Origin of the sequence: Streptomyces sp. NRRL F-5122, assembly GCF_001507435.1 — a bacterium.
GTDB classification, from domain to species: domain Bacteria; phylum Actinomycetota; class Actinomycetes; order Streptomycetales; family Streptomycetaceae; genus Streptomyces; species Streptomyces lannensis.
The window spans coordinates 1-56455 of sequence record NZ_LMWH01000233.1 but is presented as its reverse complement, the minus strand read 5'-3'; the positions used below and the strand labels follow the sequence as shown (position 1 = coordinate 56455).

General features: G+C 70.9%; 50 protein-coding genes and 1 pseudogene (1 of these 51 cut by a window edge). 24 read left to right on the top strand and 27 right to left on the bottom strand.

The genetic code is table 11. The annotated features are described in order from the left end of the window. Positions 1-1612, bottom strand: the 5' end (the start) of a protein-coding gene (locus tag ADL25_RS23625) for a carboxypeptidase regulatory-like domain-containing protein (RefSeq protein WP_063805718.1). It extends 2459 nt beyond the left edge of the window; 1612 of the gene's 4071 nt are visible here — the first part of the coding sequence; the start codon lies at positions 1610-1612; its stop codon lies beyond the left edge, outside the window. A 544-nt stretch (positions 1613-2156) separates the two neighbouring features. On the opposite strand from ADL25_RS23625, the gene ADL25_RS23620 reads away from it, so the two are divergent. After that, the gene (locus ADL25_RS23620; protein ID WP_234381008.1) at positions 2157-6398 is read left to right on the top strand and encodes a carboxypeptidase regulatory-like domain-containing protein; all 4242 of its coding nucleotides are present in this window, start codon (positions 2157-2159) and stop codon (positions 6396-6398) included. A gap of 49 nt (positions 6399-6447) precedes the next feature. On the opposite strand, the gene ADL25_RS23615 is transcribed toward ADL25_RS23620, so the two are convergent. The 3 genes from ADL25_RS23615 to ADL25_RS23605 all read right to left on the bottom strand — a co-directional run bounded on the left by ADL25_RS23615 (position 6448) and on the right by ADL25_RS23605 (position 9881). After that, the gene (locus ADL25_RS23615) at positions 6448-7488 is read right to left on the bottom strand and encodes a helix-turn-helix transcriptional regulator (protein ID WP_063805721.1); all 1041 of its coding nucleotides are present in this window, start codon (positions 7486-7488) and stop codon (positions 6448-6450) included. A gap of 380 nt (positions 7489-7868) precedes the next feature. Next, positions 7869-8591, bottom strand: a complete 723-nt coding sequence (locus ADL25_RS23610) for an FAD binding domain-containing protein (RefSeq protein WP_059129804.1) — start codon at positions 8589-8591, stop codon at positions 7869-7871. Positions 8592-8927: 336 nt separating this feature from the next. Next, on the bottom strand, positions 8928-9881 hold the full coding sequence (locus tag ADL25_RS23605) for a hypothetical protein (protein WP_059129803.1): 954 nt from the start codon (positions 9879-9881) through the stop codon (positions 8928-8930). A gap of 729 nt (positions 9882-10610) precedes the next feature. Between ADL25_RS23605 and ADL25_RS23600 the strand changes: the two genes are divergently transcribed. Genes ADL25_RS23600 through ADL25_RS23575 form a run of 6 tightly spaced genes read left to right on the top strand, consistent with a single transcriptional unit; the run spans position 10611 to position 16315 of the window. Further along, positions 10611-11351: a DUF1684 domain-containing protein gene (locus tag ADL25_RS23600; protein ID WP_059129802.1), complete on the top strand. Its 741-nt coding sequence runs from the start codon at positions 10611-10613 to the stop codon at positions 11349-11351. A gap of 45 nt (positions 11352-11396) precedes the next feature. Next, positions 11397-12917: an ABC transporter substrate-binding protein gene (locus ADL25_RS23595; RefSeq protein WP_059129801.1), complete on the top strand. Its 1521-nt coding sequence runs from the start codon at positions 11397-11399 to the stop codon at positions 12915-12917. Continuing rightward, entirely contained in the window at positions 12917-13882 is a 966-nt protein-coding gene (locus ADL25_RS23590) for an ABC transporter permease (protein ID WP_059129800.1), read from the top strand. Before ADL25_RS23595 ends, ADL25_RS23590 begins: the two co-directional genes overlap by 1 nt. Further along, positions 13879-14757, top strand: a complete 879-nt coding sequence (locus ADL25_RS23585) for an ABC transporter permease (RefSeq protein WP_234381007.1) — start codon at positions 13879-13881, stop codon at positions 14755-14757. Before ADL25_RS23590 ends, ADL25_RS23585 begins: the two co-directional genes overlap by 4 nt. Continuing rightward, positions 14754-15554 carry an ATP-binding cassette domain-containing protein gene (locus ADL25_RS23580; RefSeq protein ID WP_059129799.1) on the top strand — a complete coding sequence of 267 codons (801 nt, stop codon included), beginning with the start codon at positions 14754-14756 and terminating at the stop codon, positions 15552-15554. The genes ADL25_RS23585 and ADL25_RS23580 overlap by 4 nt, the downstream gene beginning before the upstream one ends. Next, positions 15551-16315: an ABC transporter ATP-binding protein gene (locus ADL25_RS23575; RefSeq protein ID WP_059129798.1), complete on the top strand. Its 765-nt coding sequence runs from the start codon at positions 15551-15553 to the stop codon at positions 16313-16315. The genes ADL25_RS23580 and ADL25_RS23575 overlap by 4 nt, the downstream gene beginning before the upstream one ends. A 150-nt stretch (positions 16316-16465) precedes the next feature. On the opposite strand, the gene ADL25_RS23570 is transcribed toward ADL25_RS23575, so the two are convergent. The 3 genes from ADL25_RS23570 to ADL25_RS23560 all read right to left on the bottom strand — a co-directional run bounded on the left by ADL25_RS23570 (position 16466) and on the right by ADL25_RS23560 (position 19473). After that, positions 16466-17266, bottom strand: a complete 801-nt coding sequence (locus ADL25_RS23570) for a L,D-transpeptidase family protein (RefSeq protein ID WP_059129797.1) — start codon at positions 17264-17266, stop codon at positions 16466-16468. 414 nt (positions 17267-17680) lie between these two features. Further along, the gene (locus ADL25_RS23565) at positions 17681-18910 is read right to left on the bottom strand and encodes a CU044_5270 family protein (RefSeq protein WP_059129796.1); all 1230 of its coding nucleotides are present in this window, start codon (positions 18908-18910) and stop codon (positions 17681-17683) included. After that, positions 18907-19473 carry an RNA polymerase sigma factor gene (locus ADL25_RS23560; protein WP_079050541.1) on the bottom strand — a complete coding sequence of 189 codons (567 nt, stop codon included), beginning with the start codon at positions 19471-19473 and terminating at the stop codon, positions 18907-18909. Before ADL25_RS23560 ends, ADL25_RS23565 begins: the two co-directional genes overlap by 4 nt. A 289-nt stretch (positions 19474-19762) precedes the next feature. Between ADL25_RS23560 and ADL25_RS23555 the strand changes: the two genes are divergently transcribed. Together ADL25_RS23555 and ADL25_RS23550 are read left to right on the top strand one after the other, a co-directional pair. After that, the gene (locus ADL25_RS23555) at positions 19763-19963 is read left to right on the top strand and encodes a hypothetical protein (RefSeq protein ID WP_059129795.1); all 201 of its coding nucleotides are present in this window, start codon (positions 19763-19765) and stop codon (positions 19961-19963) included. Between the two features lie 410 nt (positions 19964-20373). Next, a complete protein-coding gene (locus tag ADL25_RS23550; RefSeq protein WP_159044981.1) occupies positions 20374-20691 on the top strand; it encodes a hypothetical protein in 318 nt (105 codons plus the stop codon). A gap of 245 nt (positions 20692-20936) precedes the next feature. Here the strand turns inward: ADL25_RS23550 and ADL25_RS23545 are convergent, their stop codons facing one another. From ADL25_RS23545 to ADL25_RS23530, 4 genes are all read right to left on the bottom strand, one after another. Continuing rightward, on the bottom strand, positions 20937-21209 hold the full coding sequence (locus ADL25_RS23545) for a GntR family transcriptional regulator (protein ID WP_059129793.1): 273 nt from the start codon (positions 21207-21209) through the stop codon (positions 20937-20939). Between the two features lie 1888 nt (positions 21210-23097). Further along, positions 23098-23535, bottom strand: a complete 438-nt coding sequence (locus ADL25_RS23540; RefSeq protein ID WP_059129792.1) for a RidA family protein — start codon at positions 23533-23535, stop codon at positions 23098-23100. Next, complete coding sequence (locus tag ADL25_RS23535; protein WP_059129791.1) at positions 23532-24659, bottom strand: mandelate racemase/muconate lactonizing enzyme family protein; 1128 nt, start codon at positions 24657-24659, stop codon at positions 23532-23534. Before ADL25_RS23535 ends, ADL25_RS23540 begins: the two co-directional genes overlap by 4 nt. Before the next feature lie 71 nt (positions 24660-24730). Continuing rightward, complete coding sequence (locus ADL25_RS23530; protein WP_059129790.1) at positions 24731-25495, bottom strand: creatininase family protein; 765 nt, start codon at positions 25493-25495, stop codon at positions 24731-24733. Positions 25496-25536: 41 nt separating this feature from the next. On the opposite strand from ADL25_RS23530, the gene ADL25_RS23525 reads away from it, so the two are divergent. Further along, entirely contained in the window at positions 25537-26496 is a 960-nt protein-coding gene (locus ADL25_RS23525; protein WP_107116683.1) for an ROK family protein, read from the top strand. Positions 26497-26507: 11 nt separating this feature from the next. Here ADL25_RS23525 and ADL25_RS23520 read toward each other — a convergent pair whose 3' ends face one another. The 5 genes from ADL25_RS23520 to ADL25_RS23500 are packed head-to-tail and all read right to left on the bottom strand — an operon-like array spanning position 26508 to position 31690. Beyond that, positions 26508-27377 (bottom strand): ATP-binding cassette domain-containing protein, encoded by an 870-nt coding sequence (locus ADL25_RS23520; protein ID WP_059129788.1) that lies wholly within the window; start codon positions 27375-27377, stop codon positions 26508-26510. Further along, complete coding sequence (locus ADL25_RS23515; protein WP_079050540.1) at positions 27374-28219, bottom strand: ATP-binding cassette domain-containing protein; 846 nt, start codon at positions 28217-28219, stop codon at positions 27374-27376. Before ADL25_RS23515 ends, ADL25_RS23520 begins: the two co-directional genes overlap by 4 nt. Then, on the bottom strand, positions 28216-29130 hold the full coding sequence (locus ADL25_RS23510; RefSeq protein WP_059129786.1) for an ABC transporter permease: 915 nt from the start codon (positions 29128-29130) through the stop codon (positions 28216-28218). The genes ADL25_RS23515 and ADL25_RS23510 overlap by 4 nt, the downstream gene beginning before the upstream one ends. After that, complete coding sequence (locus ADL25_RS23505) at positions 29127-30119, bottom strand: ABC transporter permease (protein WP_059129785.1); 993 nt, start codon at positions 30117-30119, stop codon at positions 29127-29129. Before ADL25_RS23505 ends, ADL25_RS23510 begins: the two co-directional genes overlap by 4 nt. Continuing rightward, positions 30116-31690 (bottom strand): ABC transporter substrate-binding protein, encoded by a 1575-nt coding sequence (locus ADL25_RS23500; protein WP_059129784.1) that lies wholly within the window; start codon positions 31688-31690, stop codon positions 30116-30118. The genes ADL25_RS23505 and ADL25_RS23500 overlap by 4 nt, the downstream gene beginning before the upstream one ends. Before the next feature lie 54 nt (positions 31691-31744). Between ADL25_RS23500 and ADL25_RS23495 the strand changes: the two genes are divergently transcribed. Further along, positions 31745-32581 carry an IclR family transcriptional regulator gene (locus ADL25_RS23495; protein WP_059129783.1) on the top strand — a complete coding sequence of 279 codons (837 nt, stop codon included), beginning with the start codon at positions 31745-31747 and terminating at the stop codon, positions 32579-32581. Next, entirely contained in the window at positions 32578-33618 is a 1041-nt protein-coding gene (locus ADL25_RS23490; RefSeq protein WP_059129782.1) for a serine hydrolase domain-containing protein, read from the top strand. Before ADL25_RS23495 ends, ADL25_RS23490 begins: the two co-directional genes overlap by 4 nt. 190 nt (positions 33619-33808) lie before the next feature. Here ADL25_RS23490 and ADL25_RS23485 read toward each other — a convergent pair whose 3' ends face one another. From ADL25_RS23485 to ADL25_RS23470, 4 genes are all read right to left on the bottom strand, one after another. Next, positions 33809-34051, bottom strand: coding sequence for a DUF5302 domain-containing protein (locus tag ADL25_RS23485; RefSeq protein ID WP_059129781.1), 243 nt, complete (start codon positions 34049-34051; stop codon positions 33809-33811). A 285-nt stretch (positions 34052-34336) separates the two neighbouring features. Next, positions 34337-35350, bottom strand: coding sequence for an NAD(P)/FAD-dependent oxidoreductase (locus ADL25_RS23480; RefSeq protein WP_059129780.1), 1014 nt, complete (start codon positions 35348-35350; stop codon positions 34337-34339). Next, positions 35347-35877 carry an isoprenylcysteine carboxyl methyltransferase family protein gene (locus ADL25_RS23475; protein ID WP_059129779.1) on the bottom strand — a complete coding sequence of 177 codons (531 nt, stop codon included), beginning with the start codon at positions 35875-35877 and terminating at the stop codon, positions 35347-35349. Before ADL25_RS23475 ends, ADL25_RS23480 begins: the two co-directional genes overlap by 4 nt. A gap of 29 nt (positions 35878-35906) precedes the next feature. Continuing rightward, on the bottom strand, positions 35907-36965 hold the full coding sequence (locus ADL25_RS23470) for a type III polyketide synthase (protein ID WP_059129778.1): 1059 nt from the start codon (positions 36963-36965) through the stop codon (positions 35907-35909). Between the two features lie 148 nt (positions 36966-37113). On the opposite strand from ADL25_RS23470, the gene ADL25_RS23465 reads away from it, so the two are divergent. Next, positions 37114-37983: a UbiA family prenyltransferase gene (locus tag ADL25_RS23465; protein WP_059129777.1), complete on the top strand. Its 870-nt coding sequence runs from the start codon at positions 37114-37116 to the stop codon at positions 37981-37983. 32 nt (positions 37984-38015) lie between these two features. Here the strand turns inward: ADL25_RS23465 and ADL25_RS23460 are convergent, their stop codons facing one another. The 3 genes from ADL25_RS23460 to ADL25_RS23450 form a co-directional block, all read right to left on the bottom strand. Then, a complete protein-coding gene (locus ADL25_RS23460; RefSeq protein WP_059129827.1) occupies positions 38016-38498 on the bottom strand; it encodes a hypothetical protein in 483 nt (160 codons plus the stop codon). Between the two features lie 61 nt (positions 38499-38559). Next, entirely contained in the window at positions 38560-39117 is a 558-nt protein-coding gene (locus ADL25_RS23455) for a hypothetical protein (protein ID WP_059129776.1), read from the bottom strand. Between the two features lie 718 nt (positions 39118-39835). Beyond that, positions 39836-41611, bottom strand: coding sequence for a SpoIIE family protein phosphatase (locus tag ADL25_RS23450; protein WP_234381006.1), 1776 nt, complete (start codon positions 41609-41611; stop codon positions 39836-39838). A gap of 273 nt (positions 41612-41884) precedes the next feature. Between ADL25_RS23450 and ADL25_RS49085 the strand changes: the two genes are divergently transcribed. The 3 genes from ADL25_RS49085 (at position 41885) to ADL25_RS23435 (ending at position 45438) form a co-directional block, all read left to right on the top strand. Further along, a complete protein-coding gene (locus ADL25_RS49085) occupies positions 41885-42397 on the top strand; it encodes a rhodanese-like domain-containing protein (RefSeq protein WP_147318049.1) in 513 nt (170 codons plus the stop codon). Further along, positions 42394-43581 carry a cysteine desulfurase family protein gene (locus tag ADL25_RS23440; protein WP_059129774.1) on the top strand — a complete coding sequence of 396 codons (1188 nt, stop codon included), beginning with the start codon at positions 42394-42396 and terminating at the stop codon, positions 43579-43581. Before ADL25_RS49085 ends, ADL25_RS23440 begins: the two co-directional genes overlap by 4 nt. Before the next feature lie 270 nt (positions 43582-43851). Continuing rightward, on the top strand, positions 43852-45438 hold the full coding sequence (locus tag ADL25_RS23435; RefSeq protein WP_059129773.1) for a Na+/H+ antiporter: 1587 nt from the start codon (positions 43852-43854) through the stop codon (positions 45436-45438). 69 nt (positions 45439-45507) lie between these two features. Here ADL25_RS23435 and ADL25_RS23430 read toward each other — a convergent pair whose 3' ends face one another. Further along, positions 45508-46872, bottom strand: coding sequence for an MFS transporter (locus ADL25_RS23430; RefSeq protein WP_059129772.1), 1365 nt, complete (start codon positions 46870-46872; stop codon positions 45508-45510). Between the two features lie 300 nt (positions 46873-47172). Here ADL25_RS23430 and ADL25_RS23420 point away from each other — a divergent pair, with 300 nt between their 5' ends. The 4 genes from ADL25_RS23420 (at position 47173) to ADL25_RS23405 (ending at position 50531) form a co-directional block, all read left to right on the top strand. Further along, positions 47173-48309 (top strand): molybdopterin-dependent oxidoreductase, encoded by a 1137-nt coding sequence (locus ADL25_RS23420; RefSeq protein ID WP_107116687.1) that lies wholly within the window; start codon positions 47173-47175, stop codon positions 48307-48309. 2 nt (positions 48310-48311) lie between these two features. Then, positions 48312-48740 (top strand): hypothetical protein, encoded by a 429-nt coding sequence (locus tag ADL25_RS23415; RefSeq protein WP_059129769.1) that lies wholly within the window; start codon positions 48312-48314, stop codon positions 48738-48740. 73 nt (positions 48741-48813) lie between these two features. Next, positions 48814-49425, top strand: coding sequence for a hypothetical protein (locus tag ADL25_RS23410; RefSeq protein WP_059129768.1), 612 nt, complete (start codon positions 48814-48816; stop codon positions 49423-49425). Between the two features lie 53 nt (positions 49426-49478). Beyond that, a complete protein-coding gene (locus ADL25_RS23405; protein WP_059129825.1) occupies positions 49479-50531 on the top strand; it encodes an NAD-dependent epimerase/dehydratase family protein in 1053 nt (350 codons plus the stop codon). Positions 50532-50623: 92 nt separating this feature from the next. Here the strand turns inward: ADL25_RS23405 and ADL25_RS23400 are convergent, their stop codons facing one another. Both ADL25_RS23400 and ADL25_RS23395 read right to left on the bottom strand, forming a co-directional pair. Next, a complete protein-coding gene (locus ADL25_RS23400) occupies positions 50624-51736 on the bottom strand; it encodes a sensor histidine kinase (RefSeq protein WP_079050538.1) in 1113 nt (370 codons plus the stop codon). Then, complete coding sequence (locus ADL25_RS23395) at positions 51726-52448, bottom strand: response regulator transcription factor (RefSeq protein WP_059129767.1); 723 nt, start codon at positions 52446-52448, stop codon at positions 51726-51728. Before ADL25_RS23395 ends, ADL25_RS23400 begins: the two co-directional genes overlap by 11 nt. A 113-nt stretch (positions 52449-52561) precedes the next feature. Between ADL25_RS23395 and ADL25_RS23390 the strand changes: the two genes are divergently transcribed. From ADL25_RS23390 to ADL25_RS23375, 4 genes are read left to right on the top strand one after another with little or no spacing between them, the layout of a single operon-like run. Beyond that, positions 52562-53290, top strand: a complete 729-nt coding sequence (locus tag ADL25_RS23390) for a glycosyltransferase family 2 protein (RefSeq protein ID WP_079050537.1) — start codon at positions 52562-52564, stop codon at positions 53288-53290. After that, positions 53287-53943 carry a TIGR04282 family arsenosugar biosynthesis glycosyltransferase gene (locus ADL25_RS23385; protein WP_059129765.1) on the top strand — a complete coding sequence of 219 codons (657 nt, stop codon included), beginning with the start codon at positions 53287-53289 and terminating at the stop codon, positions 53941-53943. Before ADL25_RS23390 ends, ADL25_RS23385 begins: the two co-directional genes overlap by 4 nt. Continuing rightward, entirely contained in the window at positions 53940-54803 is an 864-nt protein-coding gene (locus tag ADL25_RS23380) for a class I SAM-dependent methyltransferase (RefSeq protein WP_059129764.1), read from the top strand. Before ADL25_RS23385 ends, ADL25_RS23380 begins: the two co-directional genes overlap by 4 nt. Beyond that, positions 54800-56257 (top strand): glycosyltransferase family 87 protein, encoded by a 1458-nt coding sequence (locus ADL25_RS23375; RefSeq protein WP_059129763.1) that lies wholly within the window; start codon positions 54800-54802, stop codon positions 56255-56257. Before ADL25_RS23380 ends, ADL25_RS23375 begins: the two co-directional genes overlap by 4 nt. Before the next feature lie 74 nt (positions 56258-56331). Here the strand turns inward: ADL25_RS23375 and ADL25_RS48245 are convergent. Further along, positions 56332-56455: pseudogene (locus ADL25_RS48245) on the bottom strand (2-oxoacid:ferredoxin oxidoreductase subunit beta); the annotation flags it as partial.

Below are 56455 nucleotides of genomic sequence, written 5' to 3'. Positions count from 1 at the left end.
CGGTGGTGCTCGTCGCGACGTGCAGGGTGTAGGTGTGCCCCTCGGGCAGGTCGAGGCTGTAGGCGCCGGTGGCCGGGTCGGTCCACACCGATCCCGGGACCCCGTCCGCGGTGATCTTGGCGTAGAGCGGCCAGCCGTGGCCGGAGCCGTCGACGACCTTGCCTGCGACGGTGTGGCTCGGTACGGGGGTGAGGGAGAAGCTCTTGGTCAATGTGGCACCGTCGTCAACCACGACCTTGTCGGCCGAGCCGTTGGCGTAGCCGAACGCTTCGACGGTGACGTCGTAGGTGCCGGTGGGCACCGTCAGGGAGTAGGCGCCCGTGGCGTCGGTGTGGGCGACGTTGGTGCCCGCGCTGACGGTGGCTCCGCCGACCGCCTTGCCGGTGGCGCTGTCGGTCACGCTGCCGGAGATCACGCCGTGCGGGCCGCTGCGGAACGCGGACAGACCGGCGGGGGTGCCGAGGCCGGTCGGACCGTCGTAGCCGTCGGTGCCGTTGCACAGGTACGACGGGGAGCAACTGCCGTTGCTGCCGGTGGTGATGTCGTTGATCCCGGTACCCGTCGCGTAGGGGTAGGAGTTCGGGTAGGTACCGGCGACCGGTGTGCCGGCGTCGGCGTACACCGACGCGATGATGGGCGCGGAGACGCTGGTACCGCCGTACACCGCCCAGCCGCTGTTGCCGTAGGTCTGGTAGACCGCCACGTCTTCCGCGACCGCGGAGACGTCGGCGAGCGCACGGTTGTCACAGCCGGTGTCGTGCTGGAACGCGGGCTTGGGCTCGTACAGCGAGCAGCCGGAGCCGGCGAGGTTCCAGGCGGACTCGGTCCAGCCGCGCGACGTGGACGGGGCGCGGGTCAGCGTGGTGCCGCCGACCGCGGTCACGTACTGCGAGGCCGCCGGGTAGCCGACGCCGTAGGCGTAGTCGCCCGTGGACGCGGTGATCGCGACACCCGGGTGGTTGTAGTGGGCGTCCAGCGTCGTGGTCTCGGACGGGTCCTCACCGCCCCCGCCGCGATAGTCGGAGCCGTACGAGTTGGAGACGAACTTCGCACCGAGTGCGACCGCCTCGTCGACGGCCGAGGACAGGTTCTCGAAGCTGTTGTCGTCGGCCTCGACCAGCAGGATGTGCGCGTTGGGCGCGACCGCGGAGACCATGTCGAGGTCGAGCGAGATCTCGCCGGCCCAGCCCGCATCGGGGGTGGGGTAGTCGGACCCGCCGCGCTGATCGACCTTGCTGAAGCAGCCGTTGGCCGTGGTGCAGGCCGGCAGCCCGTACTGCTCGCGGTAGACGGCGAGGTCCGCCTCGGCGTTGGGGTCGTCGAAGGCGTCCACGATGGCGACGGTCTGCCCGGCGCCACCGTCTGTGGGCAGGTTGTACGCGCTCTGCAGATCGGCGGCACCGTACCCGTTCGGGGTGTCGTCGGCCCGCATCACGCCCTTGACCGACTTCACGTCGGTGCGGCGCAGGGCGAAGCAGGAGAAGTGGCCGTGCTTCGGAACGGCGCAGGCCGGCTCGAAGAGCGGGTGTGCGTCCTTGGCCGAGGCGCTGGAGACGGAGACGGCCGCGGATCCGGCGGCCGACGCCGGTGCCTGCAGGCCGAGTACCGCCATGGCGGCGGCGCCCAGGACGGCCAGGCCGGTGGATATCGTTCGTCTGATCGGGGTTCTGGCTCTCGGTAATGTGCGCAACGTGTGACTCCCGTGCGTGCTTGCAGGGGTCGACCCGTACACAGTTCGCGGGCGACGGTGAATGAGCATTCACCGGGGGCCAATTAGCGAGACCGCTACTTCGTGTGTCAATCGGTAGCCCTCCGTGACCGGCGTGACTGACCGTCAGCGCAGAGGAGTCGTTCCTTCACCTCCGGCGCGTGATTCATAGGCGTTTCACCCGGAATGCATGGCTCCAGGTGTTCGCTGAGCGGACGCAAGACCGCCATAACGGGCGCTCGTTCACCGATATGTGTCGAGGGCGTGAACACGACACGGCGCCAAACCGCCAAGTTCCCGCATTGACCGGCCGAGGGGCCCGGTTGGACTTTTGTGCTGGTCAACACACCTCCTCTCCACATCCGGTGACCGCGCGGTCGTCACCGGACGTCCGAGTGCCGAACGATGCCGGGCCGCCCGACCCCCCATCACCCTCTGGGAGTTCTCCTTGCTGCACAGATCGCTCGCCGGGCCAGGTCGGCGCAGACCGTCACGCCGCGGCTCAGCCGTGGCCGCGGTGGCCGCCGCCGTCCTCGCCGTCCTGGTGGCACTGCTGCCCCAACAGGCCCTCGCTGCACCCTCCTCGGCGGCAACCGCCGTCTCCGCCGAGCCCGCCTGCGGCACACCCAAACCCGGCTCCTTCACGTGTTTCGCCCTGCGCCGAACCGACATCCGCGCCACGCTCGGCCTGCGCCGCGACACGGCCGGCCAGGCGGCGCCCGACGGCTACTCCCCGGCCGACCTGCGGGAGGCCTACGGGCTGCCGGCCGACGGCGGTGCCGGAGCGACGATCGCCGTCGTCGACGCCTACGACGACCCGGACGCCGAGACCGACCTCGCCGTCTACCGCCGGCAGTACGGGCTGCCCGCCTGCACCTCCGACAACGGCTGCTTCCGCAAGGTGGACGAGCACGGCGGCACCGCCTTCCCGGCCGCCGACGACGGCTGGGCCGGGGAGATCTCGCTCGACCTCGACATGGTCTCCGCGATCGCCCCGCAGGCGCACATCCTGCTCGTCGAGGCGGACAGCGCGTCCTCCGACGACCTGGGCACGGCCGAGAACACCGCGGTGTCCCTGGGCGCGCGCTACGTCTCCAACTCCTGGGGCGGCTACAGCGACGACAGCGCTCAACTGGCCTACGACGAGGCGTACTTCAACCACCCGGGAGTCGCCGTCGTCTTCAGCTCGGGTGACGACGGCTACGGCGTCAGCTACCCGGCCTCCTCGCCGTACGTGACCGCGGTGGGCGGCACCTCGCTGGTACGCGACGGCAGCGCGCGCGGCTGGGGCGAGTCGGTGTGGAACGCCACCACCGTCGACGGCGACGGCCAGCAGCACTGGGGTGCGCCCGGCTCCGGCTGCTCGGAGGTCGAGCCCAAGCCCGCCTTCCAGTCGGCCGTCGACTGCGCGGGCCGCTCGGTCGCGGACGTCAGCGCCGTCGCGGACCCGGCCACCGGTGTGGCGGTCTACAACTCCTTCTCCGACGGCGGCTGGAACGTCTACGGCGGCACCAGCGCCTCCGCACCGATCATCGCCGGCGTGTACGCGCAGGCCGGCACCCCCGTCTCCGGCACCTACCCGGCCGCCTACCCGTACCAGGCGCCCGGCGCTCTCCACGACGTGACCCGGGGCGACGACGCCAGCTGCGCGGACAGCTCGGTGTGCGGTCACGGTACGACACCCGACTGCACCCCCGCCTTCACCTGCGCCGCGCAGCCCGGCTATGACGGACCGAGCGGGCTGGGCACGCCGGACGGCACCACCGCCTTCCGCCCGGGTCCGCACGGCACCGTCTCCGGCTCCGTCACCGACGCGAGCACCGGCCGACCGGTCACCGGCGCCACGGTCGCACTCGGCGACCACCGGGCGACCACCGACGACCAGGGCGGGTACCGGCTGGACGTGCCCGCCGGTTCGTATCCGCTGACGGTCAGCGCGTTCGGCTACAAGGACGCCGACCTCGGCACGGTGCACGTGGACGACGGCGCCACGCTGACCGAGAGCGCTGCACTGATCGCAGTGCCCTCGCAGACCCTGTCCGGAACCGTCCGGGACGGCGGGCAGCACGGCTGGGGCGTCTACGCCCGGCTCACGATCGACGGTGTGCCCGGCGCGTTCTTCACCGACCCGGCCAGCGGCCGGTACTCGGTGCGGGTGCCCGACAACCGGACCTACACGCTGCACGCCACGGCGCTCTACCCCGGCTACCGGCCCGCCGACACCACCGTCACGGTGGGCTCCGCCGCGCGGACCGCCGATCTCACGCTGCCGCTCAGCACCACGGGAGCCCTGCCGCCGGGCTACGCGATGACGTACCACGGTGGTGAGGCGCAGTCCTTCCCGACCACGTCCTCACCCGACGGATGGACGGTCCGCAACAACACCGCGGCGGGCGGCTGGCAGTTCGACGACCCGCTCAACCGGGGCAACCAGACCGGTGGCACCGGCCGGTTCGCCGAGGTGGACGACTTCGCCCTGGGCTGGGCCCCCGCCGACACCGAACTCCTGAGCCCCAGCTACGACTTCAGTGCCGAGCGGGCCCCCGAGCTTCAGTTCGACACGGCGTTGCCCTCGCTGTACCGACTGGGCGACCTGACCGCCGATGTGGACGCGAGCACCGACGGCGGCGCGACCTGGACCACGCTGTGGCACCACACCGACATCGTCCCCGGACCCGCCCACCAGACGGTGCCCCTGACCGAGTACGCGGGCAAGAAGTCCGTGCGCATCAGGTTCCATTTCACCGGATCCCTCACCGGCATCTGGCAGATCGACGATGTGACCGTGGGCACCCCGACCCTGGTCACCCGGTCCGGCGGTCTGCTGGTCGGACGGATCGACGACACCAACACCGGCCACGGCGTGCTCGGCGCGACCGTCTCCGGCGCGGCGGTGCCCGCCGACAGCGGCCGCATGGTGGCCTCGCCCGGCGATCCGGCGCAGAGCGAGGGCCTGTACTGGCTGTTCTCCTCCCGCACTGGCAGCCAGAAATTCACCGCGGGCCTGCCCGGCTTCGGCTATCCGCCCGTGACCGACACGGTCAGGGTGCGGCCGGACTCCGTCACCGCGGCGGACTTCGCCCTGCGCCCGGCCCAACTGCGTTACGACGTCTCGGCGGTGGCGGCCGAGGTGCCGTGGGGCGACAGCAGGACCGTCAACGTGACGGTCCGCAACACCGGCGGTTCTGCTGCCACCCTCTCGCTCGGCGAGCAGCGTCTCGGCGGGACCCCGGTGACATCGGCCGGCGCCCCGGCCCGGCACACCAAGGCCGCACTCACCCCGAACTCGGTGCTGCGCACCGCGGCCGCGACGGCCTCCGACCCCGGCTCCCCGGCCGGTCAGGCGTGGTCCGCACTGACCGATCTGCCGACCGGCACCTTCGGAGGAATAGCCGCGGTCGACGGCGGCACCTTGTACGCCGGCCTCGGGGAGGCACCGGGCGGCCAGTGGAGCGGTGACTTCCACGCCTACGATCCGGGCACCGCGAGCTGGCGCACGCTCACCGCCCCGACCACCAAGCGGCTCGGAGCGGCGTACGGCTTCATCCGCGGCAAGCTGTACGTCACCGGCGGCCGCGACGCCTCGGGCGCGCCCATCGCGGGCGGCGAGGTCTACGATCCGGCATCCGACTCGTGGTCGCAGACAGCCGACGCGCCCAAGGCGTACGGCGCCGCCGGTTCGGTGGTGCTCGGCGACCGGCTGTATGTGATCGGCGGCTGCGACCGGATCAACTGCGGCGTCAACGATGTCCAGGTCTACGACCCGGCGACCGACACCTGGTCGGCCGGGGCGCCGTACCCGGAGCCGATCTCGTATCCGGTGTGCGGCGCCGCAGACGGCGTGGCCTACTGCACGGGCGGCGCCTATGAGCCCGACGGCCGTGCCCCGCAGGACACCGACCACACGTATGCCCTGGACCCGGCGACCGGAGCCTGGCACCGGGTGGCCGACGCTCCGGCCGACCTCTGGGGCGCCACCGGGACGGCGGCAGACGGTGAACTGCTGGTCGCCGGGGGTTTCCAGGTGAGCGCAGGCGCGCTGACCAACGAGGCGCACGCCTACGACCCGGCCACGGACACGTGGTCGGCGCTGCCCAATGTGGCCGAGCCGGTGCTGGGCGCGCAGTCGGCACCCGGCTGGTTCGCGGTCGGCGGCATGAACGCCTACAGCGTGCCGCAGTCGGCCGTGCACGAACTGCCGGGCTGGGACCGGGCGCACGGCGATGTGCCGTGGCTCGCGGAGTCCGCGGGGAAGCTGACCGTCAAGGCGCACGGGTCGGCGAAGGTGCGGCTGACCCTGGACGCGGGGGCGATGACCGCCGCCGACGACGGCGGTCATCGGGCCGCGCTCGTCGTCGACAGCGACACCCCGTACGGCGCGGTGTCGCTGCCGGTCACCATGACGGTGGTGCCGCCCGCGGGCTGGGGCCGGCTGACCGGGACCGTGACGGGTACGAAGGCCGACGGCACCGCGGCGCCGCTGGCCGGGGCCACGGTCGACATCGACGCCCCGAACGGCGGTCTGACCGTGGCCACGGGTCTGGACGGCACGTACTCCGTGTGGCTGCCGGCCAAGGGCGGCCCGGTGGGCGTGATCGTGTCGGCGGACGGCTACCGGCCCGCGACGCGATCGGTCCGGCTGGTGAAGGAGGGAGCGGTCACGGCGGACTTCCGTCTGCAGGAGAGGTGAGACGGGGCCGGCCGGGGTGTACCCGGCCGGCCGTCCCGCGCACCGGGGTTCACGTGCCGGCGAGCCCGGGTTCGCCGCTCACCGCCAGGCCGGCGGACCGCTCTCCGGGTTCAGGCCGCCACCAGCCGCGGCTGGCGGCGAGCACACCCGCCTGGAACCTGCTCGCCGCCCCCAGCCGGCCGAGCAGCGCCTGCACCCGGCGCTGCACCGTGCGGTAGCCGATCCCGAGCTGGCGGGCGATCGCCTCGTCCGACATTCCCATGGCCAGCAGCGAGATGATCCGCCGCTCCTCGTCGTTGATGAACTCGTCCGGGCCGATGGACGCGGTCTCTCCGGGCATGTAGGGCTGGGCCTGCTCCCACAACGACTCGAAGAGGGTGGACAGCGCGTCCAGCAGGGCCGAGGGATGGACCAGAATGCACGCGTCCAGGATCTGCGGGGTGGCCAGCAGCGGGATCAGGGCCGCCTGGTCGTCCGCGATGATCAGCTTCATCGGGGCCTCGGGCAGGAACCTCACCTCCTCGCCGGCCGCGATGTCGATCTCCACCCGTGCCACGGAACCGGGCATGCTGAGGGTGTCACGGGCATGGATGAAGCGGCTGCGCACATTGCGTCCGGCGATGGCGGTGGCGGAGTTGACGCGTTCGCCGTCGCTCGCCTGAGCGTAGGGAGGGGCGTCGATGCCGCGGATCTCCCGCTCGGCACGGTTGAACAACTGCTGTCCGCAGCGGGCGACACCGTCGCGGCCGGTGACGACCTCGATCAGTGCGGTCGAGTCGCGGCTGCGGCGCGCCTCGTGGTGCCGCTCGGTGAGTCGCTCGCTCAGCGCGCGTACCCGGTGGATGTCCCGCTCACGAGCCAGCAGGAGGACTTCCAGGGCGTGTTCGGGCGGTAGCGCCGTGTATGAGGGCGGGCTGCCCGGCAGCCGGGATATCAGGCCGCCGTCCTCCAGTCGCACCAGGGCGGCGTCGGCCACGTCGGGCTCGATTCCGGTTCGGCGGCACAGCTCCTCGACGGACAGCGGCGGGTTGTCGACCAGGATGAAATACAGTGCCTCGGCAGGCTGGTCCAGCCCGAGAACTTCCAGCATGGTCACCTCCGACCACAAAGTAGCCCGCGGCACCTGGGTGATTGAACCACTGACGATCATTGGTCACATTGTTGGAACATCCGATGTTCGGGTGGCGTGCCTCATCTGCCGGGGTGAAGTGGGCGGATAAGGGGCGGACACGACCGAAGTACCTCCGACCACTGGCGAGTGGCGAAGACGTCATGGGATTGCAGCGAGGGACGCAGGGCGGCCCGGTGTGTCGAGCACGGCGGATCTGCCGGTGTCGGCGGCCCATTGGGCTCGCGGGTGAGTGGCGGGCCCTTCGGCGGCCGGGTGCGGCGAACCGGCCCAGTGACCCGCGGCGTTGCTGTTCCCGCCTTGAGATGCGGGACGACGTCCTACCGCCCTTGCCGGCGGTCTCAGCGGTCGTCGGTGCGCGCCAGGATGTCGGTGACCTGTCGGCCGACCGCCTCCCGGACCGGTGATCGCAGCGCGCTCATGTCCGCGCCCTCCAGAGTGTGCAGAGCGTGTTCGGCGTCTGCCGCGTGCGCGGTGCTCCCGCTGAACACCTCGTAGCCGTCGCGGACGGCGACACGGAGGAGCTTTCCGCCCTCACCGTCGGCGTGCACAGCGGTCGCGACGACCAGCGGAGGTGGCCCGCCCGCCTCACCGGACTGCTTGTGGAAGGAACTGGCGAGCGGCGTACGCCACTTCAGACCGAGGAGCAGCAGACGCTTGGCCACGACCTCGTCCAGGTCCGTCTCATGGACCGTGTCTGCCCCCAGTGTGACCGCCCGGGCGTCCAGGACGAGCGCGGCGGGCAGAAGGCAGCGCAGTGCGCTGCCGACGATGTTGCCGCCGACGGTGGCCGCGCGGCGCACGGCTCCGGTGCCGACACTGGCGGCTGCCTGCCGCAGTGCCTCCGGCACGCGCTCGTCGATCTGATGCAGTACCACGGCCGAACCCAGCGCGGTGGCTTCGATCGCGTTGGCCTGCGGCAGATTGCGCAGGGACATGGCCTGCTGGGGAAAGCCGTCCCGCTGCCAGGTGGCCCACACGAGTGTCGCCCCACCGATGGGCACCGCTCCCTGGGCTATGCACTCCTGCGCTTCGGGCAGGGACGTGGGCAGGTGCAGCAGCACGGCAGTCGACCTTTCCTGGAGGGTGGTCGGTCGGGGGCCACCGCATGATCGCCGACATTGGGCATTCTTCAGCCGGATGGGGGAGCGTGTACAGGGGGCAATCAGGCACTCCGCGCGCCGTCGACGACTCAATCGATCGCGGGCGGGCGGGGGAACTTGGGGGCGTGCGCCGGGTGGAGGCGGTACGTCGACCGTCCGCACGTCCCGCCGTTCGGACCGGGGCTACGGGCGCAACCTCCTGGCCAACGGCTTCGCCGGGCAGAATGTCCTGCGCCGCGGGTCCGTGAGAACGGAACGGTCGCGGCGCAGGACTCAGGTCACCAGGTCACCGAGGAATCACTTGACGTCCACGTAGTCGCCGGCGGCCGAGATGGCCGGGGTGGTCGACGTACCCGCGAAGGAGTAGCGCCAGTAGCCGTCCGTGGTCGCCTTGTAGGTCGTCCTGAGGTTGCCGTGGCCGTCGGTGGTGAGGGTCTTGAGGGTCGTGTAGGTGCTGCTCCCCTTCTTGCGGAACTGCAGCTTGACCTTCTGGCCCGTGTACCCGGCGTACTTGTGGGACTCCCAGTTCGCACGGGTCAGGGAGCCCGTGATGGTGAGCGTCCTGCCCTTCTTGACCGGCTCGGGCGCGGCGTTCACCGTGAGCCTGGACAGGCGCTGGACGGCGGGGGAGCGCTGCCCCGTCAGGCTCGCGGCGCCGATCTTGCTGATGTCGGAGGGCTTGCCGGGGTTCTGACCGTTGTACGCGACGGCCCAGGCCACCGAGTGCCAGCTCGTTCCGGCGTCGGAGTTGGCCAGATCGTACTTCGGGTAGATGTCGACGGTCCCCTTGCAGGTCTCCACCGTGACGACCTTCTCGGACGAGGACATGGAGGAGGTCACGGAGCACGTCGCCGGCCGGTCGCCGTAGAGGTCGGCCGACGGTGCGGCGACGGAGCCGTGGTACAGGTCGAGGCCGACGACGAAGTCCGAAGCGGAGATGTCGACGTTCGTCGCGGTGAGGGTGAAGCTGTAGGGGACGTGCACGATGGCGCTGGTGCCCACGGTCACGGCGGACTTGCCGCCGGCGACCTTCACATTGGAGAAGGTCACCGCCAGCGGGTACGGCGTCTTGGCCGTGGCGGCGGCCGCCGTGAAGGCGGACTTCCCCGTTGCCGGGGTGTTGTGGCCGGCGAGCTGCCAGGGGCGCGTGCCACCCGGGGTACCGGCGGCCTGGGCAGCCGGTATGGCGGCGCCGGTCATTGCGGCGACGCCGCAGACGACGGCGACGGCCGCCGTAGCGCGAATACGCATGCGTTCTCCGTTGGAGAAGCGCCGGGACCCGGACGACCCGCGTTCCGGCGCACAGGGAATGCCGACCGGGAGGGTCGGCGTGTGACATGGGCTCAGACCGCGCCGGTGTAACGATGGTTGTACGCCCGGCGAATTTTTTGTGCACCTTTTCGCGAGAGCTCGCGCGGCTGGTTGCCAAGGGTCTTTTGATGCCCTGACCCGGTGGTTCGCCGAGCGGAGACCGGAGACGGCGGCACGATCCGTACCGTCGCGGGCACATACGCCTCCCGGCCTCGACGAGGCACCTGCGCCCACTCCTGGGCCGGAGCCGATCGCCTGCACGGAGGGCGGTGCAACGGCTCCGCCTCCGGCATCGAAGCCGGCGATGCGCTGCTCGAACCGTGGTGGGTGGGGATCGCGGATCCGCGCGGTGACAGGGACGGGCCCGGCCGGGTGATCGGTCGCGTGGCGGATGTCACGCGACATGAGGCAGTCGTCCAGGCGGGTCGAGGCCGCCCAGGGGCCGGTCGTCGGCCGGATGCGGGAGCGGCGTGCCCCCGGGTGCCCGGCGCGGGGGCCGTCCCTGTCCGCGTTCGGTCCTCTCCCTGCGGAAGGCCGTCCAAAAACCGTCTCACGATGTGTACACCCGTTTGACATTAGATTCGCTTATAGAAGATAAAGAACATGCTTTGGCCACTCTTTCGCGCTGCGTGACGTTCGCGGCGTGAGGCCGCCGATCCCTCCAAGCGAATGAGTCCGACCGTGTCCCACCTCACCAGCGACGGCCCCGTCGGCGGCTCCGTCGGCCAGTGGCACGCATGGCGTGCCGAGCGCCATCGCTCGCTCACGTCGCCGACCGGGAATCTCGCCCTGGTCGAGACCCGCTGGCTCCCCGCCGGTGAACGTCCCGACGTGGAGGAGGCCCGCGGCGGCCAACCGAACACTGTGACGGTCACCACACTTCAGCGGACCGACCTCGTCACCGGCGAGCCCGAGCACGGCCTGCGTCTGTGGGACGCCGAGTCCCCCGCCATCCACCACTTCGACCGGGTCGACGCATTCCCGCACGCCCCGGCCTGGGTGATCGAGGCGACCTACACCCCCGTGCCCGGTGCTCGCCGGGTCGCCTTCGAGCACCTGCGGGACAACGGCGGCACCCGGGAACTCGTCGTCCCCGGCGACATCACCCTCGCCGTCGACGGCCGCGACTACACCCTCAGCGCCTTCGACGACGACGGCACCCTCCTGCTCGTCTTCGGTGATCCCACCAACGGCGTCAGCACCTACGGGGCCGGCCGCTTCCTCTTCGTGCAGCGCACGCAGGACGAGCACCGCGTCCTGCTCGATTTCAACCGTGCCTTCGTGCCGCCCTGCGGTTTCTCCGATCAGTACAACTGTCCGATGCCGCCGCGGCAGAACCGCTTCCACCTGCCCATCGAGGCCGGCGAGAGGCTTCCCGTCTTCCGCGACGGCTTCCCCGCGCAGCACTGACCGTCGACCACCTCCCCGCACCGCAGCACGAAAGCGCCCTTCACCATGAGCCTGAAGAAGACCTCCCTGTACGGCACCGCGACCGCGGCCACCCTCGTCCTGACCGTGACCGCCTGCGGTGGCTCCGGCGCGGGCGGCAGCGCCGGGTCCGGCGCCTACGACAAGAACGCCACCGTCAGCATCGGCTCGCTGTACGAGCCGCAGAACCTCGACAACACCGCCGGTGGCGGCCAGGGCGTGACCGAGGCACTCAACGGCAACGTCTACGAGGGGCTGTTCAAGCTCACCGACGACGGCAAGGTGGAGAAGCTGCTCGCCAAGGACTACAAGGTCAGCGGCGACGGTCTCACCTACACCTTCACCCTGCGCGACGGCGTGAAGTTCCACAGCGGCAAGGAGCTCACCAGCCAGGACGTCAAGTACAGCTTGCAGAAGGTCATCGCGGACGACTCCCAGTCGGCACGCAAGAGCAACCTCGAGGTCATCAAGGACATCGCCACCCCTGACTCGCGGACCGTGAAGGTCACGCTGTCGCAGAAGTCGATCTCCTTCGTCTACAACCTCTCCTACGTCTGGATCATCGACTCCCAGGCCAGGAACCTGAAGACGACCGAGGACGGCACCGGCCCCTACAAGCTGGACAAGTGGACCCGTGGTTCCGCGCTCAGCCTGGACCGGTTCGCCGGCTACTGGGGCGACGCCGCAAAGAACAAAGAGGTCGTCTTCCACTACTACAAGGACGCGACAGCCCTCAACAACGCGCTGCTGACCAACGCCGTCGACGTGGTCACCAGCGAGCAGTCACCGGATGCCCTGGACCAGTTCAAGAGCAACCAGAACTACAAGGTCAATGACGGCAACTCCACCACCAAGCTGCTGCTGGCCTTCAATGACAAGGCCAAGCCCTTCACGGACGTCAAGGTGCGCCAGGCCGTGTCCGCCGCCATCGACGACAAGAAGCTGCTGGAATCGGTCTGGGGCGGCTACGGCAAGCTCATCGGCTCGATGGTGCCGCCCACCGACCCGTGGTACGAGGACCTCACCAAGGTCAACGCCTACGACCCGGCGCGTGCCAAGCAGTTGCTCGCCGAGGCCGGCTACGCCAAGGGCTTCGCCTTCACGCTGGACACCCCGAACTACGACCCGCACCCCACCGCCGCCACCTTCATCAAGTCCCAGCTGGCCAAGGTCGGCATCACCGTCACGATCAACACGATCACGCCCGACGAGTGGTACACGAAGGTCTACAAGAACCACGACTTCAGCGCCACGCTTCAGGAGCACGTCAACGATCGCGACCTCGTCTGGTACGGGAACCCCGACTTCTACTGGGGCTACGACAACAAGCAGGTCACCCAGTGGGTGCAGCAGGCCGAGGAGGCGTCCAGCACGGCCGAGCAGACCGCGCTGCTGAAGAAGGTCAACGAGAAGACCGCCGAGGACGCGGCCAGTGACTGGCTGTACCTGTACCCGCAGATCGTGGTCGCGAGCAGCAAGCTGTCGGGCTACCCCCTCAACGGCCTCAACTCCCAGTTCTACGCCTACGACATCGAGAAGAAGGGCTGATGGCGCGTTACCTTCTGCGCCGCCTCGTCTTCCTGGTGGTGTCGCTGGCACTCGCCAGCGTGGTGCTGTTCGTGTTGCTGCGCATGCTGCCCGGCGACCCGGCCAACGCCCTCACGGCGGTGGGCGCGAGCCCCGAACAGATCGCCGCGGCACGGCACGCCATCGGTTCCGACAAGCCGCTGCCCGAGCAGTTCACCCACTGGCTCGGGCAGCTGGCGAGCGGCGACCTCGGCACCTCCTTCGTCAGCTCGCTGCCGGTCGGGCCCGAGGTCGCCTCCCGGCTGAACGTCACCGTCCCGCTCACCCTCGCCGCCTTCGTCCTCGCCGTCCTCGTAGCCGTTCCCGCCGGATTCGTCGCCGCCCACAAGCGCCACACCTGGTACGGCGCCCTGCTCAGCGCTGTGTCGCAGCTGGGCATCGCCGTCCCGGTGTTCTGGCTCGGCATGATCCTCATCGCCGTGTTCGCGCTGAACGCGGGCTGGCTTCCGGCGGGCGGATTCCCGCAGGACGGCTGGTCCGAGCCCGGGGACGCGATCCGCTCCCTCGTTCTGCCGGTCGTCACCATCGCCCTGGTGATGAGCGCGTCCCTGATCCGCTACGTCCGCTCGGCGACCCTCGACGTTCTGGACAGCGACTACCTGCGCACCGCCCGCGCCCTGGGGTCGTCGTTCGGACGCGCGATGTGGCGGCACGGTCTGCGCAACGCCTCCGTGCCGGTGATCTCCGTCCTCGGTATCGAGCTCGCCTCGACCCTGCTCGGCGCGGTCGTGGTGGAGTCGGTGTACGCCCTGCCGGGCCTCGGTTCGATGCTCGCCACCGGCATCGCCCAGCACGACTACCCGGTCATCCAGGGCGTCCTGTTCGTCTCCACCCTCGGTGTGCTGCTCATCGGCTTCGCGGCGGACCTGCTCCAGCGGATCATCGACCCGCGGCTGCGCGGACGGCTCTCGGGAGGTGCTCGGTGATTCCGGCCGACACACTCGAAGCGGCGCGGCCCGAGGGAGCGCCCCAGGGCGGGCGCCGTGCCCGCGTCTCCGCCACGCTGGTCGTCGGCTCCGTCCTCGCCGGCCTCATCGCGCTGCTCGCCGTGGTCTCCCTGTTCTGGCTGCCCTACCCCGCCGACGACACCTCAGGCGGACGGCTGGCGGGACCGGGCGGGGGACATCTGCTGGGTACAGACAAACTCGGCCGTGACCTGTTCACCCAGGTGATGACCGGCTCTCGGATCGCGGTCGAGGCGGGCCTGGGGTCCGTGCTCATAGCCGCCACCATCGGGATCGCGCTCGGCGTGCTCGCCGCGTTCGCGCAGGGCTGGTTCGACGACACGCTCTCCGCGTTCCTCGACATCCTGATCGCGTTCCCGACGCTGCTGCTCGCGATGCTCATCGTCGCCGCGCGTTCGGCGACCCTGGGATCCGCCGTCCTCGCCATCGGTCTGGCGCAGAGCGCCGTCGTCGCCCGGCTGGCACGCATTCTGGTCAAGCGCGTCCTGACGCAGGACTACATCACCGCCGCACGCATCTCCGGCACGTCCTGGCCGCGTATCGTGCTCGGACACGTCCTGCCCAACATCTGGCCCACCCTGGTGGTCAACCTGGCCCTGCAGTTCGGGCTCGCCGTGCTGGCCGAGGCAGGCCTGTCGTACCTGGGGCTGGGCGCCCCACCGCCCAACGCCTCATGGGGTCGCATGCTCCAGGAGGCCCAGGCCACCTTCACGACTGCCCCCGCCGGCGCTCTCGCCCCCGGCGTTCTGCTCGTCCTGCTCGTGGTCGGCGTCAATCTCGTCGCCGACGGTCTGCGGGAAACCCTCGATCCGGCGACCGGTCGGAGGCGCTCATGACCTTCCTGGACGTACGTGGGCTGACCGTCCGGACCGCCGAGGGCAGAGTGCTGGTCGACGACCTCTCCTTCTCCGTGGCCGGCGGTGAACGGCTCGGCCTCATCGGCGAGTCAGGGTCCGGCAAGTCGCTCACCACGCTGGCGGTCCTCGGCCTGCTGCCCAGCGGCATGACCGCCACCGGCAGTGTCGAACTCGCCGGCACCCAGATCGTCGGCGCGACCGAAAGGGCGCTCACTTCGGTGCGCGGCCGGGACGCCGCCGTCGTGTTCCAGGAGCCTCTCACCGCGCTCGACCCGTTGATGCGCGTGGGCCGGCAGATCGCCGAGCCTCTCGCAAGACGCAGAGGCCTCAGGGGCGCCGCGCTGCGCGACGCCGTCGGCGACATGCTGGCACAGGTGCGCCTGCCGGAACCCGAACGTGTCTCCCGCGCCTTTCCGCATGAGATCTCGGGCGGACAGAGGCAGCGCGTCGCCCTGGCGATGGCCTTGGCCTGCGACCCGGGACTTCTGATCGCGGACGAGCCGACAACCGCGCTGGACGTGTCGGTGCAGGCGGAGATGCTGGATCTCCTCGATTCCCTTGTCCGGGAACGGGGAATGGCGGTGATCTTCGTCAGTCACGACCTGGCCGTCGTGGCCCGGGTGACCGACCGGGCGCTGGTGATGAAGGACGGCCGGGCCGTCGAGACCGGAACCGTCCACGACCTCGTCCGCTCTCCGCGCGCGGAGTACACCAAATCGCTCGTGGCCGGCGCACGGAGGCTGGAGGCCGCTCTGGATCTGAGGAGCCCGCGGTGACACCCGTACTGGAACTGAGAGACGTGGCGCTGCGCCACCGGGGGAGCGCGGTCGACGCGGTGCAGGACATCTCGCTGGCCGTCGAAGCGGGGCACAGCCTCGCCCTCGTCGGCGAGTCGGGGGCGGGCAAGACGACGCTCCTGCGCCTGCTGCTCGGGCTGGCCCGGCCCACCGCCGGCACCGTCCGCTTCGACGGTGCCGAGCTGTCCCTGCGCGACCGGGAGCAGATGCGCCGGTTCCGGCGCAGCGTGCAGTGTGTGTTCCAGGACCCGTACTCCTCGCTCGACCCGCGTCGTCGTGTGGGTGCCGTCGTGGCGGAGCCGTTGCGCTCCCTCGGTATCGACACACGGTCCTCCGCCGTGCCGAAGGTGGCGGCGGCCCTGGACCGGGTCGGCCTTCCGGCCGACGCGATGGACCGCTACCCCCACGAGTTCTCCGGAGGCCAGCGTCAGCGGATCGCCATCGCCCGCGCCACGGTGTGCCATCCGCGGGTGCTGCTGGCCGATGAGCCCGTCAGCGCACTCGACGTCACCACCCGGGTCAAGGTCGTCGACCTGCTCGCGGAACTCAAGCAGGAACAAGGGCTGACGCTCGTGATGGTCTCCCACGACCTGTCGGTCGTGGCGTCCCTGTGCGAGCGGACCGCCGTACTGGAGCACGGCCACGTCGTGGAGCAGGGCGACACCGCCCAGGTGCTGGGCCACCCGGCGCACCCCTACACCCGCCGCCTGATCGACAGCGTGCCGCGACTGCCCGCCTGAGGCTCCCCTCGCAAAGCGGCCGTTCGGCGCCCGAAGCCGCCGAGGGCCGCGCGAGCAGAGTGCGTGTGAGACGGTCGGAGGGCCTGGATCAGGGACGTACCCCCGCTGATCGGTGCGCCCTCGGTGAGAGCGGTGCTGACGGCGGAACGGTCATCGAGCCAGAGAGGCGGCGTCGCCCATGACGACGACGGGGTGGTCGGCGGGGTCGAGGGTTTGCAGCAGCTGTTTCATGTGCGGCTCGGAGAGGCTGACGCAGGCGTGCGTGGGGCCGCCGTGGTCGACGTGGATCCAGATGCCCCCGCCGCGGTTCTCGCCCAGCGGCTTAGTGCCGTCCATCGGTGATGTGCCGGGCTGCCGGTTGTAGTTGATGGCGATCACGTAGTCGAAGGAGCCGGTGAGTGGTTCGCCCTCGATACCGGGTCCGCTGACGGAGAAGGCGCCGGAGTGGTGGTACGGCAATCTGGTGCCGGGGTCGGCCAGCAGCCCGCCGGCGTCGGTCAGGCCGAACACCCCTATGGGACTGTGCAGATCGCCCGCGTAGTGCTCGTCGGTCCAGCCCCGGTAGCCGTTGTGCGCGGCCCATACCGCCCCGGGACGCCAGCCGCCGTCGACGCGCTGGTAGAGCACGACCTTGGAGGACGCCGAGTTCCGCGCGGCTCCTGTGACCAGGACGACCTGGCGGGTGCCGGCCGGGATGTGCGACCGGGTTCTGGGACCCAACCCCGGGATCCTGGTGGGGATTTCGGGCCGAGGGGAAGGTGTCGTCCGTGGTGTGGCGGGGGCGGTGGCAGACCCCACGGCAGCGGGAGCAACGGCGTCCTGGACGACCGGGGTCGTCCCCGGGCCCGGGGTGTGGTCCCCCTCGGGGATGTGCTGGGAGGCGGCGACGATTCCCAGCGAGGAGACGATGACTGCCGCAGCTGCGGATACATAGGGCCTGTGGAGGCGCATCGGTGCGGGCTTTCTGAAGAGGACGGGAACGTGAGGGGCAGCCCTTGGGCGGAGGCGCTGTCGACGACCCGGACGAGGTCACCCGTTGCGGAGGGCCGCGGCCGGGGACGCCGATCGCCGCCGGGAGAACTGCCGTGTCGACTCGGCGGTGGAAGTGACGGGTCGTCAAGTGACTCTTGCTTGGGGGGCCGTGGCGCGTGATGTCCGGCAGCCCAGGAGTCCGCAGGCGCCGGTGAGCCGGTCACGTACGGCAGTGCCGAGTCCGGGGTGGCGCCGGCGCAGGAAACAGCTCTTCCGGGCTGTGTTCAAAAAAGTGGGACGGGGTGCGGGGCCGGACTCACCGGCCTCCCGGGGCGGGTCTGGAAGAAGCCCGCCCCGGGACCAGCCGTCACCCGGCGAAGCCGGGCTCTTGACTCAGCTGCGAGCGTTCTTCGGCACCGTGATCTGGTGCTCGCCCCAGCTCATCCGGGTGGTCGCCTCGTAGTTCACCGTCGTGCCCGCGTCGAGACCCGCCTCCTTGGCCCTGGCCGAGGCCTTGACCAGGACGACCTGATCGCTGAGCATCGCACCGGTGGACGGGTCCACGACCAGCCGCTCCCGGGTCGTCCCGAGCGGTGTCGGGTACGCGACGGGAAACTCGACACCGACACCCTCGCGACCCAGGGGATCGCTGACACGCCCGATCACCCGGACTCCGGGCAGATCCGCCATCACCCGGTACGCGGCCGCCCGGACGCCCGGCTTCACGGGCATCGTGACGAGGTCGGCCGCCTGGCGCAGCATCCAGGCACTGCGGCCCGACGTACCGGACTCGGCGCCGTTGTCCGCCGCGTACGCCCGCTCCAGGTAGCGGCGCAACTCCCCGCTGGTGGAGGGCAGCGCGCGCAGATCCTTGTAGGAGACGTTGCGCGGGCCGACGGCGTAGATCTTGTCGTTGATGTTCGTCTTCATGACCATCGGCCGCCCAGTGCCCATCGGGTAGCCGATCACGCCTGTCCCGGCCTTCTTCGCGACCTCGACCCGCACCGTGCCGGGCGAGCCCGCCGCGCGCCAGCGGGCCTTGTCCGCCGCGGTCCTGGGCTCGGTCAGGGAGTCCAGTCCGGAGACCATGAGGCTCCCTGTTCCGGGGCGTACGCCCACCGACCACTCGGAGGCGGAGGTACTGCGCACGGCGAAGAGGTGTCCCTTCTCACCGGCGACGTCGACGTTCTCCGAGCGTGTGGTCGTCTGCCAGTAGGTTCCCTGGTCGGGCGAGTTCTCGGCCTGCTCGGCCGCGCTGAGCAGTTCGAGGTGGCCGTCGACATGGACGTCCTCACCGGCGCCCGGCCGTTCCGTTGCGGCGGAGGACCGCGGTTGTGCGGCCGGCCGATCGGCCGGCTCCCGCCAGTCGAGCGTGGTCACGGCCACCGCGGACGCCGCCACGGCCGCGAGGGCCACCGCTCCCAGCGGCCGGAACCCACTTCTGCGGCGAGGGGCCAGGAAGCGTGTCACCCTGCCGTCCGGCGCTTCGTCGACGATGCGTGCGAGGTCCTCCCGCTGCCTTGCCGGGTCCACCAGCAGGGACGGATCCAGTGCGTCGGGCCGTGCGTCCGCGAGCACCTTCATGACGTCGGGCCGCCCGGGCCGCTTGCGGGTGTTCTTCACGCGGGTGCTCCTTCGTGACGGGTGGTGTGCGGGGCCTCTACGGGAGATGTGGAAGCCGTCCTGGACGCCGATGCCGTTTCCAGGGCCTTCTCCAACCGGCGCCGGGCCCGGTACAACCGGACGGTCAGTGTCGCGGTGGTGCAGCCCAGGACCTGCGCGGCCTCCCTGGCGCTCAGACCGTGCCAGGCGATCAGCGTCAGCAGTTCCCGGTCGGCCTCCGGCAGGCTCGCGAGCGCATGCAGCGCGTTGTGCCGGTCGGTGACCTCCGCCGCGATGTCACCGACGTCGGTCCGGGCGCCGCTGCTGATGCGCTGCGCTTCCTCGGCCGCGAGGAGGTACTGGTGGGCGTCCCGGCGGCGCAGTTCGCGCACCAGGTTGCGGGCCACACCCAGGAGCCACGGCAGTGGCGGCCGGGGAATGCTGCCCACCCGTTGCCAGGCGACGGTGAACGTCTCGCTGGTGATGTCCTCGCCCATCTGCCGCCCGACCAGGCTGGTGGCGTAGGCGAGGACACGCGGATAGCACTCCTCGTAGACGTCCCGGAAGCGTTGGGCATGTGTCACGCGCCGTCCCCTCATTTCGGCTCTCTCACCAAGCAATGAGCGCAGCGGCCCGGTTCTTACATCCCGGACCGGAAAATCCCGCGGATGTGGCGCGCATCACTCACGGGAGCCGGCCACCGTTTCCCGCGCGACGACACTCGGGGCGTTCCCGGACCGGGGCCCTCCCGACGGCCGCACCCGCTCCGAGCCGCGGGTCGGACGACAAAACGAGCGCCGCACCGCCAACTTCGACTACTTCATCCGGCACGACTTCACCGCCGTCATCCATGACACCCTTGACGTCGGCGCCGTGAAGGACGTCTCCACCCGCATCATCCCCGCGGCCGGACGCACCACCCCTCAGGACGTCTTTGACCGTCGATGCGCGGACGCCCTGTCCACCTTGGTGGGCCGGGAGACGGCCGAGTTCCCCGGCGGCCACAACGGCAATACCAGCCACCCGCGGGCCTATGCGACCCGGCTTCGGCAGGTCCTCGCCGACGCGGGGTGACATCTCCGTACCCCCGGGAGCTCTGCGGAGCCCTCGAAGGCGTGTGGGACGGCGCCCGGGCAATTGGCTTCGAGGAGGCAGAGGACGATGACTCCGAGTGCTATCGTCCCGGTCGCCACCGCTGTTGCTGACATCACGCTCGATGACAGAGTATTGATCGTTCACGACGCCAATGCTCCGGCGCGCGCGGCTCACCTGCGGCGTGCCGGGGCGACCAGAAGCACTCCGTCGCTCGGAAGGATGCCGGATTCACCATGATCGCGGCGTACGACGCGCCTCCAACCGCTCACGGGCTTGTGCTGGTTGCCGTGATGGCCGGCGGATGGCCGGCTGTGATCTCCCTGTGCGTCTACTTGGTGGCATCGGTGCCGCGGCTTCGACGGCGCGCAGCCCGCGAACGGTGGCGGGACGTGGCCATCGTGTTTGCCACTGCCGCCCTCGCCCTCTACGTATGGGGATGCTCGCGCATCTACTTCCTGTACGGGCACGAAGGCGGAGTGGACTGCTTCACCTTGGACGACCTGAGGCGAGGTACCAAGCTCGACGGCGTCTCCGGGAGCTTCACTCCGCTCCAGCTCACCTGCCACATGTCGGACGGCCACAGCCTCGACATCATCGTCCCCGGCTATCTCAATCCGACCATCGCCGTCCTGTTGCTGCTCGGCTTGGTCTGCGTCCTCAGGTGGATGCTTCTGCGACGTACCGTGCAGCGGAAGGTCGGCAGTTAGCGTGAGGTGCCGGGCTGCCCGCAGCGGGGTCTCATGCCCGAAACTCGCCGCCCCGGCCCCTTGAGCCTCCGCGGCGCCCAGCGATGCCTCAAGCGCACCGTCTGTCGGCAGATCTTCAAGATCCTCGAACGAAGCCCAGCAGGACGCGAAAGAGCTCCACGAGCGGCTCAACACGACATGGCAGGCTGTGGGACGTGGAGCTCCGCCGGGCCGCGGGTCGGTGGACACCGGGTCCCTGTCGCCTCCTACTGTGTGGCCTCTGTGCTCGACTTATCCGTCACGTAGGTGCCGCGCTGGGGCACCGTGAAGACCTCTCCGGACTCCGCCAGGACAGCGATGGCCCGCCGTACCGTACTCCGGGCAAGACCGTATTGCTGCACCAGCTGAGTTTCAGAAGCGATCGCGCGTCCTGGAGCCCAGTCGCCGCGTCGGATACGCGCACGCAAGATCTCGGCAAGCTGCCGGTACGGCGTGAGCGGGGCACCGTGATCAATCTCAGCATCCGGATCAATGGCCATAGCTTGAAGCTATGCGTCCCTCCTCGTGGTCACACTTTGAGATACGTCTAGATACGTAGCGATACAAGGCGATACTATGCGTGAAGAGAGGGTCCCTACAGGCGCCGCCAAGGGCTCCACGCGAGCGTTCGATGTTGAGAAGGGGTGAAGACGATGCCGGCTGTACTGGCGTTGGCCCTGAGGCGGCACCACCTACTGGCGGTGACTCGATGAGCCGTTTACGCCGCCTTCCGTTCAACGGCCCGGAAGGTAAGCCCGCGTACATCCCTTCCAACAACCCTGACGGTCCGCTCTCACGGTTCGCGGAGACCATCGAAGCGCAACAGCTGGAGGTGGCAGCAACGGTGCTCGGCTTGGTGCGCCCCATGCTGGGGGTGACTCTGACCATCGATGAGGCCATGTTCATGCTCCGGCGTACGGCGGAATGTCTCCGCGACGTACTAGGTGTGGCGGAATCCCGTGGTCAGCGACTGTGCCTGCCCGATCAACCGCCTTCGGGCAGTGCTGCTGAAGCATCGCGCCGAGTGCCGAAGCATCCAGCCATTGATCAAGTGTCAGGTTACGACAGGTGCGCTGACGCCCAGGAACACAACGGGCCGTAGGACAGCCCGGATTCCGGCGCAGACAGCGCTGGGCGAGGCGGCTTGTCCATGGTCGCGCGGTCGGCCCGGAATGCCGACTGCGGCGGTCGACTGCGCCCACCCCGGCGCATCCACACTGCGCATTACGTCTTCTGATTCACGCATCTGGCTGTGCAAGCGCTCCCACCAGCTGGCTGCGCAAGGCCCTGGACCGTTAGGCGTCCCTGATGCGTGCCGCCGGCGCGGTGCTGCGCAGCCGACTGCGCGGTACCAGGCAGGCGGGGGCACGAGTGCTTGGGCTCATGAGTCCGACCACGGCGGCGGGCGGGCGGTGTGCGCAAGTATGCGCGCACAGCGGCAGCAGTGGACAGTGCCCACTCCGCGCGCGCCCGGCGCCGGGCGCGGAACCTGATTGCGCACGACGTCCGGGCCGCGCAGTGCAGGCAGATGTTCGCTTGCCTGCCAGCGCAATCGGATGCGCAGAGCACCTTGTGCAGGCCCCCGACACATTGCGCAGCCGTCTTCCAGCGAACGACCCCTCACTGCGCAGTTGCTTGTGGAGCGGGCTCAGTCCGCTTGGTCGGGCCCGACCAAGGCCCGACCATGGAAGTCCACTGCGTGTAGCGGGACGTCAGCGATGGCCGACGATCCGGCGGGAAGCGGCGTGTGAGGGCCACCACAGCACGAGGGCCTTGGTAAGAGGCGTGGCAGCGACCGGTTCGCTCCGATTCCCCGACACCTCGATTCGGATTGTGCGTATTCCTGTCTGGCCTGTGTTGCCGGAACCGTCGGATGCGCATCTGCGCGTCCATGGACGTAGCACATCGCGGTTCCCGTTGGAGCGGTTTGGGTTCTATGACGGCATCTCACGCGTTGCAGAGGCGCAGTAGCTGTTGCACCAACTCCTGACCCCGGCGACCGGCAGGCCGCAGAGTGTTGCAGGCCAGAGAGCGAATGGGCTGTGGTCGGAGGGCTGACATCCCCTTTGCTGGCGCTGCTCCCTGGCCCGAATGACGAATGAAGGCAGGATTCGGTGGGCACGGTGCGCGGCGCATCGGGGACCGGGCCGGGCACTCGGTTGCGCGTCGGCCGGGCCTCCGCGCCGCGTGACGCGTGATTCTCACGGGCATGTCATCCCGCACGGCCCGATGGCAGTACCCCACGATGTGTGACCAGCGGCCCACGCACGCGGCTGGACTCCCACCCCCCGGTCATGGTGAGCATCGCGGCATCGGCCGGCGACGCCCCGGTGCCGGGCAGGACAACGTGGCGCGTCGCACTGCCCGGCACCTCCGCGAGCAGATGAGTCAGTCGGTTGCGGCCCGCTCATGGACCACGGCCACTACGTCGATCTCGACAAGGATGTTCATCAGGTCGGAGCCGACCGTGGTCCGCACCGGGCAGGGCTCGGTGAAGAACGCGCCGTAGGCCCGGTCGAACTCGGCGAAGTCCCGCTTCAGATGCTCCAAGTGCGCCGTCACCTTGACCACGTCCCGCAGTGTCAGACCGCGCTCGGCGAGTACGGAGGAGATGTTGCGCAGCACCTGCGCGGTCTGTTCCGCGACGCCTTCCGGAATCTCGCCGGTCCGCGGGTCCTGTGGGCCGAACCCGGCCGTGTACAGGAACCCGCCCGCCACCACGCCCTGGGAGTAGGCCCCTGCCGGGCGGGGGGCGTTGTCCGTGCGTACGGCCTCCCTTCCCGCATGTCCCCCAGGTCCGGTCTCCTGCTCCGTGGCTCCACTCATCCCGTCAGGTCGCCTTCCCGCTCGTTGACCGCGGCATAGTGACGGAGTTTGTCCTCGTCCACGCTCACACCCAGACCGGGTCCCGTCGGCACATGCAGTCGCCCGTTCTCGAGGTGCAGCGGTTCGATGATGTCGTCCGCGTGCAGGTAGTACATGCTGTCGATCGCACGTGAGAGCACCGGGGTGCTGGAGACGACGGCGAGATGCGCTGCCGTCGCTATGCCGAGTTCGCCACCGCTGTGCAGGTTCATACCGAGGCCGAAGGTCTCGCAGTGCGCGGCGAGTGCCTTCGTGGCCGCGATGCCGCCCCACTTGTAGACGTCACCGTGGATCACGTCCACCGCGTTCAGCCGCATGGCCGGTGCGAAGTCCTCGAAGCGGACGACACACATGTTGGTGCACAGCGGGATGCGTACCTTCGCCTTCACCTGGCTCATGCCCTCGATGCCGACGCACGGGTCCTCCAGGTACTCGAGATCCAGCTCCTCCAGGGCGATCCCGGCGCGTATCGAATCGGGGACGGACCAGGCGGCGTTCGGATCGACCCGCAGATTCACGTCGGGCAGCGCTTCGCGCAGCGCACGCAGGATGGCGACGTCCCCGGCCGCGTCCTTCGTACCCTTGAGCTTGACGGCCTCGAAGCCGCCCTCGGTGACGACGCGCCGGGCGTGCTCTGCCAGTGCCGCGGGCAGCGCCGACGCCGTCGAACCGGGCGCGTCGGCCCGGGTGACGAGCGCGGTGATCGGTACCTCGTCGCGAACGGCACCCCCCAACAGATCGGTGACCGACTGCTGGGTGGCCTTGCCCATCGCATCCCAGCAGGCGACGTCGATCGCCGCGATCGCGGCGTAGCCGAGGTAGCCGTAGAAGAAGGGCACCATGTGCTGCTTGCGGTGGAAGCCTTCCAGCGCGAACGGACTGGTGCCGATCAGGTCCGCGGCCATCGACCGGACGATCGCTGCCACCGGCCTGCCCCACATCGTCTCGCCCCAGCCCTCGACGCCCTCGTCGGTGCGGATGCGCACGACGGTACGGGTTTCTCCTGTCTTGGTCTCGAACGAACTGGTGAAGGGGTTGACCAGTGGGAGGTTCACGACCCACACATCGACGTCGGTGACCTTCATTTCTCTCCTTGCATCATGGGGACGGCCGGCTCGTGACGCGGTGGCGTCCCGGGGTGCGGTTGTCGCCGGGTTCACTGCGTCGCCGCGTCGAAGGCTGCAATCGCCCGGGCCAGCCCTCGTGCCCGGTCGTCCAGCAGTTGACCGCCCGACGCGGCGTCGGCGGTGGAGGGGTCGTCCGTCGAGCCGCCGACCCGGGCCCACTCCCCGCGGCGTTCCACGGTGAGGCCCGGGTAGGGCGGATTGTCGAACAGGGGTGGCGGTTCCACGGGCGTGCGTGCGGCCACGGGTGTGCGCACCAGGTCCGGGCGGGCCGCCAGCATCAGTGATGTCTCGAACCATCCGGCGTGCCCCGGGGTGACATCGGGCCGGCCCACCTCGTGCCCGGCCGAGGTGAGCGTCCAGTAGGAGCAGGCGGCGACGGTGGCCTCGGAGCGGAGGGCGAACCGTTTCACCGCCAGGCGCATGATCTCGTCGTTGCCGCCGTGCCCGTTCACGATCAGTACGCGGCGGTGTCCGCTGGTCACGAGCGAGTCCAGAATGTCGTCCAGGACGGCGCTCAAGGTGGCGGCGGAGAGGGAGACGGCCGCGGCGAACAGATGGTGGGGGCTGTGCCCGAAGGGCAGGGCGGGCAGCAGCACCACGTCCGGACGGTGTGCCTCCTGGGCGAGCAGGTCCAGGGCCCGGTCGACGACCTCCTCGACCAGCAGCGTGTCGGTACCCATGGGAAGGTGCGCGGCGTGCTGTTCCTGCGACCCGATGGGCAGCAGGGCGATGCCGTCCTCACCGGACCGGCGTACCTCGCGCCAGGTCAGTTCGCTCAGTTTCGATTGGCTCACGGTGCTACCTCTGTGAAACGGGACCGTGGCAGAGTCGGCGCATGGTCCACAAACGTTCTCCGTTGCGACTGGTCCCCGAGGCCGTGGCGCAACCGACCGCCCCCGCCGCCTTGCAGCGGCTGGGTGCCGTCGAGCTGGTACCCGGTCGGGTCAGGGCGGCCGTGCTGTCCATGGCGGGTCGGATCCTGGAACGCATCGAGACCTCGTACGACGCCGCCTCCGCGACGCCGGCCGACATCGACATGGCACTGACCGAAACCGCCGTGATCTTCGCCGCACACGAGCTGACCGGGATCGGGGTGGCGGCCGCCGGGCTCGTGGACCCGCTCACGGGCCTGATCCTGGAGGTGAACGACGTACCCGGTCTGCACGGATACCCGGTGACGGAGCGGCTGGGCGAGCTGACCGGCGCGAGCGTGCGGGTGGAGCACCGGGCACGGCTCCAGGTGCTCGGGGACCGATGGTTCGGCGCGGGGTGCGGGCGGCGCACCTTCGCCTCCGTCTCGACGGGTGAGGTCCTCGGGGTGGGGGTCCTCTACGACGGCGAGGTGCTGGCGCCACCCGGCGGCCGCAGCGGCGCCCATATGACCGTGTCGGCCAGCGGTGAGCGGTGCACCTGCGGAAACCGCGGTTGCTGGAAGACCGTCGCGACCACGGGTTGGCTGCGGGCCCGGGCACGCACGGCGGGTCTCGGGGCCGGGGCGTCGCTCGCGTCGCTGGTGAGCCGCGGGGACGAGCCGGCGGGACGGATCGTGGAGGAGTACGCGCAGAACCTCGCCCTGGGCCTGGTGAACGTACAGCAACTCTTCGCGCCCGGCCTCTTCATCCTGCACGGTGAGGCACGCGAGGGCGGTGAGGGCTTTCGTACGGTGGTCGAGCAGCGGCTGCGTGACGCCGTCGCCTTCGCGGGCGCCGAACAGCCGCGTGTGCTGGTGAGCGAGGCCGCCGTGGACGACGTGGCGCTGCTCGGTGGCGCGGGGCTCGTGCTCTCCTACCTGTAGTGGGTGGGTGGTCATCGGCTCTCTCCGCTGGTGCGGGGCGCCCGTTCCGCGGCGCGGCGGCCTCTGCGCGGGTCAAGGACCGGCACCGCGTCCAGCAGTTGCCGCGTGTAGGGGTGCTGAGGGGTGTGGAACACCTGCTCCGCCTCGCCCACCTCGACCAGGCGGCCACGGCGCATCACCGCGACCCGGTCGGCCACCTGCCGTACGACGGCGAGGTTGTGCGAGACGAAGACATAGGTCAGACCCAGCCGCGTTTGGAGTTCTGCCAACAGCTCCAGGACGGTGGCCTGCACGGACACGTCCAGCGCGCTGGTGGGCTCGTCGAGCACCAGGAGGCGGGGCTGGAGCGCGAGTGCGCGCGCGATCGAGACGCGCTGGCGCTGACCTCCCGAGAACTCGTGCGGGTAGCGGTCCTGGATGCCAGCGTTCAGCCCGACGGCCTCCAGCAGCTCTCCGACCCGCTCCCTCGCACGGGCCCTGCCGCGCCGCCCGCGTACCGCCGGGTCATGGGTGATCAGCGGCTCGGCGACGATGTCGGTGATACGCATGCGCGGGTTCATGCTGGAGTACGGATCCTGGAGTACGACCTGCATCTGGCGGCGTACGGCGCGCAGTTCGGTCGCCGAGACGGTGGCGAGGTCCCGCCCGTCGAAGCGCACGCTTCCCGCCGTGGGTTCGAGGAGCCTGAGCAGCAGCCGGGTCAGGGTGGTCTTTCCGCAGCCGGACTCGCCGACCAGGGCCAGGGTTTCGCCCTCCCGGACCTCGAGTGACACGTCGTCGACGGCCACGTTCACGTTCCTGCCGCCGAACTCCTTGCGCAGTCCATCGAGTTCGAGCAGCGGCCGGTCGGCAGCCGCCGGTGTTCGGGTCTCGGGGCTCATGCCGCCTCCAATCGCGGGGTGACGGCCAGCAGCCTGCGGGTGTAGTCGTCGGCCGGGCGGTCGAACACATCCAGGACGTCGCCGCTCTCGACGACCTCGCCCTTGTTCATGACCGCGACGCGGTCGGCGGTCTCCGCCACCACCGCGAGGTCGTGGGTGATCAGCACGACTGCCATGTCGTGCTTGTGCTGGAGGGTGACGAGGAGATCGAGGATCTGGCGCTGCACGGTGACGTCCAGGGCGGTGGTCGGCTCGTCGGCGATCAGTACACGCGGCCGGCCCACCAGCGCCGTCGCGATCATCACGCGCTGGCGCAGGCCGCCGGAGAGTTCATGCGGGTACTGGCGGTAGCGCTGGGCCGGATCGGGGATGCCGACCTCGTCCAGCGCGTCCAGCGCGGCCTCCCTGGCCTCGGCGCGGGACATGCCGGTGTGGTGCCTGAGGACCTCCGCCACCTGGGCGCCGACGTGCTGGAGGGGGTCGAGACTCGTCATCGGGTCCTGGAAGACCATGGCGATGTCGCGCCCTCTGATCCTGCCGAGCTCCTTCTCGGACAGCTTGAGCAGATCGTGTCCGTCGAAGAGGATCTCGCCGCCCGTGTAGACGCAGGGAGGTGTCGGGTTCAGGCCCAGCACGGAGAGTGCGGTGGCGCTCTTGCCGCTGCCCGACTCGCCCACCACGGCGAGCGTTTCGCCGGCGTGGACGGTGAGGGAGACGTCCTGGACGGCGTGCACGACGGAGGTCGCGAGCCTGAAGTCCACACTGAGGTGCTTGATCTGCAGCAGCGGCTCGGCGTCCACCGGGCGGTGGGACTGGTCGCGTGTCTGTCGGTCCATGGTCATCGGCGGTAGGCCTTCGGGTCCGCGACGTCCCGCAGGGCGTCGCCGGTGATGTTGATGGCGAGGGAGGTGAGCATCAGCGCGATGCCGGGGAAGACGGCGACCCACCAGGAGGTACCCAGGTAGAGCTGGCCGTCGGCGAGCATGGAGCCCCAGGTGACCGTCTCCTTGGGCACGCCGAGGCCCAGGTAGCTCAGCGACGCCTCGGTGACGACGGCCGCGGCGACGTGCAGGGTCGCGATGGTGGCGAGCGGGGCCATCACATTGGGCAGCAGGTGGCGGCGCATGATGGTGGCGTCGGTGACGCCGATCGCCCGGGCCTCGGTGATGAAGTCGCGCGAGCGCAACGACATCACCTCGGATCGCACCACGCGGGCGTAGGAGACCCAGCCGGTGAAGCCGAGGACGAGGATCACGTACCACAGGCCGGAGCCGAGGAAACCGACGATGGCCAGGGCCAGGAGCAGTGCGGGGAAGGCGAGTTGGATGTCGGCGAGCCGCATGAGGACCCGGTCGGCCCAGCCGCCGAAGTAGCCGGAGACCAGCCCCACGACGGTGCCGATGGCGCCGGCGAGCAGGGCGGCGCCGGCACCGACGAGCAGCGAGACACGGGCGCCGTAGATGACGCGGGAGAGCATGTCGCGGCCGAGCTGGTCGGTGCCGAGCGGGTGGGCCCCGCTGCCGCCGTCCTGCCAGGCGGGTGGCCGCAGCCGCAGCAGCAGATCCTGTGCGTTCGGGTCGTAGGGTGCGATGAGGGGGGCGAACAGGGCGGCCGCCAGCAGGAGTACGAGTACGGCGAGCGCCAGTACGGCGAGCTTGTTGCGCAGCAGTGCCCGCAGTACGACGGACCCGGAGCCGACGGTGGGTGTCCCCGCGGGGACGTGGTCGGCCGCAGCCGGTGCTGTGACGGTCATCGTGACGTCCTCACCCTCGGGTCGAGGAAGCTGTAGGAGAGGTCGACGAGCAGGTTCACCACGACGAAGGTGGCGGCGAAGAACAGAACGGTGGCCTGGACGAGGGGGAAGTCGCGATTGGAGATCGCCTCGATGGTCAGCTGTCCGACTCCCGGCCAGGAGAAGACGCGCTCGGTGAGGATCGCGCCGCCGAGCAGGCTGCCCACTTCGAGGCCGACGACGGTCACCACCGGCAGGGAGGCGTTGCGCAGTCCGTGGGTGAGCACCACCTTCAGCGGGCCGAAGCCCTTGGCGCGGGCGCTGCGGATGTGGTCGGAGGACAGGACGTCGATCAACGAGGAGCGCAGCAGACGCGCGACGACGGCGACGGAGTAGACGGCGAGTGTGACGGCCGGGAGGACCAGATGGGCGAAGGTCCCGTACCCGGAGGCGGGCAGCGCGTGCAGTCCGACGGCGAAGACCAGGACGAGCAGGATGCCGACCCAGAACGGCGGTGTGGACTGGCCGAGCAGGACCCCGGTCATCACGGCGTGGTCGGAGCCTCGCCCACGCCGCATCGCGGCGAAGATGCCCGCAGGGATCGCGATGACGAGGGTCACGACCAGTGCGGCGGCGGCGAGTTCGATCGTGGCGGGCAGCCGGTCGGCCAGGATCCGGCTGACGGGCTGGTTGTAGACCAGGGAATTGCCGAAGTCGAGGCGGGGCAGCCCCCCGATGAAGTCGACGTACTGCGTGAACAGCGGGCGGTCGAGGCCGAGGGAGGAGCGGAGCGCACTCTCCTGTGCGGCTGTGGCGTCCGGCGGCAGCAGGAGCTTGACGGGATCGCCGGAGAGCCGCACCAGGAAGAAGGCCACGGTCGCCGTGCACAGCAGGACGAACACGGCGGTGCCGAGGCGCTTCAGGAGGAACCACAGCAGTCGTGTCGCGTGGTGGTCATGCCGTCGGCCGGCCGTCGGGGTGGGCGGCTGCTCGAGGGTGATGTCGCTCATCGGGAGACCTCCGCGCTCTCCATGGCGAGGACGCCGGCGGATCCCGGCTTCCAGCGGGGCCGGTCGTTGCGAGCGAAGATGTTGTCCATCTGGTAGAGGAAGACGAAGGGCGCTTCCTCGCGCATCAGGCGTTGCAGGTCGGAGAAGGCCTTTTTGCGTTCCGCGGGATCCTGGGAGAGCTCTTCGACATCGATGAGGCGGTCCGCCTCCTTCGAGTGCCAGCGGCTCTGCCGTCGGTCGTGGCGCACGTTCGACTGGACGATGCTCTCGCCGTCCAGCGTCCAGACGGTGCTGGCCGCCAGATAGATGGGACCCAGTGCTCCCCGGTTGTCGGAGGTGAGCCGCGCGGCGTACGTCCCGGGGTCGAGGAGGTCGACCCGCGCGTGCACGCCCGCCCGGGCGAGCAGTCCCGAAAGGGCCTCCGCGACGTTGGAGTCGACGTTGGACGCGGTGAGCGTCGTGGAGAAGCCGTGCGGGTAACCGGCGTCGGCGAGCAACGCGCGCGCGGTGCTCACGGAGCGGGTGAACGGCTTGACCGAGGGGTCGAAGCCGAAGGCGCCGCGCGGGACGAGGGCGGGCGTCTCGGTGGCCTTGCCGTCGAGCACCGCCTTGATCAGCAGGGGGACGTCGACGGCGTGGTTGAGTGCCTGGCGCACACGGCGGTCCTGGAGCGGGCCCTTTTCCAGGGTGTTCAAGGAGAGATAGGAGGTGCGGATCCCCGTGAAGCCGTCCAGGGTGACACCGGAGTAGCCGTCGAGCTGCTGAGCGGCGTCCGGGGTGAGTCCGGCGACGAGATCGACGCCGCCGCTCTGGAGCGCGGCCAGTGAGGACGAGGCGTTGGGTGCCGGCGTGAAGACCAGGCCGTCGATGCTCGGGCGGCCCTCCCAGTGGTCGGCATGGGCCCGCATGCGCAGCTCGTGGTCCCGCTGCCAGCTGACGAAGGTGAAGGGACCGGTGCCGATGGGATGTTCGGCGAATCCGGCGTCGCCCACCTCGGACAGATAGCGGGGCGGCACGACCACTCCACCGAACAGCGACAGCTTGGCGGGCAGGATCGGGTCGTGAACCGTGGTGTGGAGGTCCACGGTGAGCCGGTCGATGACGCTGACGTCCTTGACGTAGCGGAGTTCGACGATCGGCGACTTCGTCGCGGGGTCGAGCAGTCTCTTGATGCTGAACGCGACGGCCTGCGCCTCGCACGGCTCACCGTTGTGGAAGGTCACCCCGGGCCGGATCCTGAACCGCCAGGTGTGCGCGTCCGTGGCCGACCAGGACAGGGCGAGCCTCGGGTGCAGCTGGTTGTCCCGGCCGCGGGTGGTGAGCGTGTCGAACATGTTGATGAGGACGTTCATCGACACCATGTCGCCCTGCTTCTGCGGGTCCAGCGTCTTGGGGTCCCCCGGCTGGGAGACCCGCAGGACGTTCCCGGCGCGGGCTGCCGCGGGGGTGCCGCAGCCGCTCAGAGACGTCGCTGCACCGAGAGCCCCGATCAGCAGACCACCCGCCCGCAGGACGTCGCGTCGGGGCAGATGGCCGCGGTCCACGATGCGCCTCTGACGTATTCGTTCCATTGAACAACACATCCGTTCCGTCAGATGGAATGCGGTTGCGCTAAACTAAGCGACATGGCGAAGGCGGTCAACAGTCGATCGGTCGAACCCGAACCGGTGAAGGGTCCTGTCGACAAGGCGATGGAGGTGCTCGAAGCACTCGTCGAGCCCGGTGGTCCCCACCGGCTGGGCGAGATCGCACGGCGCACCGGGCTCACCAAACCGACGGTCCACCGGCTGCTGCGGACGATGGCGGACCACGGTTTCGCCGAACCCGCGGAAGGGGGCAGTTACCGCTCGGGTCCCCGGCTGCTGGGTCTTGCCGCAGCCGCCCTCAATGACGGCCGCGCCCTCGAACTCGCCCGGCCCGTCCTCGCCGACCTGCGCCGGCGCACCGGACATGTGGCGCTGTATGCCGTACGGCACGCGTCCGAGGCGGTGTACCTGGAGCAGTCGGAGCCGGCACGTGAGTACCGGATGAGCGCCCGGCCCGGCCGCCGTACGCCGCTGTACGCCTGCGGCGTGGGGCTCGCCATGCTCTCCGTGCTCTCCGACCATGAAGCCGATGCCGTTCTGCGCTCAGCACCGCTCGAAGCCCGGACCCCGCACACACTCACCGATCCCGCCGCGCTTCATGAACTCCTCGTGGACGCGGCCTTGAACGGCTACGCCGTCGAGGACGAGTACGACGAGCCGGACGTGCGGTCGGTGGCGGCACCCGTCCTCAACGGGGACGGCCGGGTCGTGGGCGCGATCGGCATCTCGGGCCTGACCTTCACCATGGCCCCGGACAGCGTGGAGGTGTTCGGGCCGATGGTGCGTGCCGCCGCCCGCACGGTCTCCTCCGGTCTCGGTGCGCGCACACCGATTCTGGGCGTGGTGGACACGACCTCGCGGGGAGAGCGGGAATGAGCGCACTGGCCGAACTGCTCGCCACCGGACGCGAGCGGCATGTCTACTCGGGTGCGGCCTGGTCCGTCGGTGGCGCGGAGGGGCCGCTGGACCGGGGCTGGACCGGCACCCGCAGCTGGGGCGGGCAGGCGCTGGACGGCGGTGAGCTGTGGGATCTCGCCTCGGTGACAAAACCGATCGTCGGCCTCGCGGTCATGGCGCTCGTCGAGCGCGGCACCCTGACGCTCGACGACACCGTGGGCGCGCATCTGCCGGGATATCGCGACGGCGACAAAGCGGATCTGACGGTACGTGAACTACTGACCCACACCTCGGGCATCCCCGGGCAGGTACCGCTCTACCGCGACCATCCCACTCGCGCCTCGCTGCTCGAGGCCGTACGCCTGCTGCCCTTGACGGCGGAGCCGGGCACCCGCGTCCAGTACTCCTCGCAGGGCTTCATCATCCTCGGCTCGATCGCGGAGGCCGTGACCGGACAACCACTGGATGTGCTGGTGGAACACCTGGTGACCGCGCCGCTCGGCATGAAGCACACGGTCTTTCGCCCCGACGCCGCGCGTCGCGCGCGGGCAGTGGCCACGGAGGACTGCCCTTGGCGTGGCCGCCTTGTCGTCGGGGAGGTCCACGACGAGAACGCGGTCGTGCTCGGTGGCGTCGGCGGTCACGCGGGCCTTTTCGCACCGCTCCAGGACATGGAACTGCTCGGCGCCGCACTCGCCGCCGGCGGCCGGGGACTGCTGCGCCCTGAGACGTACGCCCTGATGACCGCCGCCCATACGAACGGCCTGGCGCTGCGGCGCGCGCTCGCGTGGCAGGGCCAGGATCCGATCGGGTCGCCCGTCGGCACCGCATTCGGCCCGGACTCGTACGGCCACACGGGATTCACCGGTACCAGCCTCTGGGTCGACCCCGCGACGCGGCGCTATGCCGTGCTCCTGACCAACCGTGTGCACCCGACCCGGGACGGTGACGGAATCACCGCCGTACGGCGTGCGTTCCACACCGCCGCCGCGCAGCTGCCCTCTCGGGCCGACTGAAAGCCACGACCATCACGAGGCGACGGCCGGGGTACCGCGCGGGATCGGGAAGAGCCGGTCCATCGGGCACGGGCGGCCGGGTAGCCGACCGGGACCGCGGCTGCCAGGGTGTACCTCCCCGCTGACGCGGAGAGGTACCGAAGGAGACGGTTGCCTCCGTCACCCGGCAGGGTCCCGGACAGGTGTGAGGTCAGCCCCCGCTCTTTCGCCGGAACGAGCGCTGGCTCGCGGCCGGGCCGTGCGCGCCGCGGACCTTCGACGCGTTGGTGTTCGCTGCGAGAGCCGCGGCCTTGGCCTGCATGCCGCGCTTACGCGCCAGGGCCTCGCGGAACTTGTCCTTCAGTTCGTCCTGGCCGTGCCCTTCGGCATCCGGCTCGGGGCTTTCGGTGTCAGCCGGCTCCGAACCTTCCTGACGTGGAGACTCTGCAGTCATGGTGACCTCCTGGGTTCGGGCAGATGGTAAGCACAGCTTGTCATGCCGTTCGGCGCGTGGGTGCCGGTGTCCGGCGTCGGCGCCGCGGCTGACGGGGGCTTTCCTGCTCGTCGAGTCCGCGACGCCCCACTGAGCGGGTGTCGGCCGAGCTCGGACCGCCGGAGTGACGATGCCGGACGCCGTCACCCGGCCGAGGGCGTGTCGGGGTTCGTGCCGGGGCCGGGGCCGTCGGTCGTTTCTCCTGCGCACCGAAGATGCGGTACTCGTTGGTACTCGGCCGGGCCGCTACTGCAGTGCGTGGACCGCGGCTGAGAACACCGGAGGCATCCAGGACGCTGCGGGGACGATCAGGCGGCCGGTGCCGGGACGGCGGCTCGCGGCCAGCAGGGCACCGGTCAGCATCCGGTGGCGCCGTGTCAGCCGGGCCCAGGCACGCTCGTAGTCGAGCGGTCGCCCGGCGACCAGGCAGCGGACGGCGGCCCCGGCAGTCGCCAGCGCGAGGGCGATTCCCTCGCCGGTCAGGGCGTCGAGGTAGCCCGCGGCGTCGCCGACGAGCAGTACACGACCGGCGGTTCTGCGCCGCACCCGTTGCCGCAACGGTCCGGCGCCGCGAACCTCCGTCGCGGCCGGGCCGCGCAGCGAGGCGGTGAGGGCCGGGAAGGCCGCCAGGTGCCCGTCGTAGCCGCGACGGGTGCGGCTGAGAACCGCCACGCCCACCAGGTCGTCGTCGACCGGTGTCACATAGGCCTCGCCGTGCCTGGCCCAATGGACCTCCACGAAGTTCGTCCACGGCTCGACGCGATAGTGCCGGCGCAGTCCGTAGCGGCCGTGGGGGCGGGCCGGCAGTTCCAGTCCCAGGCCGCGGCGCACCGGGGAGTGCAGGCCGTCGGCGGCGATCAGCCAACGAGCCGTGGTTCCGGCGGCGGTCACCGTGTCTGCGCTCTGGTGTACCTCGGCGACCTTGCCCGGCAGCACGCGCACACCGAGGCCGAGCGCCCGCTGCTGCAGTGCGGAGTGCAGCGCCGTACGCCGGATTCCCAGACCGCTTCGCCCGCGGAAGGCCGCCTCGGCGCACGTGGTGCCCTCCAGGTAACGGATGCCGCGCAGTTCGCGGCCGGTGACCTCGACGCCCAGCGTCCGCAGCGCGGCGACACCACCGGGCATGACCCCTTCCCCGCAGGCCTTGTCCACAGGCGCGGTCCGGGGTTCGATGACGACCGCCTCCAGGCCGGCGAGCGCGGCATGGATGGCGGCGGCCAGCCCGGCGGGTCCGCCGCCGGCCACCAGGACGTCGATCACGCCGGCGCCGGCCCGGTCGTGGCGGCGAGCGCCCGGTTCTCGCAGCGGATACGCACGGTGAGCAGGGCCGCGTCGAGCGAGGTGAAAAGGGCGGCGGTGACCCAGGCGGTGTGCACCAGCGGCAGGGCCAGGCCCTCCGCGACGACGGCCGCATAGTTCGGGTGTCGCAGCCACCGCCACCGATAGGGACCGCTGGTCACCAGCGGCAGGCCGGGTACGACCATCACCCGGGTGTTCCAACGGGGTCCCAGTGCGTGGATGCACCACCACCGCAGTGCCTGGGCGCACACCAGCACGGCCAGCATCGGCCAGGCCAGGGCAGGGACGAAGGGCCGGTCCAGCAGCCAGGACTCGGCAGGACAGGCGACCAGCAGGCCGGTATGAAGGGCGACCATCGCGGGATAGTGACCTTGTCCGGCCACGATCGCGCCGCGGGCCGTGCTCCACCGTTGGTTGCGGCGGGCGATGACGAGCTCGGCCACACGCTCGCCGGCGACGGCGGCCACCAGCAGTCCGTACCAGATCATGGGTCCTGTGTCCTTCGTCGGGTTCGGAACTACCAGCGCAGCAGGACGAGTTCGCAGGCGAAGCCGGGCCCCATCGCCAGCAGCAGGCCAGGGGTGCCGGGCGGCGGGCGGCGCTCGGCCAGGGTGTCGCTCAGCACGTGGAGCACCGACGACGAGGACAGGTTGCCCACGTCGGCCAGGTGACGCCATGTCACATCAAGTGCGTCGGCGCTCAGGTCGAGGGCCTCGGCCACGGCCCCGAGGACCTTGGGGCCGCCGGGGTGGCACACCCAGGCGGTGACGTCCTTCGGCTTCAGGCCGTGGTCGCCGAGGAATCCCTCGACGTCGTCGGCGAGGTAGCGGCGTACCAGGTCGGGAAGCCCCGGATCGAGGACGACCTGAAAACCGGAGCTCCTGATGTCCCACCCCATGACGTGCCCGGTGTCCGGATACAGGTGGCTGCGGGTGTCCACGATCGTCGGGCCGAGGGTCGCGTTCGGGTGATCCGCGCCGTAGGCGATGACTGCGGCGGCGCCGTCGCCGAACAGCCCGGTGGCGACCAGGTTGGCCATGGAGGCGTCGTCGCGCTGGAAGGTGAGCGAGCACAGTTCGACCGACAGCAGCACCGCCACATGGCCGGGACGGCCCAGCAGGTAGTCGTGCATTCGGGCCAGGCCGGCGGCGCCACCGGCGCAGCCCAGGCCGAAGAGCGGCAGTCGGTGGACGTCCGGCCGCAGTCCGAGGCGGCCCACCAGCCGTGCGTCGATCGAGGGGGTGGCGATGCCGGTGACCGAAGTGAAGATCAGCAGGTCGACATCGGCTGCGGTGAGACCGGCCGTCCGCAGTACGGCTCTCACCGCCTTGGCACCCAGGTCGGTGGCCGCGGTGATGAAGACGTTGTTGGCGGCGCCGAATCCGTCCAGCGTTCCGTACCGTTCCAGCGGCAGCGTCATATGGCGCGAGCCGACCCTCGTGCTGCGGTGCAGCCGGTCCAGGACCCGGCGGTCGCCGTCCTCGGGCAGGCAGGTGCGGGCGACCATGTCGGTGATCTCGGACTGGCTGTGGCGGTGGGGTGCAAGGGCACCGTGAACGGCGGCGATCCGCGTCATGTGGTTCCTGTGCGGCTGTCGACTGGGGTGAGTTGCTCTGCACGTGTTCCCCGGACCAGGGCTTCGGCACCATGGATCGCCCGTCCGGCCGCTCGCCCCGGGCGCGTGCTTGAGCCGGGTGGGCGCCGGGACGCCTACGATCGGCCCGGTGAGCACTCCTGAGCGCTCGACGGACGGCGGCACGGCCGCGGTGTGGGCCGGTCGGGTCGGCGGCCTGGCAGGGGCGTGCCACCCCGGGCCTGTCGTGGCGGTCACCGCGTTGACGGCCGCGCTGGCCGTGACCGCCGGCCAGGGCGCCACGCGCAGTGTGCTGACCACCGCCGCCGTTCTGAGCGGGCAACTGTCCGTCGGCTGGTGCAACGACGCTTTCGACGCACGCCGGGACATCGCTGCCGGCCGCCGGGGCAAACCTGTCGTCGACGCCACGGTGAGTGTGACGGAGGTGTGGGTGGCCGCCTACGCCGCGCTGGCGCTGTGCGTGCCGCTGTCGTTCGCCTGCGGCCTGTGGGCGGGCGTCGTTCATCTGGTGGGAGTGGCGGCGGCCTGGGCGTACGACCTGCGGCTCAAGGCGACGGCATGGTCCTGGGTGCCGTACGCGGTGGGTTTCGCCGCGCTCCCGGCGTTCGTGGCGTTGGGGCTGCCGGGGCAGCCCTGGCCGGCCTGGTGGGTCGTCACGGCCGGGGCGCTCCTGGGGGTCGGCGCCCATCTGGGCGATGTGCTGCCGGACATCCCCGGGGACCTGGCGACGGGTGTGCGGGGATTTCCGCACCGGTTGGGCCCGGACGGTGTGCGGCTGCTGCTGCCGGTTCCGCTCGCGGCGGCGTCCGCTGTTCTGGCGCTGGCGCCCGCAGGACCGCCCGGCAGATGGGGAACGGTGGCACTCGCGGCGGCCGGCGCGGTCGCGGTGACGGGCACGGTGCTCGGACGCCGGTGGCAGCGAACGGCGTTCGCCGCGGCGGTCGCCGTGGCGGTGGTGGACGTGGCGCTACTGCTGACGCGCGGCACCGGAATCGCATGACCGGCCCGCCCCGCCGACCGGCTGTTGGTGGTTCACGTGCTGAGCAGACGGTTGAAGAACGAGCGGTACTGCTGCAGCGCCACCCGCAGGTCCTCGGTGTCGGCCTGTTCGCCTCGGTTCCACTGTCCTTCCAGCTCTTGCTTGTGCTCGGCGAACGTGGTCGCCAGTTGCCGCATGACGTCGGCGACCAGCGCGTCGGCCGTGTTCACGGCGTCGCGTGGATCGTCGACGAATTCGTTCTGGACCCTCTGCCAGCGAGCGCGGAAGCCCTCCTCCTCGTCCGTCGCGAGCAGCGGAGGTGTTTCGGCGCCCGCCGACGCCGCCGTCGCTCGGTCCGGTGTCCCGGTGGGTTGGCCCGTGGCCGCCATCGCCCCGGGTGCCGTGCTCTCGCCGGGAAATGCGGGGGCCCTGCCGTCGCGCACCTCTCTGTCGGGCGGTCCGGTCCGGCGACGCGGCTCGGCCAGGTCCTCGGTCGACAGTCCTTCGGCCGGGTCGGGTACGTGTTCGTGTTCCATGTCTCCTCCGTCCGTCGCACCGAGCCGGTCCCGCTTCGCCCGGTCGTGGCCGGTGGGCGGTTCAGGCCCGCGCATGACGTGGTCGGCCGCCGTCGGACAGCAGTTCGTCGAAGAGTTCGCGGTAGTGCACCATGGCGCCACGCAACTGCTCGGTCGTCGCCTTGTGCTCGGTGCTGAGCGTCTCGATGTCGTGAGCGGCCCGGTACTGCTCCAACGTGTGACCGTGCTCGACCGAGAGGTCCTTGAGGCGCTGCTCGTACCCCTCGGTCGGGTAGCCTCGCTCGTGCATCAGAGAGGTGACCAGGCGGTCCGCGTCATGCACGGCGTCATCGGGGCGGTCCACGAACTCGTCTTGGACGCTGGTCCAACTGCGGACGTACTGCTCCCGCACGCCGCTGGGCAACGGTTTGATGTCCAGCGTGTCATGACGCTTCTCCCGTGCGCTGAGCTCGTGCTCGGCGGCTCGTCGACTGTCAGCGGTTTCGACCGTCCGGTCATACTCGGGGCCGAAGCGTTCGCGCAGGCGACGGCGGCGTATTACGGCAGAGGCCGTCACTGCGACCAGGGCGATCACCACAACGACGGGGATGATGATCGCAAGAAGTGTCCCTGTTGACATACGACCGACCACCCTACATTTATCCGATATGCACTGTTTGTAACCGTGTGCCCCTGCCTCTCCAGCTGAAACTCCCAGGTGTGGGTGCGGTTCGTGGGGCAGGCGGAGTGGCACCGCTTGATGAAGGGGCACGGCGTCGCCGTGGGAGGTCGAGGTGTCATGCGCCGAGCGGGTGCCGACGATGTCCGAGGCACTCCGAGGGAGCTCCTGCGCCTCGACCCGTCCGGTTGCCGTGGAGATCGTCCCGGAGCTTCCCGCAGGAGCGTGTCCTGTGACGCAGTGCCGTACGCGACGCTGCTTCAGATGCTCGGCCCGCGCAGTGCCGCCGGCTGTCCCTCCGCACCTTCGTCGTCGATCGGCTCCGATACGTCTCCTCGGCCGACGGCGTTCTTCGGAGGCCAGGAGTTCGCTCGTACTGAGGCGGAAGGCGGGATCGGCGGCAGCGGCCAGGTGGGGCGGATGCGTCGACTGCTGACACGCGGTCAGGTCGAGGGCCGTCTGCAGGAGCTGGCCGATCTGTACGCGGGGCTGCGGTCGCGGTCCATGGGCGTGGGACCAGGCCCTCGATGGGACCCCGTAGACGCGTGCGGTGAAGGTGATGGCCTCCGCGGTCAGCAGAGAGAAGCCGGGGCGAAGTGCGTCGGCAACGAGATGTCGCAGTAGCGCAGCCGCCGTGTCTGGTCCCCGTCACGTTCATCGCTCACCCGTCGGCCTTGGGTCACTGCTGGGGCAGGCGCAGGGCGAGCAGGGCGATGTCGTCGGTGCTGCCGGGAGACATCCGGGCCGACAACTTGTCGCACAGCGTGTCCAACGGTTCGTGGGCGAGTGCGAGAGCATGGCCGCGCAGCCGGTCGAAGCCGGTGTCGAGGGAACTGCCGGGGACCTCGATCAGGCCGTCGGTGTAGAACAGGAGCGTGGCCCCCGGCAGTAGGGCCTGGACGGCGCTCGGCCGGGGATCCATGGGTCCCAGGCGCGCTCCGAGGAGCAGTCCCTGCCCGTTTTCGAGGTACTGCGCGTTCCCGTCAGGCGTCAGCAGCAGGGGCGGTGGGTGTCCCGCACTGGTCCAGTGCAGGGTCCAGGGGCCCCTGGCCGGGCCTGTCACCCGGGCGAGGACGAGGGTGGCCATCGACACGATGGTGATGGCGGGCATGGCCTCGTCGAGGCGGTCCACGACGGCGCCGGGCGGTCCGGTGTGGTCCCAGGCGAGGGAGCGCAGGATGCCGTGCAGCTGCGCCATCCCGGCCGCGGCGGTCAGGTCGTGGCCCACGACGTCGCCGACGACCAGGGCGAGCGTGCCGTCCCTCAGCGTGAACGCGTCGTACCAGTCGCCACCGACCTGCGAGCCGGCCGGAGCGGGCTGGTACCGGGCCGCCAACTGCATCCGCCCGTGCCGGGGCAGCGGAGGCAGGAGGTTGCGTTGCATGGCCTCGGCGACCGCGCGCTGCCGGCCGAACCGGCGGGCGTTGTCGATGACCAGGCCGACCCGGCGGCCGATGTCGCTCACCACGTCCACATCGCCGGCCCCGAAGGGATGTGCCGGGTCTGTGCGCACCAATGTGAGGGCACCGGTGACGTGCCGTCCGGCGCCCAACGGCACCACGATGGCGGACGTCGCACCGGCAACCCTGACGAACTCACTGTGGACGGTGGCCAGAGGGGAGTCGGGCGGCGCCTCCATGTCCACCCGGTTCTGCAGGACCGGATCGCCGCCGTTCAGTACCCGAACCAGTGGCGAGCCGGTCCGCCCCCTGCCGTGTGGAAGGGGGCCCCGCCAGTCCTCCAGTCGAGCGACGCGGCCTTCGGGGCCGGTCACCGCCACCCGGTGCACCTGGCGGGAGCCGACCCGGAGGTCCACCGCAGCCCAGTCGGCCAGGCGGGGAACCAGGAGAAGACCCAATCGGGCGAGCGCCTCGTCGACCTCCAGGGTCTGACCGAGTACGTCGGTAATCTCCGCGACGAGTGTCAGCCGCGCAGTGAGACTCTCCAGAGCAGTCGTATGGGCGGCTCGTTCCGCCTGTTCCGCACGCTCTGCGTGTTCCCACCGTGCACCGCGGCCGGCGGCGGTCTCGGCGAACAGCACGACGCCGCCATTCAAGGTGCCTCCCTGCGACAAGGGCGACACCGACCAGGAGACCGGGACCAGTCGTCCGTCACCCCGCAGGCAACTGTCGTCGTTCCCGCGTGCCGGACGCCCCTCGACCAGCGCCCGCAGCAGTGGGCAGCGCTCTCGCGGGATCCTGGCGCCTCCCGGATCCCGATGGCACAGATCATGCAGATCCTGTCCGTACATCGCCGCCGCCGGGCGCCCCAGCAGTCGTTCTGCAGCCGGGTTGACCGCGACGACTCGTCCCGCCTGGTCCACCACGGCCACGGCCATGGCCAACTGCTCGACGACCTGCTGCCACAGACCCGGCTCGGCCCCTGACAGCCGCCACTCGCGCTCACCGCCGAGCCTCATGCCCTCCACCGCGCCGCCCTTCACCTCACGGAACAAGCACCCGGAGAGGCCTCGGCCTCTCCGGCACACGGAAACACCGGCCCCCGATGGTCCTGGGAGAGAACCGTCCGCATGGTTGCCGCGACGATTCGATGCGCGATTGTCGGCCGACTGCCGCCGGCACCGGTGCCTCACGCACGGGTGGGCGTCTCTGCGACCCGTCACCCGCCGCTCCACGTCGGGGCCGGACGGGCCGGCCTGATCGGATCCGGCGCCTTGCCTGTCGGCGCGCATTCGCCACTCATGACTCTTTATACCGGAAAGTGAAGAATGGCCAACATTTCCGCGCGCCGGCAGATCCCCGACCAGGCCGGGTGCGTCGTCACCCGCCCCGAGGGCGTACGCATCCACCGACGGCTCACCGGCGAGGACGTCGCCCAGTCCTTTGCCCCGTTGCCCAAGGGCACCAGGGGAGTTCGCCGTTGCCGCAGCCCGCACCACGTACCTCGGCGACGACGGCCGGTAGGTCACCCCCGGCAGTCCCTGCGCCCGCGTCGACGCCGGGAAGCATCCGCGCCGGACGTGCGCCCGGTGGAGGAGCGCCTCGCCGGCCACGTCCCCGGCGCCCTCTTGGCCCCCGCGGACCAAGTCGCCGACCGCAGCGGCGAACTCCCCGAGGACCCTGAGGCCGTCGGCTCCCGCCGAGGGGAGTACCGCGACCATGCCTACGCCGCCGCCCGACTCCTCGCCGACGGCGTCTGCAGCACCTTCCGGTTCGACGACGGGATGCTCGAACGGCGGCCGGCCGAGGACGTGCCTTCGAGCGCAGGGGCGACCACATGACCCAGCTTCCCGCGCCGCACCCCGGTCTGGCCGGCGGCCCCGTCTATCTCGACTACAACGCGACCACGCCCGTCGACCCGCGTGTCGCCGCGGCGATGCTGCCGCACCTGACCCGCTTCTTCGGCAACCCGTCCAGCGGCCACCCCTACGGCGCACAGCCCCGCACCGCCCTGGCGCAGGCCCGCGCCCAGGTGGCCGCGCTGATCGGCGCCCGCCCGGAAGGAATCGTCTTCACCGCGTCCGGCTCCGAGGCGGACCTGCTCGCGCTGCGTGGCGCCGTCCTCGCCTCCGGGAGCCGCCGCCCGCACCTCGTCACCCAGGCCACCGAGCATCCCGCGGTCCTCGCCTCGTGCCGGGCCCTGGAGCGGCTGCACGGCGCCCGCGTGACCGTGTTGCCCGTCGACGGCGAGGGCCTTGTCGACCCCGGTGCCCTGAGTGATGCCCTGGGGCCGGACACCGTGCTGGTGTCGGTGATGGCCGCCAACAACGAGACCGGTGCCCTCCAGCCGATCCCCGAACTCGCCGCCCGCACCCACGCCCACGGCGCCCTGTTCCACTGCGACGCCGCCCAGGCCGCCGGAAGGATCCCGCTCGACGTCACCGGCCTCGGCGTGGATCTGCTCACCGTCGTCGGCCACAAGATGTACGCGCCCAAGGGAATTGCCGCCCTCTGGGTGCGTGACGGCGTACGGCTTGAGCCGGTCGTCTACGGCGGAGGCCAGGAGCGCGGACTGCGCGCCGGCACCGAGAACACCGCACTCGCCGTCGCCCTCGGCGCGGCGGCTCAACTCGCCGCCGACGAACTCTCCGACGGGGCCCCGTCCCGGATCCGGGCGCTGCGCGACGAACTGCACGCCCGCCTCGCCGACGCCCTGCCCGGCCGAGTGCACCTCAACGGCCCCGACCTGCGGCGACTGCCGAACACGCTGAACGTCGGCATCGACGGCACGCGCGGACACGAGGTTCTTCAAGCGGCCCCCGGCATCGCCGCCGCCACGGGCTCCGCCTGTCACAGCGGCACCCACACCCCCTCGCCCGTTCTGACCGCCATGGGTCAGGACCCCGACCGGGCACTCGGGGCGTTGCGGCTGACGCTCGGCCGCTGGAGCACGGCGCAGGACGTCGCGACCGCGGCCCGCGTACTCGTCCGCGCCGTCCCGGCAGTCGCCGGGAGCAGGCGGTGAGCACGCCGGCTCGCCGGCACTGCCCGCCCGACCGGCAGCGGCTGCCTGGGCGCCCGACGCCGGACGCCCGGTCGAGTCACTCCGCCCGACCGCATCGACGCGACCGGCTCCCTGCGGTTCTGCACCATGGACAGGGACGCAGGCGCGGCGTCCGCCGAGTTCCCGACGGTCGCCGCCCGACGTCGGCTGCATCATCGCCCACGGTCGACTACTTTGATGAAGTACCTGGTCAGAGGGTAGGAAACCAGTCGAAAGCACCGGGGACGCGCCATGACCGGCCTGATCGTCATTCTGCTGCTCGTGGTCCTGGCCACGGCCGTGGCGACCGGTGCCCGGCGCTGGAGCCTGCCCGCCCCCTCGCTCCTTGTGGTCGCCGGGGTGCTCGTCGGGCTGATGCCCTGGGTTCCCGAAGTCCGCCTGCCGCCGCACGTGATCAATGTGCTGGTGCTGCCGCCCCTGCTCTTCGCCGCGGCCGGCGACATCTCCGTCCGCGATCTGCGCACCGTCTGGCGGCCGGTGACCGGTCTCGTCTTCGGCCTGGTCGTCGCCTCGGCGGTCGCCGTCGGATACGTCGCACGGGCGATCACCCCGCTCACCGCCGCGACCGCGTTCATCCTCGGCTCGGTCCTCGCCAGCACCGACCCCGTCGCCGTCACCGCGCTCGGCCGGCGCCTGTCCCTCCCTCCGCGCGTGCAGGCCATGGTGCAGGCGGAGAGCCTGTTCAACGACGCCACATCCCTGGTCCTGTACAAGGTCGCGGTGGCCACCGTGGTGTCCGGCAGCGTCATAACCGTGTCCGGGACCGTCGAGCAGTTCCTGATCCTTGCGGGCGGAGGAGCACTGATCGGTGCGGCGGTCGCCGCAGTGGTGACGCTCATCCGCAGGCGGACCGAGGACCCCGTGCTGGAGACCGTCATCGCGCTGGTCACTCCATATGCCTCGTACGTCGTCGCGGAGCAGTCGCACGCCTCCGGCGTGACCGCCGTCATCGTCGCCGGGGTCGTCCTCGGCAGCACCGGCCGCAGATTCAGCAACGCCCCCATCCGCCTCCAGGTCCACGCCGTCTACGACACGGTGACGTTCCTGCTGGAGAGCGTCGTCTTCGCACTCATCGGCCTCGAGCTTCCCTCCGTCGTCAGGCAGCTTGCGCATGACGAGCGGGGCTGGCCGCTGTGGGTGCCGGTGATCGCACTGACGGTGCTGACGATCCGCCTGCTGTGGCTTTTCCCACTGTCCGCCCTGATCCGGTACCGGAAACAGGAGGGGGACGGGCGGCCGTCCTGGCGCGTTCCGGCCGTCCTGTCCTGGGCGGGTACCCGGGGCGTCATGCCGCTGGCCGCGGCGCTGGCGATTCCCCTGACCACCCACACGGGAGCGCCCCTGCCGCACCGGGCGCTCATCCTCACGCTCACCACCGGGACCATCGCGCTCACCGTGGTCTTCCAGGGGTTCACCCTCGCCCCCGTGGTCCGCCGTTCCGGCATCGCCCTGGAGCCGGAGCACACCGCCCGTGAGGAGGCCCGGACCCGTCGGCACATCGCGAAGGCCGCTCTCGAAGAGCTCAGACAGCTCGGCGACCTGGATCAGCTCGCCGATCTGGGCGCCGCCTCCGAGTCCGCCGTGAAACAGGCCCGTCGCCATCTGGAAGCGCGTATCCACCAGGCCGAGGACGCCCACCACACCGACCCCGACGCCCGTCCCGCCGACGCCTACCGCGAGATCCGCCGGACACTCATCGCCATCGAGGCCGCCGAGCTCCAGCGCCTCTACGAAGCCAACAAGATCAGCAACGCCACCCGCCGCCGGATCCAGCGCGAACTCGACCTCGAGGAGAGCAGCCTGCGTGCCGACGGCTGAGCGCGGTCCGCGCTGCGCATAACCGGGCCCTCGCCGTGCCGCGGATCCGCAGCACGGCGAGAGCCGTGGTCAGCCCTGTCGCTGGGGCACCAGCGCGCCCTTCACCCACCAGCCCTTGCCGTCCGCCTGCCGGTGGCCGGACTGCGTCAGCCGCACGTTGTTGGTCTCCGGTGCCCACATCAGGGACGTGACCCCGCCGATCAGTGACACGACGCCCATGAACACCATCGACCAGCTCAGGCCGAGGTGGTCGAGCGAGAGGGGCAGCAGGAACGTGCCGATGGCGGCGCCGATCCGGCTGGCCGCGGACGCCAAGCCCACGCCCGAGGTACGGATCGACGTCGGAAAGACCTCTTCGGGGTAGACGCCGGGCAGGATGCTCATGATCCCGTACGAGAGCAGGTAGCCGAAGAAGCACACCGTCGTGAGCCACACCGGCAGGAACGAGCCCAGCGCCACCAGGAACAGCGCCAGCGCACAGCCGAACATGGGCCAGATCAGAATGGTCCGCCGTCCCACCCGGTCGACAAGGAACCACCCGGTCGCGGCGCCGACCAGTGCGATGAAGGTGCCGAGCAGCGCGCCCGCCAGCGCGCTGCCGCCGAGCCCTATCGCCCTGAGCACGGTCGGCTGGAAGAACGTGAGCGCGAAGTACGGCAGGACGATGCAGATCCAGAAGACGCATGTGAACACCGTGCGCCGGAGGTAGTCGGGCGAGAACAACTCCCGGTAGCGGGTCTCCTCCGCCTGCTCGTCGCGCCAGTCCTCGGTGTCCATCGACACCCCGAGGTCCTGCTCGACGATGTCGACGGCCTCCTCGTGCCGCCCCTTGGAGATCAGCCAGCGGGGCGATTCGGGCAGTCCGTGCCGGATCAGCAGACACGCGACGGCGGGGATCGCGCTGGCGGCGAGCGTGTAGTGCCAGGCGTCCGGCCAGTTCGTGTTGACCAGATAGCCGACGAGGTACGCGACGACGTAGCCGACGTTCCACAGGATCTCGAGGATGCCGAGGTAGTTGCCGCGTTTGCCGGTGGGCGCGAACTCGGCGAGCAGCGGTGACCCGATCGAATAGTCGGCACCGACCGCGAGTCCCATGACCAGGCCGAGGACGAACACCTGCCAGGCGGCCGTCACGAAGAACATCAGCACGGCACAGCCGAGGAAGACCGAAAGGTCGATGGTGAACATGGGCCTGCGGCCGACCCGGTCGGTGACGTAACCGAGGCACAGCCCGCCGAAGAACGTGCCGATGAGGGTCGACGACGAGATCAGCGAGTTCCACGTCGAGGTGACACCGATGTCACGGGCCATCGCCGTGCCGGCCAGGGCTGACGCCACCGAAGCGAAGACGAACCCGTCGATGAACATTCCGCCGCCGGTGGCGACGGTGAGGCGCCGCAGGAAACGGCTTGTCCGGTGGCTCGTCGCAGCCATGTCACGTGGATCGTGTGCAGTCGTCGTCACAGGGGTGCCTTCCCGTAGCTCTTTCTGCCCCTGTCCAGCTTTCGAGGATGAATTCCTGTGAGGCTCGTTACCCACGATGCGGTGGAGAGGGGCCCGGGAGGCGACCGGGGTACACGCCGGAACCCTCCCCGTCCGCGCCGTCCGCGCCGTGCGCGCCGGACGGGTGAGGACCCCCGGCGCCCGCGCGGTGGCCGTGCCGGCGCCGATGTTCGTGTTCCGTAAGGGGCTCGGGCATTCCTGGGCGGCCTTGCGGTGGCTGTGATGGGTGACATGAGATCGCGTACGTTTCCGCCGGTGTTCAGGGGCAGGCTGCACGACCCGCGCACGGCGACTTCGATCGGCAGATGGCTGGGCCTCGCCTTCGCCGTCTGTTTCGTCACCGGCCTGATCAGCCACGTGCTGCAGCATCCGCCCGGCTGGGCCGCCGACGATCTGCCGAGCCGCCCGGCGTGGGGTTACCGGCTGACCCAAGGGCTGCACGTCGCCTCGGGCATCGCGGCGATCCCGCTGCTGCTTGCCAAGTTGTGGACGGTCTATCCGCGGCTGTTCGCCTGGCCGCCGGTGCGGTCGGTGCGGCACGCGCTGGAGCGGTTGTCGGTGGCCGTGCTCGTCGGGGCGGCCCTCTTCGAAGTGGCCACGGGCCTGCTGAACACCGTGCAGTGGTATCCGTGGCCCTTCTCCTTCGTACCGGTGCACTACGCCGTGGCCTGGCTGGTGACCGGATCGCTGCTCCTGCACATCGCGGTCAAGGCTCCCGAGATCCGGGCCCATTGGAGCCGCCGGTCGCCGGGCACCACGGCCCTGCCGGAGGAGGACGGCCCCGACCGCCGCTCGCTCCTCGCCGCGGTGGCGGCGGCGGTCGGCGCGGTCACGGTGACCACCGTGGGCCAGTCCTTCACCCCTCTGAAGGACCTCGACCTGCTCGCCCCGCGCCATCCGGACCACGGCCCGCAGGGCCTGCCGGTCAATCGGACCGCCGTCGCGGCCGGAGTCGGAGCGATTCCGGCCGAGCGCTACCGCCTGACGGTCGCCGGGCCGAGGCCGTACACGCTGACCCTGGACGAGCTGCGCGGCCTGCCGCAGCACGAGGTGGAGCTGCCGATCGCCTGTGTGGAGGGGTGGAGCAAGTCGGCGCACTGGACGGGAGCCCGGGTCGTGGACCTCCTGGAGCTAGCGGGTGCCCCGCCGCATGCGCGAGTACGGGTGGTCTCGCTGCAGACCCGGGGCGGCTACCGGGTCTCCGAGATGGGGCACGAACACGCCCGCGATCCGCTGACCCTGCTGGCACTCCGTCTCAATGGCGAGGAACTGTCCCCCGACCACGGCTACCCGGTGCGTCTCATCGCCCCGAACCGGCCCGGTGTGCTCCAGACCAAGTGGGTCGGCCGACTGGAGGTGCTGACATGAGGATGAACCTGGCGCGGCTGTCCATGGGCGCGGCCGGTCTGGTGGTGTCGGGCGTGGGCGTACAGCTGCTGCTGGACGTGCGCGACCTGCCGGGTGTCCTGGTGTGGCTCGGCGGGGCGGTGGTGCTGCACGACGCCCTGATCGCGCCACTGGTGCTGCTCGTCGGGTGGGCGCTGGTCCGTGGGGGTGCGCGCGGGCCGGTGCGCGGTGCGCTGCTGGTCGCGGGGGCCCTGACAGCGGTCGCCCTGCCGGTGCTGCTGCGCCCGGGGAGGCCGGCCAACTCCTCGGTCCTGCCTCTGGATTACCCGCGCGACTGGCTGCTCGCGCTCGTGGCGGTGGCGGCGGTCGCGGCCCTTGTACGGGCGGCGCGGTGGGTCCGTCGCGGACGGCGGAGGCCAACTCGACGGGCCCTGCGGAACTGCTCGCGATAGAGCCGTCTTACAGGTGTCTTAACATGTCCACCGCAGAGTCGGCAGCGGCTCGGCGCGCTCGTACGTTGAAACGATGCGAACCTTTCGGGCGACGGCCCTGGTGACCGCGCCGCCTCTGTTGCTCGCCGCGGCGGGGACGATGCACCCGCGTCATCTGACAGCGGCGACGGCCGGCCACTGGGCCGGTCTGCACATCGTCCTGCTACCGGTCTTCCCTCTCCTGGTTCTGGGGTTGCTGGTGCCGCTGTGGGGCAGGCCGGTCCGTGGTGTCGACGGCGGCCTGACCGTCGTCGCCTGGGCCGGCTGCCTCGGCTACGTCGCCTACTACACAGGGCTTGATGCGGTGGCCGGCATCTCCGCCGGGACGGTGGCGGACACCGCCGCGCACGGTGCAGTGGGGCGCCTGTTCACGACCGGTGACGCACTCGGCCGGGCAGGGGTCTACGCGTTGACGATCGCAGCACTCGCCACATGCACCGTTCTTCTGCGGCGGCACGGCCCGCGGGTGCTGCCCGGCGGCGCGGTGGTCCTCGTGGCGTGCTGGTCCTTCGTCGGCAGCCATGTCTTCTGGCCGCGCGGCGTGGTCACCATGCTCGGCTTCGCCGTGGGTTTCGGCCTGCTGACGATCGCGGCCCCGACCCGGGACGTCCCCCGGAAGGCGCCCGCACGTCTTACGAACCTCTGACGTGCCCGCGCCGTGCGCTCGCGGTGCGGGCACGCGACCGTACGGTCGATGGCATGTTGATCCTGGTCACCGGAGGCGCGGGCTTCATCGGCTCGCATGTCGTCGCCGCCCTCACCGGCGCCGGGCACGAGGTGCGCGTGCTCGACGCCTTGTTGCCCGCCGCGCACCGCACGGCCCCACCGATCCCCGACGGGGCGGACTTCAGACATGCGGACGTCCGCGACGCGGCGGTCGTGGCCGAGGCCATGCGGGGAGTGGACGCCGTCTGCCACCAGGCGGCGATGGTCGGACTCGGCAAGGACTTCGCCGACGCCCCCGCATACGTGGGATGCAACGACCTGGGCACCGCGGTACTGCTGGCCGGCATGGCCGATGCCGGGGTGCGGCGTCTGGTGCTGGCGAGTTCGATGGTGGTCTACGGAGAGGGCCGCTACGAGTGCCCGGCGCACGGAGTCGTGGGACCGGGTCCGCGCAGGGTGGCCGACCTTGAGGCGGGACACTTCGAGCCGCCGTGCCCGAAGTGCGGGGAACCGCTGGTCCCGGGCCTGGTCGCGGAGGACGCGCCGCTTGATCCGCGCAACGTCTACGCCACGACCAAGCTCGCGCAGGAGCACCTCGCCTCCGCGTGGGCGCGTGCCGTCGGCGGACGGACGATCGCACTGAGGTACCACAACGTGTACGGCCCAGGGATGCCGAGGGACACCCCTTACGCGGGTGTCGCCTCGCTGTTCCGGTCCGCACTGGAACGCGGTGAGGCACCACGCGTGTTCGAGGACGGCGGCCAGCGGCGGGACTTCGTCCATGTGCGGGACGTCACCGGGGCCAACCTCACCGCTCTGGACGGCCTGTCCGGCCTTCCGGAAGGAACCGCGCGGGCGTACAACGTCGGCAGCGGCGAGCCGCACACGGTGGGCGAGATGGCCGCCGCGCTGGCCGAGGCGCACGGCGGGCGGGCGCCGGTCGTGACGGGGGAGTACCGGCTCGGCGACGTCCGCCACATCACCGCCTCCTCGCGCAGGCTGCGCGAGGAACTCGGCTGGAAGCCGGGGGTCGCCTTCCGGGAGGGAATGGCGGAGTTCGCCACGGCACCGCTGCGCGCAGGCTGAGGACTTCCCCGGCCGGCCGTCCGTTCCCGGGGCCGGTGGAGGCGGGACCGGTCCTGCGTCGCGCGCAGGACCGTCCTCGTCCCGGGCCCAGCTCAGACGGCGGCGGGCAGGCGGACCTCGAAGCGGCAGCCGCCGGGGACGTTGCACACCGCCGCCCGCCCCTGGTGGGCCTCCACGATCCCTCGCACGATGGCCAGTCCGAGCCCCGCTCCGGCCGGTGGGGTGCGGGCGCCGGTGCCGCGCCAGCCGGTGTCGAAGACTCGGGGCAGGTCCTCGGGGGAGATGCCGCCGCAGCCGTCGGTCACCGACACGACGACGCTGTTCGCCTCCCGGTGGGCGGAGACCGCGACGGTGCCGTCGGCGGGCGTCCGGTGGATCGCGTTGGTGAGCAGGTTGACCAGCACACGGGACATCTCGCGGCCGTCGACCTCGATCGGAACAGGTTCGACCCGCTCGCCGACGATCCGTACGCCGCGCTCCTTGGCCAGGGCGCCGGCGCCCGCGAGCGCGTCGTCGACGAGGTCGTAGACGGACATCCGGGTGGTGTTGAGTGCGAGGACCCCGGCCTGGATGCGGGAGAGTTCGAAGAGGTCCCCGACCATCCCGCTCATCCGTGCGACCTCCGCGCGGATGCGGGCGTGATAGACGCCCGGATCGTCGACGATGCCGTCCTCCAGCGCCTCGGTCATGGCCTGCAGCCCGGCGAGCGGGGTGCGCAGATCGTGGGAGATCCAGGCGACCAGTTCGCGGCGGGAGTCCTCCAGGGCCTTCTCCCGCTCCCGTGAGGCGGCCAGCTTTGTGCTGGTGGCGGCGAGTTCGCGGCCCAGCTCGGCCAGTTCGGCGGTGGGTGCGGCGGCGGGTGGGGTGAAACTGCCGTCGTCGCCGAGGGCGCGGGTGGCCTCGGTCAGGGCCCGGCTGCCGCGTACGACCCCGCGTCCGAGCGCAAGCGCCACGCAGAGGGAGACGACCGCCGCGACGGAGCAGACCGTCGTCACCACCCACAGGTCGTGGTCGGACAGGAGCATGGCCCAGGCCACCAGCATGGTTCCGGCGAGCATCGCGGCGACGGTGACGGCGGCCACCACCGCGAGCGACAGGATGACCGAGCGGTTGCGCAGCAGCCGCAGGACGCCCATGCCGAGCAGGCCGGCCGCGGCCGCACCGATGGCCGCGTAGATCACGATGAGGAGAGCGTCACGCAGCATCGTCGGCTCCGTCGTCCGCCGGGGGAGCGTCGAAGCGGTAGCCCACGCCCCACACGGTGCTGATCAGCCGGGGGCGCGCGGGGTCGTCCTCGATCTTCTCGCGCAGGCGTCGGACGTGGACGGTGACGGTCGACAGGTCGCCGAACTCCCAGCCCCACACCCGCCGCATCAGCTCCTCGCGGCTCGTCGCCTGCCCGGGGTTGCGCAGGAAGTATTCCAGCAGGTCGAACTCCCGGATGGTCAAAGGGAGTTCGGTGCCCTGGCGGGTGACGCGGCGGGCGCCGGGGTCCAGCTCGAGCGGTCCGGTGCGCAGCCGGGACGCGGTCCCCGAGGCGGGGGCTGCGGCCAGTGCTCCGGTGCGGCGCAGTACCGACTGCACTCGGAGGACGAGTTCACGTGGGCTGAAGGGTTTGGTGACGTAGTCGTCCGCTCCGACCTCCAGACCGAGGATGCGGTCCTCCTCGTCGCCGCGCGCCGTCAGCATGATCACCGGGAGCGGTCCGTTGCCGCGGATGCGGCGGCAGACCTCCAGGCCGTCCATGCCGGGCAGCATCAGGTCGAGCACCACCAGGTCGGGTGGCCGGACGCCGGCGCGGGCAACGGCGGCGGGACCGTCGCCGGCCACGTCGACGTCGAAGCCCGCCCGGTTCAGGTATCCGGCGACGACCTCGGAGACGGTGGGATCGTCGTCCACGACGAGTACGCGTTTCACGCCACCGAGTCTCGCACCAGGGTTCGACGGTGGGCGGGAGCGGTAACGGGCGTCAGTGTTCCGTAAGATCGCCACATCACTTTTGTCTCTTTTGTCTCCGTAGGGTGAGTGGGGTGACCGAGACTTCCCCCTCTTCGCCCGCTCCTGTGGACGTGGTGCTGCCCTGCCTGGACGAGGCCGAGGCCCTGCCCTGGGTGCTGGAGCGCATCCCTTCGGGCTGGCGCGCGATCGTCGTCGACAACGGCTCCACCGACGGTTCGGCGGACATCGCCCGAGCCCTCGGAGCACATGTGGTCCACGAACCGCGACGCGGCTTCGGCGCCGCCTGCCACGCGGGTCTGACCGCCGCCACGGCACGCGTCGTCTGCTTCTGCGACTGCGACGCGTCCCTCGACCCGGCGCTGCTGCCCGCCGTCGCCGGGCCCGTCCTCGACGGCTCTGCCGACCTCGTCATGGGTCGACGCAGGCCCGTCACAGGCCGCGCCTGGCCCCTGCACGCCCGCCTGGCCAATCTGGAGCTGGCCCGCCTGGTCCGTCGGCGGACCGGACTGCGACTGCGCGACCTCGGCCCGATGCGCGCAGCCCGCCGCGAGGCCCTGCTCGCCCTCGACCTCACCGACCGGCGCTCCGGCTATCCGCTCCAGATGCTGGTCCGCGCGTCCGACGCGGGCTGGCAGGTGCGGGAGACGGACGTGCCCTACCGTCCGCGCACGGGCCGGTCGAAGGTCACCGGCACCTGGCGCGGCACCTGGCACGCCGTACGGGACATGCGCGCCGTCCTGGCCGAACGACCCGCCGCCGGCCGGCTGCCCGCGGCGACGGCCGGCGGAGCCGGACGATGAGCGCCCCGCACCCGGCCACAGGGCCGGCCACGCTGCTGGTCATCGCCAAAGCCCCCGTCCCGGGACGGGTCAAGACCCGGCTCACCCCGCCCTACACCCCCGAGGAGGCGGCGGCTCTGGCCGAGGCCGCTCTCGCCGACACCTTGCACACGGTGCTCAGGACCCCTGCCCGGCGACGCGTCCTCGTTCTCGACGGTGCTCCCGGGCCCTGGCTGCCGTCCGGCTTCGACATCGTGCCCCAGGGACCCGGCGGCCTGGACGAGCGGATCGCGGCAGCCTTCGCTCACTGCGACCGCGGTCCTGCCCTCCTCGTCGGCATGGACACCCCCCAGCTCACCGCGGACCTTCTCACGGGCGTCGGACACGACGGCCACGACGCCTGGTTCGGCCCGGCCGCGGACGGTGGCTTCTGGGCGCTCGGCCTCGCGGACCCCTCGCGCGCCGCAGCTCTGGTGCCGGGTGTGCCGATGTCCACCGACCGCACCGGGGCGGTGCAGCGGCGCCGACTGGCCGAGGCGGGGCTGGCCGTGCGCGATCTGCCGGTACTCCGCGATGTGGACACCGCCGCCGACGCCGTCGCGGTCGCCGCCTGCTGTCCCCCCGGCTCACGCTTCGCCGCCACGCTGAACTCGCTGGCGGAGGGCGGGCGATGAGCGGTACGGCGAGCGGCACCGACCCCGCCTTCGCCCGGTGGACGACGCAGACCGGGACGCGACGGCATCCGCAGACCGTGCCCGCGCGGCCTGCCCGGCTGCCCGCGCAGTCGCATCCGACCGACCGCCCGAGGCCGGGCGAGCCGTGGGCGGACGACCCCTACGCCGTCGCCCTGCGCACCGGAGGCGGCCCGCTCTTCCTGCGCCGCCTGCGGCCACCGGCCGGACAGGACGGCGCCGGACGTACAGGGGAACTGCTGCCGCTCGACGTCGAACGATGGTGTGCCGAACCCGACGCCGCCGACACCGGCGTTCTGCACCGTTGCACCGGCCCCGTTCTCGACGTCGGTTGCGGTCCCGGACGTCTGGTGGCCGCCCTGACCGCGGGGGGTGTGCGGGCGCTCGGCGTCGACGTCAGCCCGGCCGCCGTGGCCCGGACCCGGCAACGCGGGGGCGCCGCCGTGCGCCGGTCCGTGTTCGACCGCCTGCCGGGCGAAGGCCGTTGGGGCACCGTGCTCGTGATGGACGGAAACATCGGCATCGGCGGTGACCCGGTGGCGCTGCTGGCCCGCCTCCGCGGCGTGGTCGCGCCCGGCGGGCGCCTGCTGGCCGAGGCCGCCCCGCACGACGTCGACGAGCGGCTCACCGTGCGGGTCGAGGATGCCCACGGCCGGTACGGCAGGCCGTTCCCCTGGGCACGGCTCGGCACCACCGCCCTGCTCTGCGCCGCCGAGGCCGCGGGCTGGATCCCGGCCGGCCGGTGGACGGCCGAGGGCCGGCCGTTCCTGGACCTGTGCAGGCCACGGTCCGGGCACGTCGACGGGCACACCGCGGCCACCGGAAGGCCCGGTCGACCATGAACGACACCGCCGCGACGCGGCATCGATCTCATCTGCGGACGCCCGGCCGGCCCTCCGCACCCGTCGACCGGAAAGCGGCCCGTGTCGGCGTCCTCGTCACGGCGGTCCTGCTCACCGCGCTGACCGCCGTCGTCCTCGCCACGGTTCGCGCCGGCGACAACCACAGCAACCCCGGCCGTCTGCTGACCGGGTACGCCGTCGCCTGGGCGCTGTTCGTCGCCGCGGTACGGGCCGTGCGCAAGGTCCCGACGCGCGTCGCGACCGGACTGGTTCTGACCGGTGCGGCCGCCGTCGCGCTGGCCGCACTCGCAACACCGCCCCGCACCAGCAACGACATGTTCCGCTATGCCTGGGACGGCCGGGTCCAGGCGGCCGGCATCTCCCCGTACGCCCATCCACCTGCCGCGCCCGAACTCGCCCGGCTGCGCGACGACTGGCTGTTCCCCTCCGGAGGGTCGTGCCGGGGCTGGGGACTGACCCGTACGGACAGCGGCCTGTGCGTCCGCATCAACCGTCCCACCGTTCCCACCATCTATCCGCCCGTCGCCGAGGGCTGGTTCGTCGGTGTGCACGGCCTCTCACCGTCCGGCAGCCGTCACAAGCCGCTCCAAGCCGGCGGCGTCGTCCTGGCGTTCGGCACGACACTCGCCCTGCTCGCCGTGGGCCGCCGACGCGGCGACCCCAGCCGGGCCCCGGCGCGTGCCGCGCTGTGGGGATGGTGTCCTGCCGTCCCCTTCGAGGCGGTCAACAACGCTCACATCGACACCCTCGGCGTCCTGCTCACCGTGCTGGCTCTCGGCACCGCCACCGCGGGGACCCGACGCGGCGCCCTCCTCGGCGCCGCGATCGCCGTGAAACTGCTGCCCGTCCTGGCGTTGCCGGGTGCCCTGGCCGGACAGCGGAGTCCCGCACGGGTGGCACGTGTGGCGTCGGCAGTGATCGCCGCGGTCGCGCTCGCGTATCTTCCCTACGTCGTCGCCTCCGGTACGGGGGTCCTGGGTTATCTGCCCGGCTACCTCCAGGAGGAGGGCTACGAACCGGGTGACGTGCACCGCTTCGCCCTGCTGCGGCTGCTGCTGCCGGACGCCGCCGCAGGGGCGACGGTCGTCGTGCTGCTCGCGCTGACGGCCCTGTACGTGTGGTGGCGGGGCGACCCGGCCCGGCCCTGGCGCGGTGCCCTGGTGCTGACGGGTACCGCCCTGCTGCTGGTCTCACCCAGCTATCCCTGGTACTCGCTGCTCGTCGTCGGCCTGGTGGCTCTCGACGGCCGGTGGGAGTGGCTGACGGTCACCATGGCCGGCACCGTCCTCTACCTCGGCGGCTCCCCCCTGCACGGCTTCCCCCTCCAGGCGTGGGCGTACGGCACGGCCGCCGGGTGCGTCGCGCTCGGGGCCTGCCTGCGCACCGCCCGGGCACGGCGGTTCCTGGATCGGCGCCGGGGACTGCGCGCGTGAGCACTGCCTGTGCGCGTACCCGCGAACTCCGTCGGCCGGGCGGACGGTTCGGCCGGCTGACTCGATCGTCGTGTTCAGCTCCCGCCCTTCGTCGTCGGAACGGTCCAGGTGTCGTTGCCGTGGAGGAGGGTGGTGAGGTCGCCTTTGCCGTTGTGTTCGATGGCGGTGTCGAGTTGGTCGGCCATCTGGGTGTCGTAG

Excerpts from the sequence above, each read along its gene's own strand:
- ADL25_RS23615 (WP_063805721.1), bottom strand. The coding sequence starts at position 7,488 with ATGCTGGAAGTTCTCGGGCTGGACCAGCCTGCCGAGGCACTGTATTTC.
- ADL25_RS23605 (WP_059129803.1), bottom strand. The coding sequence starts at position 9,881 with ATGCGTATTCGCGCTACGGCGGCCGTCGCCGTCGTCTGCGGCGTCGCC.
- ADL25_RS23600 (WP_059129802.1), top strand. The coding sequence starts at position 10,611 with ATGAGTCCGACCGTGTCCCACCTCACCAGCGACGGCCCCGTCGGCGGC.
- ADL25_RS23595 (WP_059129801.1), top strand. The coding sequence starts at position 11,397 with ATGAGCCTGAAGAAGACCTCCCTGTACGGCACCGCGACCGCGGCCACC.
- ADL25_RS23590 (WP_059129800.1), top strand. The coding sequence starts at position 12,917 with ATGGCGCGTTACCTTCTGCGCCGCCTCGTCTTCCTGGTGGTGTCGCTG.
- ADL25_RS23580 (WP_059129799.1), top strand. The coding sequence starts at position 14,754 with ATGACCTTCCTGGACGTACGTGGGCTGACCGTCCGGACCGCCGAGGGC.
- ADL25_RS23570 (WP_059129797.1), bottom strand. The coding sequence starts at position 17,266 with ATGCGCCTCCACAGGCCCTATGTATCCGCAGCTGCGGCAGTCATCGTC.
- ADL25_RS23545 (WP_059129793.1), bottom strand. The coding sequence starts at position 21,209 with ATGGCCATTGATCCGGATGCTGAGATTGATCACGGTGCCCCGCTCACG.
- ADL25_RS23540 (WP_059129792.1), bottom strand. The coding sequence starts at position 23,535 with ATGAGTGGAGCCACGGAGCAGGAGACCGGACCTGGGGGACATGCGGGA.
- ADL25_RS23535 (WP_059129791.1), bottom strand. The coding sequence starts at position 24,659 with ATGAAGGTCACCGACGTCGATGTGTGGGTCGTGAACCTCCCACTGGTC.
- ADL25_RS23525 (WP_107116683.1), top strand. The coding sequence starts at position 25,537 with ATGGTCCACAAACGTTCTCCGTTGCGACTGGTCCCCGAGGCCGTGGCG.
- ADL25_RS23520 (WP_059129788.1), bottom strand. The coding sequence starts at position 27,377 with ATGAGCCCCGAGACCCGAACACCGGCGGCTGCCGACCGGCCGCTGCTC.
- ADL25_RS23515 (WP_079050540.1), bottom strand. The coding sequence starts at position 28,219 with ATGACCATGGACCGACAGACACGCGACCAGTCCCACCGCCCGGTGGAC.
- ADL25_RS23510 (WP_059129786.1), bottom strand. The coding sequence starts at position 29,130 with ATGACCGTCACAGCACCGGCTGCGGCCGACCACGTCCCCGCGGGGACA.
- ADL25_RS23505 (WP_059129785.1), bottom strand. The coding sequence starts at position 30,119 with ATGAGCGACATCACCCTCGAGCAGCCGCCCACCCCGACGGCCGGCCGA.
- ADL25_RS23500 (WP_059129784.1), bottom strand. The coding sequence starts at position 31,690 with ATGGAACGAATACGTCAGAGGCGCATCGTGGACCGCGGCCATCTGCCC.
- ADL25_RS23495 (WP_059129783.1), top strand. The coding sequence starts at position 31,745 with ATGGCGAAGGCGGTCAACAGTCGATCGGTCGAACCCGAACCGGTGAAG.
- ADL25_RS23490 (WP_059129782.1), top strand. The coding sequence starts at position 32,578 with ATGAGCGCACTGGCCGAACTGCTCGCCACCGGACGCGAGCGGCATGTC.
- ADL25_RS23485 (WP_059129781.1), bottom strand. The coding sequence starts at position 34,051 with ATGACTGCAGAGTCTCCACGTCAGGAAGGTTCGGAGCCGGCTGACACC.
- ADL25_RS23475 (WP_059129779.1), bottom strand. The coding sequence starts at position 35,877 with ATGATCTGGTACGGACTGCTGGTGGCCGCCGTCGCCGGCGAGCGTGTG.
- ADL25_RS23470 (WP_059129778.1), bottom strand. The coding sequence starts at position 36,965 with ATGACGCGGATCGCCGCCGTTCACGGTGCCCTTGCACCCCACCGCCAC.
- ADL25_RS23460 (WP_059129827.1), bottom strand. The coding sequence starts at position 38,498 with ATGGAACACGAACACGTACCCGACCCGGCCGAAGGACTGTCGACCGAG.
- ADL25_RS23455 (WP_059129776.1), bottom strand. The coding sequence starts at position 39,117 with ATGTCAACAGGGACACTTCTTGCGATCATCATCCCCGTCGTTGTGGTG.
- ADL25_RS49085 (WP_147318049.1), top strand. The coding sequence starts at position 41,885 with ATGGCCAACATTTCCGCGCGCCGGCAGATCCCCGACCAGGCCGGGTGC.
- ADL25_RS23440 (WP_059129774.1), top strand. The coding sequence starts at position 42,394 with ATGACCCAGCTTCCCGCGCCGCACCCCGGTCTGGCCGGCGGCCCCGTC.
- ADL25_RS23435 (WP_059129773.1), top strand. The coding sequence starts at position 43,852 with ATGACCGGCCTGATCGTCATTCTGCTGCTCGTGGTCCTGGCCACGGCC.
- ADL25_RS23430 (WP_059129772.1), bottom strand. The coding sequence starts at position 46,872 with ATGGCTGCGACGAGCCACCGGACAAGCCGTTTCCTGCGGCGCCTCACC.
- ADL25_RS23420 (WP_107116687.1), top strand. The coding sequence starts at position 47,173 with ATGAGATCGCGTACGTTTCCGCCGGTGTTCAGGGGCAGGCTGCACGAC.
- ADL25_RS23415 (WP_059129769.1), top strand. The coding sequence starts at position 48,312 with ATGAACCTGGCGCGGCTGTCCATGGGCGCGGCCGGTCTGGTGGTGTCG.
- ADL25_RS23410 (WP_059129768.1), top strand. The coding sequence starts at position 48,814 with ATGCGAACCTTTCGGGCGACGGCCCTGGTGACCGCGCCGCCTCTGTTG.
- ADL25_RS23405 (WP_059129825.1), top strand. The coding sequence starts at position 49,479 with ATGTTGATCCTGGTCACCGGAGGCGCGGGCTTCATCGGCTCGCATGTC.
- ADL25_RS23400 (WP_079050538.1), bottom strand. The coding sequence starts at position 51,736 with ATGCTGCGTGACGCTCTCCTCATCGTGATCTACGCGGCCATCGGTGCG.
- ADL25_RS23385 (WP_059129765.1), top strand. The coding sequence starts at position 53,287 with ATGAGCGCCCCGCACCCGGCCACAGGGCCGGCCACGCTGCTGGTCATC.
- ADL25_RS23380 (WP_059129764.1), top strand. The coding sequence starts at position 53,940 with ATGAGCGGTACGGCGAGCGGCACCGACCCCGCCTTCGCCCGGTGGACG.
- ADL25_RS23375 (WP_059129763.1), top strand. The coding sequence starts at position 54,800 with ATGAACGACACCGCCGCGACGCGGCATCGATCTCATCTGCGGACGCCC.